Source organism: Pseudomonas sp. NPDC089401 (genome assembly GCF_044749485.1).
In the GTDB taxonomy this organism is placed as follows: Bacteria; Pseudomonadota; Gammaproteobacteria; order Pseudomonadales; family Pseudomonadaceae; genus Aquipseudomonas.
The window spans coordinates 174,081-229,117 of the sequence record NZ_JBIVIA010000008.1 but is presented as its reverse complement, the minus strand read 5'-3'; the positions used below and the strand labels follow the sequence as shown (position 1 = coordinate 229,117).

57 protein-coding genes and 1 riboswitch (1 of these 58 only partly in view) are annotated in these 55,037 nt (G+C 65.4%); of the genes, 24 read left to right on the top strand and 33 right to left on the bottom strand.

All coding sequences use genetic code 11. The annotated features are described in order from the left end of the window. Positions 1–1,107, bottom strand: partial view of an alanine/glycine:cation symporter family protein gene (locus ACIP21_RS19240; protein ID WP_400690740.1) — the 5' portion only. Its footprint begins 336 nt before the window's first position; 1,107 of the gene's 1,443 nt are visible here — the first part of the coding sequence; its start codon is at positions 1,105–1,107; its stop codon lies off the left edge, out of view. Positions 1,108–1,286: 179 nt separating this feature from the next. Here ACIP21_RS19240 and ACIP21_RS19235 point away from each other — a divergent pair, with 179 nt between their 5' ends. The 3 genes from ACIP21_RS19235 to ACIP21_RS19225 all read left to right on the top strand — a co-directional run bounded on the left by ACIP21_RS19235 (position 1,287) and on the right by ACIP21_RS19225 (position 4,097). Beyond that, the gene (locus tag ACIP21_RS19235; RefSeq protein ID WP_400690737.1) at positions 1,287–2,096 is read left to right on the top strand and encodes a helix-turn-helix domain-containing protein; all 810 of its coding nucleotides are present in this window, start codon (positions 1,287–1,289) and stop codon (positions 2,094–2,096) included. Positions 2,097–2,287: 191 nt separating this feature from the next. After that, a complete protein-coding gene (locus ACIP21_RS19230; RefSeq protein WP_400690734.1) occupies positions 2,288–3,172 on the top strand; it encodes a sugar nucleotide-binding protein in 885 nt (294 codons plus the stop codon). After that, the gene (locus ACIP21_RS19225) at positions 3,165–4,097 is read left to right on the top strand and encodes an NAD-dependent epimerase/dehydratase family protein (RefSeq protein ID WP_400690731.1); all 933 of its coding nucleotides are present in this window, start codon (positions 3,165–3,167) and stop codon (positions 4,095–4,097) included. Before ACIP21_RS19230 ends, ACIP21_RS19225 begins: the two co-directional genes overlap by 8 nt. Positions 4,098–4,222: 125 nt before the next feature. Here the strand turns inward: ACIP21_RS19225 and ACIP21_RS19220 are convergent, their stop codons facing one another. From ACIP21_RS19220 to ACIP21_RS19200, 5 genes are all read right to left on the bottom strand, one after another. After that, on the bottom strand, positions 4,223–4,906 hold the full coding sequence (locus ACIP21_RS19220) for an OmpW family protein (protein ID WP_400690728.1): 684 nt from the start codon (positions 4,904–4,906) through the stop codon (positions 4,223–4,225). Positions 4,907–5,015: 109 nt separating this feature from the next. After that, positions 5,016–5,498, bottom strand: coding sequence for a DUF3299 domain-containing protein (locus ACIP21_RS19215; RefSeq protein WP_400690725.1), 483 nt, complete (start codon positions 5,496–5,498; stop codon positions 5,016–5,018). A gap of 164 nt (positions 5,499–5,662) precedes the next feature. Further along, positions 5,663–6,928 carry an ABC transporter permease gene (locus tag ACIP21_RS19210; protein ID WP_400690723.1) on the bottom strand — a complete coding sequence of 422 codons (1,266 nt, stop codon included), beginning with the start codon at positions 6,926–6,928 and terminating at the stop codon, positions 5,663–5,665. Further along, positions 6,928–7,638, bottom strand: a complete 711-nt coding sequence (locus ACIP21_RS19205; protein WP_400690721.1) for an ABC transporter ATP-binding protein — start codon at positions 7,636–7,638, stop codon at positions 6,928–6,930. Before ACIP21_RS19205 ends, ACIP21_RS19210 begins: the two co-directional genes overlap by 1 nt. A 1-nt stretch (position 7,639) precedes the next feature. Then, positions 7,640–8,215, bottom strand: a complete 576-nt coding sequence (locus ACIP21_RS19200; RefSeq protein ID WP_400690718.1) for a DUF2796 domain-containing protein — start codon at positions 8,213–8,215, stop codon at positions 7,640–7,642. Positions 8,216–8,350: 135 nt separating this feature from the next. Here ACIP21_RS19200 and ACIP21_RS19195 point away from each other — a divergent pair, with 135 nt between their 5' ends. Beyond that, a complete protein-coding gene (locus ACIP21_RS19195; protein WP_400690715.1) occupies positions 8,351–8,695 on the top strand; it encodes a hypothetical protein in 345 nt (114 codons plus the stop codon). 137 nt (positions 8,696–8,832) lie between these two features. On the opposite strand, the gene trxA is transcribed toward ACIP21_RS19195, so the two are convergent. The 3 genes from trxA to ACIP21_RS19180 are packed head-to-tail and all read right to left on the bottom strand — an operon-like array spanning position 8,833 to position 10,849. Continuing rightward, positions 8,833–9,705 (bottom strand): thioredoxin, encoded by an 873-nt coding sequence (gene trxA / locus ACIP21_RS19190; protein ID WP_400690712.1) that lies wholly within the window; start codon positions 9,703–9,705, stop codon positions 8,833–8,835. Between the two features lie 31 nt (positions 9,706–9,736). Beyond that, entirely contained in the window at positions 9,737–10,396 is a 660-nt protein-coding gene (locus ACIP21_RS19185; protein WP_400690710.1) for a class I SAM-dependent methyltransferase, read from the bottom strand. Beyond that, the gene (locus tag ACIP21_RS19180) at positions 10,397–10,849 is read right to left on the bottom strand and encodes a YbaY family lipoprotein (RefSeq protein WP_400690707.1); all 453 of its coding nucleotides are present in this window, start codon (positions 10,847–10,849) and stop codon (positions 10,397–10,399) included. 106 nt (positions 10,850–10,955) lie between these two features. Here ACIP21_RS19180 and nrdR point away from each other — a divergent pair, with 106 nt between their 5' ends. The 12 genes from nrdR (at position 10,956) to ACIP21_RS19120 (ending at position 19,767) form a co-directional block, all read left to right on the top strand. Next, positions 10,956–11,420 (top strand): transcriptional regulator NrdR, encoded by a 465-nt coding sequence (gene nrdR, locus ACIP21_RS19175; protein WP_400690705.1) that lies wholly within the window; start codon positions 10,956–10,958, stop codon positions 11,418–11,420. 2 nt (positions 11,421–11,422) lie between these two features. Continuing rightward, a complete protein-coding gene (gene ribD, locus ACIP21_RS19170) occupies positions 11,423–12,553 on the top strand; it encodes a bifunctional diaminohydroxyphosphoribosylaminopyrimidine deaminase/5-amino-6-(5-phosphoribosylamino)uracil reductase RibD (protein ID WP_400690702.1) in 1,131 nt (376 codons plus the stop codon). Positions 12,554–12,595: 42 nt separating this feature from the next. Beyond that, the gene (locus tag ACIP21_RS19165) at positions 12,596–13,261 is read left to right on the top strand and encodes a riboflavin synthase (RefSeq protein ID WP_016484696.1); all 666 of its coding nucleotides are present in this window, start codon (positions 12,596–12,598) and stop codon (positions 13,259–13,261) included. An 18-nt stretch (positions 13,262–13,279) separates the two neighbouring features. Beyond that, the gene (gene ribBA, locus ACIP21_RS19160) at positions 13,280–14,371 is read left to right on the top strand and encodes a bifunctional 3,4-dihydroxy-2-butanone-4-phosphate synthase/GTP cyclohydrolase II (protein ID WP_012270288.1); all 1,092 of its coding nucleotides are present in this window, start codon (positions 13,280–13,282) and stop codon (positions 14,369–14,371) included. 92 nt (positions 14,372–14,463) lie between these two features. Beyond that, positions 14,464–14,940, top strand: coding sequence for a 6,7-dimethyl-8-ribityllumazine synthase (ribE, locus tag ACIP21_RS19155; RefSeq protein WP_391131027.1), 477 nt, complete (start codon positions 14,464–14,466; stop codon positions 14,938–14,940). Next, the gene (gene nusB, locus ACIP21_RS19150) at positions 14,937–15,437 is read left to right on the top strand and encodes a transcription antitermination factor NusB (protein ID WP_400690698.1); all 501 of its coding nucleotides are present in this window, start codon (positions 14,937–14,939) and stop codon (positions 15,435–15,437) included. The genes ribE and nusB overlap by 4 nt, the downstream gene beginning before the upstream one ends. An 18-nt stretch (positions 15,438–15,455) precedes the next feature. Beyond that, positions 15,456–16,415: a thiamine-phosphate kinase gene (thiL, locus tag ACIP21_RS19145; RefSeq protein WP_400690695.1), complete on the top strand. Its 960-nt coding sequence runs from the start codon at positions 15,456–15,458 to the stop codon at positions 16,413–16,415. Further along, positions 16,412–16,915 carry a phosphatidylglycerophosphatase A gene (locus ACIP21_RS19140; RefSeq protein WP_400690692.1) on the top strand — a complete coding sequence of 168 codons (504 nt, stop codon included), beginning with the start codon at positions 16,412–16,414 and terminating at the stop codon, positions 16,913–16,915. The genes thiL and ACIP21_RS19140 overlap by 4 nt, the downstream gene beginning before the upstream one ends. 16 nt (positions 16,916–16,931) lie before the next feature. After that, positions 16,932–17,675, top strand: a complete 744-nt coding sequence (locus tag ACIP21_RS19135; RefSeq protein WP_400690689.1) for a substrate-binding periplasmic protein — start codon at positions 16,932–16,934, stop codon at positions 17,673–17,675. Positions 17,676–17,915: 240 nt separating this feature from the next. Next, positions 17,916–18,533, top strand: coding sequence for a GTP cyclohydrolase II (gene ribA, locus ACIP21_RS19130; protein WP_400690687.1), 618 nt, complete (start codon positions 17,916–17,918; stop codon positions 18,531–18,533). Further along, entirely contained in the window at positions 18,530–18,949 is a 420-nt protein-coding gene (locus ACIP21_RS19125; RefSeq protein ID WP_400690684.1) for an MFS transporter, read from the top strand. Before ribA ends, ACIP21_RS19125 begins: the two co-directional genes overlap by 4 nt. Then, entirely contained in the window at positions 18,949–19,767 is an 819-nt protein-coding gene (locus ACIP21_RS19120) for a cobalamin-binding protein (protein ID WP_400690681.1), read from the top strand. The genes ACIP21_RS19125 and ACIP21_RS19120 overlap by 1 nt, the downstream gene beginning before the upstream one ends. On the opposite strand, the gene ACIP21_RS19115 is transcribed toward ACIP21_RS19120, so the two are convergent. The 8 genes from ACIP21_RS19115 to ACIP21_RS19080 form a co-directional block, all read right to left on the bottom strand. Beyond that, entirely contained in the window at positions 19,739–21,610 is a 1,872-nt protein-coding gene (locus ACIP21_RS19115) for a TonB-dependent receptor domain-containing protein (protein WP_400690678.1), read from the bottom strand. The two genes, ACIP21_RS19120 and ACIP21_RS19115, sit on opposite strands and share 29 nt — an antisense overlap. 125 nt (positions 21,611–21,735) lie before the next feature. Continuing rightward, a complete protein-coding gene (gene dxs / locus ACIP21_RS19110; protein ID WP_400690675.1) occupies positions 21,736–23,631 on the bottom strand; it encodes a 1-deoxy-D-xylulose-5-phosphate synthase in 1,896 nt (631 codons plus the stop codon). An 89-nt stretch (positions 23,632–23,720) separates the two neighbouring features. Continuing rightward, positions 23,721–24,608, bottom strand: coding sequence for a (2E,6E)-farnesyl diphosphate synthase (ispA, locus tag ACIP21_RS19105; protein ID WP_400690672.1), 888 nt, complete (start codon positions 24,606–24,608; stop codon positions 23,721–23,723). Further along, positions 24,605–24,847, bottom strand: coding sequence for an exodeoxyribonuclease VII small subunit (locus tag ACIP21_RS19100; RefSeq protein WP_166886938.1), 243 nt, complete (start codon positions 24,845–24,847; stop codon positions 24,605–24,607). The genes ispA and ACIP21_RS19100 overlap by 4 nt, the downstream gene beginning before the upstream one ends. Before the next feature lie 207 nt (positions 24,848–25,054). Next, positions 25,055–25,705, bottom strand: coding sequence for a 3,4-dihydroxy-2-butanone-4-phosphate synthase (gene ribB / locus ACIP21_RS19095; RefSeq protein WP_400690669.1), 651 nt, complete (start codon positions 25,703–25,705; stop codon positions 25,055–25,057). Between the two features lie 80 nt (positions 25,706–25,785). Further along, positions 25,786–25,927, bottom strand: a riboswitch (FMN riboswitch). Between the two features lie 166 nt (positions 25,928–26,093). Beyond that, a complete protein-coding gene (locus ACIP21_RS19090) occupies positions 26,094–26,984 on the bottom strand; it encodes an alpha/beta hydrolase (RefSeq protein ID WP_400690667.1) in 891 nt (296 codons plus the stop codon). 68 nt (positions 26,985–27,052) lie between these two features. Beyond that, positions 27,053–28,399 carry a histidine kinase sensor domain-containing protein gene (locus tag ACIP21_RS19085; RefSeq protein WP_400690665.1) on the bottom strand — a complete coding sequence of 449 codons (1,347 nt, stop codon included), beginning with the start codon at positions 28,397–28,399 and terminating at the stop codon, positions 27,053–27,055. Further along, positions 28,399–29,091, bottom strand: coding sequence for a response regulator transcription factor (locus ACIP21_RS19080; protein WP_400690662.1), 693 nt, complete (start codon positions 29,089–29,091; stop codon positions 28,399–28,401). Before ACIP21_RS19080 ends, ACIP21_RS19085 begins: the two co-directional genes overlap by 1 nt. Before the next feature lie 192 nt (positions 29,092–29,283). On the opposite strand from ACIP21_RS19080, the gene ACIP21_RS19075 reads away from it, so the two are divergent. Then, on the top strand, positions 29,284–31,458 hold the full coding sequence (locus ACIP21_RS19075; RefSeq protein ID WP_400690659.1) for a TonB-dependent siderophore receptor: 2,175 nt from the start codon (positions 29,284–29,286) through the stop codon (positions 31,456–31,458). A gap of 269 nt (positions 31,459–31,727) precedes the next feature. On the opposite strand, the gene ACIP21_RS19070 is transcribed toward ACIP21_RS19075, so the two are convergent. From ACIP21_RS19070 to ACIP21_RS19010, 13 genes are all read right to left on the bottom strand, one after another. Continuing rightward, complete coding sequence (locus tag ACIP21_RS19070; RefSeq protein WP_400690656.1) at positions 31,728–33,629, bottom strand: caspase family protein; 1,902 nt, start codon at positions 33,627–33,629, stop codon at positions 31,728–31,730. A 34-nt stretch (positions 33,630–33,663) separates the two neighbouring features. Then, on the bottom strand, positions 33,664–33,942 hold the full coding sequence (locus ACIP21_RS19065) for a hypothetical protein (protein ID WP_400690653.1): 279 nt from the start codon (positions 33,940–33,942) through the stop codon (positions 33,664–33,666). Continuing rightward, on the bottom strand, positions 33,939–34,811 hold the full coding sequence (locus tag ACIP21_RS19060) for a radical SAM protein (RefSeq protein ID WP_400690650.1): 873 nt from the start codon (positions 34,809–34,811) through the stop codon (positions 33,939–33,941). Before ACIP21_RS19060 ends, ACIP21_RS19065 begins: the two co-directional genes overlap by 4 nt. Then, positions 34,808–35,488, bottom strand: a complete 681-nt coding sequence (locus ACIP21_RS19055) for a hypothetical protein (RefSeq protein ID WP_400690647.1) — start codon at positions 35,486–35,488, stop codon at positions 34,808–34,810. Before ACIP21_RS19055 ends, ACIP21_RS19060 begins: the two co-directional genes overlap by 4 nt. Positions 35,489–35,842: 354 nt before the next feature. Next, entirely contained in the window at positions 35,843–36,544 is a 702-nt protein-coding gene (locus ACIP21_RS19050; protein ID WP_400690644.1) for a helix-turn-helix transcriptional regulator, read from the bottom strand. A 176-nt stretch (positions 36,545–36,720) separates the two neighbouring features. Next, positions 36,721–37,248, bottom strand: coding sequence for an inorganic diphosphatase (ppa, locus tag ACIP21_RS19045; RefSeq protein ID WP_003255365.1), 528 nt, complete (start codon positions 37,246–37,248; stop codon positions 36,721–36,723). Positions 37,249–37,352: 104 nt separating this feature from the next. Further along, entirely contained in the window at positions 37,353–38,168 is an 816-nt protein-coding gene (locus ACIP21_RS19040) for a zinc-dependent peptidase (RefSeq protein ID WP_400690641.1), read from the bottom strand. 6 nt (positions 38,169–38,174) lie between these two features. Then, entirely contained in the window at positions 38,175–38,819 is a 645-nt protein-coding gene (locus ACIP21_RS19035) for a DedA family protein (protein ID WP_400690638.1), read from the bottom strand. A gap of 284 nt (positions 38,820–39,103) precedes the next feature. Further along, entirely contained in the window at positions 39,104–39,562 is a 459-nt protein-coding gene (locus ACIP21_RS19030) for a GNAT family N-acetyltransferase (RefSeq protein WP_400690635.1), read from the bottom strand. A 111-nt stretch (positions 39,563–39,673) separates the two neighbouring features. Further along, complete coding sequence (eutC, locus tag ACIP21_RS19025) at positions 39,674–40,492, bottom strand: ethanolamine ammonia-lyase subunit EutC (protein ID WP_400690632.1); 819 nt, start codon at positions 40,490–40,492, stop codon at positions 39,674–39,676. A 9-nt stretch (positions 40,493–40,501) separates the two neighbouring features. Then, on the bottom strand, positions 40,502–41,896 hold the full coding sequence (locus tag ACIP21_RS19020; RefSeq protein WP_400690629.1) for an ethanolamine ammonia-lyase subunit EutB: 1,395 nt from the start codon (positions 41,894–41,896) through the stop codon (positions 40,502–40,504). A gap of 46 nt (positions 41,897–41,942) precedes the next feature. Next, positions 41,943–43,391 (bottom strand): ethanolamine permease, encoded by a 1,449-nt coding sequence (gene eat, locus ACIP21_RS19015; protein WP_400690626.1) that lies wholly within the window; start codon positions 43,389–43,391, stop codon positions 41,943–41,945. A 188-nt stretch (positions 43,392–43,579) separates the two neighbouring features. Further along, complete coding sequence (locus tag ACIP21_RS19010) at positions 43,580–45,100, bottom strand: aldehyde dehydrogenase family protein (RefSeq protein ID WP_400690623.1); 1,521 nt, start codon at positions 45,098–45,100, stop codon at positions 43,580–43,582. A gap of 255 nt (positions 45,101–45,355) precedes the next feature. Between ACIP21_RS19010 and ACIP21_RS19005 the strand changes: the two genes are divergently transcribed. The 4 genes from ACIP21_RS19005 (at position 45,356) to ACIP21_RS18990 (ending at position 49,658) form a co-directional block, all read left to right on the top strand. Then, positions 45,356–47,332, top strand: coding sequence for a sigma-54-dependent Fis family transcriptional regulator (locus tag ACIP21_RS19005; RefSeq protein ID WP_400690620.1), 1,977 nt, complete (start codon positions 45,356–45,358; stop codon positions 47,330–47,332). Between the two features lie 66 nt (positions 47,333–47,398). Beyond that, on the top strand, positions 47,399–48,748 hold the full coding sequence (gene mpl / locus ACIP21_RS19000) for a UDP-N-acetylmuramate:L-alanyl-gamma-D-glutamyl-meso-diaminopimelate ligase (RefSeq protein WP_400690617.1): 1,350 nt from the start codon (positions 47,399–47,401) through the stop codon (positions 48,746–48,748). After that, complete coding sequence (gene ubiX / locus ACIP21_RS18995; RefSeq protein ID WP_400690614.1) at positions 48,745–49,374, top strand: flavin prenyltransferase UbiX; 630 nt, start codon at positions 48,745–48,747, stop codon at positions 49,372–49,374. The genes mpl and ubiX overlap by 4 nt, the downstream gene beginning before the upstream one ends. Continuing rightward, the gene (locus tag ACIP21_RS18990) at positions 49,371–49,658 is read left to right on the top strand and encodes a YceK/YidQ family lipoprotein (RefSeq protein WP_400690611.1); all 288 of its coding nucleotides are present in this window, start codon (positions 49,371–49,373) and stop codon (positions 49,656–49,658) included. The genes ubiX and ACIP21_RS18990 overlap by 4 nt, the downstream gene beginning before the upstream one ends. A 431-nt stretch (positions 49,659–50,089) precedes the next feature. Here the strand turns inward: ACIP21_RS18990 and ACIP21_RS18985 are convergent, their stop codons facing one another. From ACIP21_RS18985 to ACIP21_RS18975, 3 genes are all read right to left on the bottom strand, one after another. Then, entirely contained in the window at positions 50,090–50,734 is a 645-nt protein-coding gene (locus ACIP21_RS18985; RefSeq protein ID WP_400690608.1) for an oxidoreductase, read from the bottom strand. A gap of 27 nt (positions 50,735–50,761) precedes the next feature. After that, positions 50,762–52,495, bottom strand: a complete 1,734-nt coding sequence (locus ACIP21_RS18980) for a C13 family peptidase (RefSeq protein WP_400690605.1) — start codon at positions 52,493–52,495, stop codon at positions 50,762–50,764. A 194-nt stretch (positions 52,496–52,689) separates the two neighbouring features. Beyond that, positions 52,690–53,145, bottom strand: coding sequence for a MaoC family dehydratase (locus tag ACIP21_RS18975; protein WP_400690602.1), 456 nt, complete (start codon positions 53,143–53,145; stop codon positions 52,690–52,692). A gap of 143 nt (positions 53,146–53,288) precedes the next feature. Here ACIP21_RS18975 and ACIP21_RS18970 point away from each other — a divergent pair, with 143 nt between their 5' ends. Genes ACIP21_RS18970 through ACIP21_RS18960 form a run of 3 tightly spaced genes read left to right on the top strand, consistent with a single transcriptional unit; the run spans position 53,289 to position 54,964 of the window. Then, complete coding sequence (locus tag ACIP21_RS18970) at positions 53,289–53,651, top strand: CidA/LrgA family protein (protein ID WP_400690599.1); 363 nt, start codon at positions 53,289–53,291, stop codon at positions 53,649–53,651. After that, positions 53,648–54,364 (top strand): LrgB family protein, encoded by a 717-nt coding sequence (locus ACIP21_RS18965; protein ID WP_400690596.1) that lies wholly within the window; start codon positions 53,648–53,650, stop codon positions 54,362–54,364. Before ACIP21_RS18970 ends, ACIP21_RS18965 begins: the two co-directional genes overlap by 4 nt. 9 nt (positions 54,365–54,373) lie before the next feature. Beyond that, positions 54,374–54,964, top strand: a complete 591-nt coding sequence (locus ACIP21_RS18960) for an LON peptidase substrate-binding domain-containing protein (protein ID WP_400690593.1) — start codon at positions 54,374–54,376, stop codon at positions 54,962–54,964. Positions 54,965–55,037 lie beyond the last annotated feature (73 nt).

The following is a 55,037-nucleotide window of genomic DNA, read 5'->3' as shown; positions in this document are numbered from 1 at the left end:
CAGGAACTGCAGGCTGTTCTCGCCCAGGTAGTAGTTGTAGAGGATGCAGGTGAAGACGAACAGCGACAGCGCGACGCTGACGAACAGGCGGCCCCAGTCACCGACCACGGCGGCCAGCGAGTTCTGGGTCAGGACGATGCCGTCACCTTCGAAGCCCGGGGTGTAGAAGCCCGACAGCAGGATCAGCAGCGCGGTGCAGGTGCAGATCACGAAGGTATCGAGGAACACGCTGAAGGCCTGGACCACGCCCTGGGCGCCCGGGTGTTTCACGGCGGCTACCGCTGCCACGTTCGGTGCACTGCCCAGGCCCGCTTCGTTGGCGAACACGCCACGCTTCACGCCCATCACGATGGCGCTGCCGAGCAGGCCGCCGAAGGCCGGGTCGAGGCCGAAGGCGCTCTTGAAGATGGTTTCCAGCATGGCCGGCACGTGGTCGATCTGGGTGCCGATCACGTACAGGGTGACGCCGATGTAGGCCAGGGTCTTGATCGGTACCAGCAGGTCCGACACCGCGGCGATGCGCTTGATGCCACCGAGGAAGGTGATGGCCAGCAGCACGGCCAGGACGATACCGGTGTGGCGCGGGTCGAAGTCGAAGGCGTTCTGCAGCGAGTGGGTCACGGTGTACGACTGCAGGCCGATGAAGGCGAAGCCGTAGGTGACCAGCAGCAGGATCGAGAACACGATGGCCATGTTCTTGCGCTTCAGGCCGTGCAGGATGTAGTACGCCGGGCCGCCGCGGTACAGGCCGTCGCCGTCGGCGCGCTTGTAGACCTGGGCCAGGGTGCATTCGAAGAAGCTGCTGGCCATGCCGACCAGGGCAGTGACCCACATCCAGAACACCGCGCCTGGGCCACCGAGGGTCACGGCGATGCCGACACCGGCGATGTTACCCGCGCCGACGCGGCCGGCGAGGCTCAGCATCAGGGCCTGGAAGGAGCTCAGCTGGCCTGCCTGGCCACGCAGCGATTCCTTGAACACGGCGAACATGTGGCCGAAGTGGCGGAACTGGACGAACCGCGAACGGATGGTGAAGTAACCGCCGAGACCGACGATCAGCACGATGAGCAGTTTCCCCGAAAGGAAATCGTTGAGTACTTCGAGCATTGGAAAATGACCTCGATTCTTATTCTTCGCGTGGAAAGACCAGCGGCCGGCAGGCGCACCGCTATTCGTTGGGGCGCATGGTTGGCCATGACAAGGGTGGTTACAATTTCGCGGGTTGCTCTGACTTGGTGCGACTTGATGCTACACTGGCATCATTCGCGTCACCTGAGTTCCCTGTCATGAGCGATCATTTCGCTACCAACCTGAAACTGGCCTGCAGCCATTACCGCTCTATCTCCGAGGTTTGCCGGCAGCTGTCGATCAACCGCGCGCAGTTCAACAAGTACCTGAGCGGGCAGAGCCGTCCGACGGCGTTCAACCTCAAGCGCATCGGTGATTTCTTCGGCGTCGAGGATTACGAGCTGAATTTGCCGGCCGAGCAGTTCGCCCGCCTGATCGGCGCGCGGGTCTCGGCGCTGGCCGACCAGCCGACCGACCCGATCAGCGAACTGTTCCGCCCGCTGCACGAGCATGCCGGCAACTTGTCGCGCTACTGCGGCTACTACTTCGAGTATTCCAACTGCATGTCGGTCCCCGGCACCATCCTGGTGTCGCTGGTGCACCTGTGGGAGGAGCGCGGGCGCTTCCTGTTCGAGCGCCAGGAACGCCAGGAGCGCTCCAGCGCCACCGACCAGCACGCCGAGGTACGCTGTCGCTACCTGGGCGCGGCGTTCCAGCTGCAGGACCGGGTGTTTCTCATCGACTACGAGTCGCTGACCTTCAACGAGATGAGCCAGACCATCCTCATCCCCAGCTTCAAGAGCCGCATCACCCGCCTGAACGGCCTGAAGGCCGGTGTCTCCAGCGGTGACCGGCGCAACCCGGCCTGCACCCGGGTGGTGTGGGAGTACCTGGGCGAGGAGATCAACCGCATCAATGCCTACCGGCAGGTGAAACTGTATCGGCCGGATGATCCGCGCATCGATGACGACGTGCGCGAGCGCTTGAGTGCAGGGCCGCTGCGCAACAGCCTGTTCGAGGTCGAATGAATGTGCAGCCTGTACCGGCCTCTTCGCGGGCAAGCCCGCTCCCACAGGAATTGCAGCAACCTTGTGGGAGCGGGCTTGCCCGCGAAGAGGCCGGTACAGGCTGCACAACAAAGCAGGTGGTTGGACTTCCCGCAGCGGAAACCGCAGAATGATCCTTTCCTTCAATCAACCTTTTCGGATCTGCTGACTCTATGCGTATGCGCCTGATGCTGTTGGGTGGTGGCAATGCCCTCGGGCAAGCGCTGATTCGTCTCGGGGCCGAGGAGGACATCGCATTCCTGGCGCCGCGTCCGCCCGAAGATGGCTGGGCACCGGCGAGCCTCACCCAACTGCTCGACGATCACCGCCCCGACGCCCTGGTCAACCTGGCCTACTACTTCGACTGGTTCCAGGCCGAGTCGGTCAGCGAGCCGCGCCTGGCGCAGCAGGAGCGCGCGGTGGAGCGCCTGGCGGAGTTGTGCCAGCATCACCAGATCACCCTGGTGCAGCCTTCGAGCTACCGGGTGTTCGATGGCTCGCGGGCAACGGCCTACAGCGAAAAGGACGAGCCAGTGCCGCTGGGCCAGCGTGGCCAGGCACTGTGGCGTATCGAGCAGAGCGTGCGCGCGGCCTGCCCGCAGCATGTGCTGCTGCGTTTCGGCTGGCTGCTGGACGAGAGCATCGACGGCGCCCTGGGCCGCTTCCTGACCCGCGCCGAGCAACCCCAGGAACTGCTGCTGGCCGACGACCGCCGGGGCAACCCGACGCCGGTCGACGACGCTGCGCGGGTGATCCTCTCGGTGCTCAAGCAGCTCGACTGCAGCGCGCCGCTGTGGGGCACCTATCACTACGCCGGCAACGAGGCCACCACGCCGCTGGCGCTCGGCCAGGCGATCCTCACCGAGGCCGGGCAGTACCGCCAGCTGGCGGTGCAGGCACCGACCGCGCAGGCCCACGCCGCGCGCCCGGATGCCAGCGAAGAGCCGCAGCACGCAGTGCTGGCCTGCAAGAAAATCCTTCACACCTTCGGCATCAAGCCGCGCGCCTGGCGCGCCGGCCTGCCACCTCTACTGGACCGTTTCTACCGCCATGGCTGACGCCCCCATCCTCATCACCGGCGGTGCCGGCTTCATCGGCTCGCACCTGTGTGATGCATTGCTGGCCAAAGGCTACGCGGTGCGCGTGCTCGACGACCTGTCCATGGGCAAGCGCGAGAACCTGCCGCTGGGCAATCCGCGCCTGGAACTGATCGAAGGCGACGTCGCCGATGCCGGCCTGGTACTGCGTGCCGCCGAGGGCTGCCGCGCCGTGGTGCACCTGGCTGCGGTGGCCTCGGTGCAGGCGTCGGTCGACGACCCGGTGAAGACCCACCAGAGCAACTTCATCGGCACCCTCAATGTCTGCGAAGCCATGCGCGTGCACGGCGTGCGCCGGGTGCTGTTCGCCTCCAGCGCGGCGGTGTACGGCAACAATGGCGAAGGCCAGGCGATCGGCGAAGACACGCCGAAGGCGCCGCTGACCCCCTATGCGGTGGACAAGCTGGCCAGCGAGCAGTACCTGGACTTCTACCGCCGCCAGCATGGCCTGGAGCCGGTGGTGTTCCGCTTCTTCAACATCTTCGGGCCGCGCCAGGACCCGTCCTCGCCGTATTCCGGGGTGATCAGCATCTTCTGCGAGCGTGCCACCCAGGGGCTGCCGATCACCGTGTTTGGCGACGGCGAGCAGACCCGCGACTTCCTCTATGTGGGCGACCTGGTGCGGGTGATGCTGCAGGCGCTGGAGCTGGAGCAGGTGGAAGAGGGCGCGGTCAACGTTGGCCTGAACCAGGCCACTTCGCTTAACCAGATGCTCAAGGCGCTGGAGCAGGTGCTGGGCCGCTTGCCGGCGGTCAGCCATGGCGAGGCGCGCTCGGGTGATATTCGCCATTCGCGGGCCGATAACCAGCGCTTGCTGGCGCGTTTCGAGCTGGCGGAGCCGACTTCGGTTGTCGAGGGGTTGGCTCGGCTGCTTGGTAAGGGTTGAGATAGCTGGGGCTGCTTTGCAGCCCTTTCGCGACACAAGGCCGCTCCTACAGGCGTTACGCGATCCCCTGTAGGAGCGGCCTTGTGTCGCGAAAGGGCCGCAAAGCGGCCCCCAGCATCATCAGCTCAAAACTTGTAGCCCAAGCCGACCATATACACCCATGGGTCAACCTCGACATTGACCTTGGTCTTGCTGTAGCCCAGCGCCGCCGGCCCGTCGACGCTGGCCTTGGTGTCGATGTCGACGTACCAGACCGAGGCGTTGACCAGCAGGTTGTCGGTAATCATGTAGTCCATGCCCAACTGCCCGGCGATGCCCACCGAGTCCTGCAGCTTGAGGTTGCTGAAGCCCTGCTGCTTGCGCTCGCTGCTGAGGTCTTCGTCGAAGAACAGCGTGTAGTTGATGCCGATGCCGGCATACGGCTGGAACCTGGAGGTCGGCTCCATCGGGTAGTACTGCAGCGACAGGGTCGGTGGCAGCTGCTTGATGTCGGCCAGCTTGCCGTCCAGGCCGCCGCCCAGGCCCTTGACGCCCACGGTGTGCTTGAACGGGGTGGCGGCCAGCAGCTCGAGGCCGACGTGGTCGGTGAGCATGTAGGCGAAGGTCAGGCCCAGCTGGGTATCGCTGTCCAGGGTCGCCTTGGTGCCCGAGACCTTGTTGCCGTCGAATTTCAGGTCGCTGCTGTTTTCGTTCGGTGCGGTGGTGATGGCACCGGCGCGCAGGATCATGTCACCGGCCTGGTAGGCATGTGCGGCAGGGGCGGCGAGCGCAAGGGCCACGAGTGAGGCACCGAGCAAGGACTTGTTCATGGAAGCTCCCAAAGGACGTTATTAATCAACTGTCCCAATGGTAAGGAGCTGCCCGAAGCGTTTATTTGACCCAGCTCAAAGAAGCGTCGTCACGAATTTGAAACCGTTCTCACTTCAGCTCATAAACGAATATTTTCTCGGCATCCATCTGGTAACCGGCGTCGGCCAGTTCGCTACTGGAGGCTCTAACCTGCATCTTTCCTTCGATCCAGTAGGGCTGGTAGAGGTCCTCCACGCGCACGCCCATTTCGCTGGTGACATGCACGATCTGGTTCGACGGTGGAGGTGGCACATGGATGCAGGCGCCGTAGTAGGGCACCAGCAGGAAGTCGGTGGTGCGGCCTTCCTCGTTCACGTCCAGCGGCACGATGTAGCCGGGGATCTTCACCTGCTGGCCGTCGAGGGTTTTCACCACCGGGGCGTCGGGCGCCTGCTGGCGTGCCGGCGGCGCGGACTCGGCGGACAGCGCATTGCTCAGCTGCGACATGTCGTGCAGCGGCGCCAGTTGCGGCGGGATGACCGGCGCGCCCTCGGGGATGAGGGCGGGCCAGTCCAGTTCGCGCGCCTCGTCCGCCCAGCAGGGGAGAGCCATCGACAGAAGTACTGCCAGCAAGAGTTGTGCTGCCTTTGCTGGCCTCTTCGCGGGTAAACCCGCTCCCACAGGGTTTTCCGCTGGCCTCAAGCTCTGCGCTGCATCTGTGGGAGCGGGTTTACCCGCGAAGAAGGCGGTGAGATTGCGGATCATTGCAAAGGCTCTCAAAGGTGGATCGACAGGCCATCGGCCAACGACTGCCGATAGGCACGCCAGGCCGGTACGCTGCCCATCAGCAGGGCTGCGCCGAGGATGATGGCCAGCAAGGCCCACTCATGGCCACTGGGCCAGGCCAGCGGCAGGTACAAGCCATAGTTGGCCTGCACATACCCCTGGGCCACGGCGATCCCCGCATACAGCAAGCCAAGCCCGGCGGCGATCCCGGCCACGGCCAGCGCCAGCGCTTCGAGCACCAGCAGCCCGGCGATGTGCCAGGGCCGCGCACCCACCGAGCGCAGGATCGCCATCTCCCGGCGGCGTTCGTTGAGGCTGGTGAGGATCGCCGTGAGCATGCCGATCAAGCCGGTCAGTACCACGAACAACGACACCACGAACAGCGCCTGCTCGGCCGTGCCCATCAGGCTCCACAGCTCTTGCAAGGCCACCCCGGGCAGGATCGCCAGCAAAGGCTCGCTGCGGTATTCGTTGATCTCGCGTTGCAGGCTGAAGGTGGCGATCTTGCTGTTCAGGCCGAGCATGAAGGCGGTGATGGCGGTGGGTTGCAGGTCCATGCCGCGCGCCTGGTCGGCGCTGATGCGCCCGGCGCCGCGGGCCGGCACGCCGTTGTGCCAGTCGATGTGGATGGCCTCCATGCCGCCGAGGCTGATGTGCAGGGTACGGTCCACCGGGGTGCCGGTGCGCTCGAGCACGCCGACGACGGTGAACGGCTTGTCGTCGTGCTTGACCAGGCTGATCGCCGCTACACCGTGCGCCAGCACCAGCTTGTCGCCGAGCTTGTAGTGCAGGGTGTCGGCCACTTCGGCACCGAGCACCACCTCGAACGGGTCGCTGGCGAAGGCGCGGCCCTGGCTCAGTTGCAGGTGTTGCTTGCGGCCGTACTGGTAGTGGTCGAAGTACTCGGTGGTGGTGCCCATCACCCGGTAGCCGCGGTGCGAGTCGCCCAGCGAGATCGGGATCGCCCACTTCACCCGTGGGTCCTGGGTGTAGTGCTGGAAGCTGTCCCAACGGATGTTGTTGGTGGCGTTGCCGATGCGGAACACCGAATACAGCAGCAGGTTCACCGAACCCGAACGGGCGCCGACGATCAGGTCGGTGCCGCTGATGGTGCTGGCGAAACTGGCGCGGGCTTCGGTGCGCACGCGCTCGACGGCCAGTAGCAGGCACACCGACAGGGCGATGGCGAAGGCGGTGAGAAACGCGGTGAAACGGCGGTTGGCCAGGCTGGCCAGGGCAAGGCGGAGCAGGTACATCAGGCCTCCCGGGGCGTGGCGGCGCGGTTGAGTTCGGCCAGGGACAGGTGACGGTCGAACAGTGGCGCCAGGCTCTGGTCGTGGCTGACGAACAGCAGGCTGGAGCCCGCGGCACGGCATTCGTCGAACAGCAGGCGGATGAAGGCTTCGCGGGTGTCGGCGTCGAGCGCCGAGGTCGGCTCGTCGGCGATCACCAGCTCCGGCTGGCCGATCAGCGCGCGGGCAGCGGCCACGCGCTGCTGCTGGCCGATGGACAGGCTGTCGGCGCGCCGGGCGAGCAGTGCCGGGTCACCCAGGCCCAGGTGCGCCAGCAGTTCGCGGGCGGCCTGGTCGACACTGCCATGGCGCTGCACGGCGCGCGCGGCGCGGCTGCGCGAGAAGCGGCAGGGCAACTCGACGTTCTCGCGCACCGACAGGAACGGCAGCAGGTTGAACTGCTGGAAGATGTAGCCGGTGTGGTCCACGCGGAAGCGGTCGCGGGCGCCCTGGCCCAGAGTGCCTAGGTCCTGGCCGAGCAACTGGATGCGCCCCTGGCCGGGCCGGTTGACCCCGCCCAGCAGGCCCAGCAGGGTAGTCTTGCCACTGCCGCTGGGGCCCTTGAGGAACAGCGCTTCGCCGGCATCCAGGCGGAACGCCGGGATATCCAGCAGCGGCGCCTGGCCGGGCCAGGCGAATAGCAGGTCGTGCAGTTCAATCAACGCCTGGCTCATTTCAGAATGCGACCACGGCCTTGGCCGGCGACGTCTCGATGCCTTTCTGGCCGTTCGGGCCGATCAGCTGCACGTTGATCTTCTGGGTGGACGGGAAGGCCTTGTAGAACGGGGCCAGGTCGACCTGGGCGAGTTTTTCCGGGTTGGCGCAGGTCAGCTGGTAGTGGGCGTTGATGTCGCTGTGCACATGGCCCTTCTCGTGTTCGTCAGCGTCGTCGTCAGCCTTGGCTGCATCACCGAACAGCGGGCTTTCCAGTTCCTGCTGGTCTTCCTTGCAGCCGGCGGCGGCAGCCAGGCCGAACAGCTTCAGCGGTTGTTCGAGCTGCTGGCGCACGGCGGCCACCTTGGCCTTGTCGGCATCGCTGCTGGCCATGTGCTCGAAGCCCACCAGGTTCATGGCCGGGCTGTCCAGCTCCAGTTCCAGGGTGTTGCCGTCGAGCACCGCGTTGAGCTTGGCCACGCCGTGCTCGTGGGCGCCGAGGGTGCCGTGGGCATGCTCGTGGTCATGTTCGTCGTGGGCATGGGCCACGGCCAGGGGCAGCAGGGCGAAGGGCAGGGCGAGCAGCAAACGACGCATGGACGACTCCAGTAAGAGGCTGGGAAAATATTAGGTTATGTTATAACAACTTTTCTCCGGCCCGCCAGCCTGGGTGGCGCAGGTTTCATGTTGCGGTAGCATGGCCTGTATCGACCTGCGTGCAAGGAAATCATCGTGAGAATTCGTGGACAGATTGGTGACTGGCCGGTGGACCTGACGGTCGAACTGGAGCCCCACGAGTGGGCGCAACTGGGGCGTCAGGTGGATGTGCCGGCGGTGGTTCAGGCGGCCGTGGGGGCCGTGGCGGCTGTGCCACGCCAGGATGACGGGCAGTGGGCGGCGGCACGTGATGTGCTGCGCCAGGCGGGGCAGATGAGCGGGCCGGAGTTGCTGGACCGGCTGGAAGGGCTGGCCGGCAGTACGGCGGCGGGCAAGCGGCTGCTGGTGCGGTTGCGCCACAGCAGTGAGGTGAAGGTGGAAAGTGGCGTGGATGCGCCGGTGTATCACTGGGTGGGATGACAGTGCTTTGCCTGTTTGGGCCTCTTCGCGGGTAAACCCGCTCCCACAGGGGACTCACTGGTTGTGAAGGAGGCGCCGTACCTGTGGGAGCGGGTTTACCCGCGAACGAGGGCGAAGCCCTCGCAAGGGGCTTGTGGTCAGAACATGGCCGAAGACAAGCGGCGGCGGTACACACCCACCAGCGGGTGATCACTGCCCAGCAGCTCGAACACCTGCAGCATCGCCTTCTGCGGCAGCCCGTTCTCATACCCGCGGTTACGCTGGAACAGCTTCAGCAACCCATCCAATGCCGCCTCGTACTGCTGGCGCGCCAGCTGCTGGATGCTCAGTTGGTAAGCCGCTTCGTCATCCTGCGGGTTCTGCGCCAGGCGGCTCTTCAGGTCGGCAACCTCCGGCAGGCTGGCGGCCTGGCGCAGGAAGGTCAGCTGGGCCTTGGCGCCGGCCAGCGCGGCCTTGTGCTCGTCGGTCTTGACCGCGTCCAGCACCATCTGGGCTTCACCCAGCTCACCCCGTTCGGCCAGGCAGCGGGCATAGTAGATCAGCGCTTCGGCATTGCTGTTGTCTTCACCCAGCAACGCCTGCAGCAGGGCTTCGGCCTCGGCGAAACGGCTTTCGGCGAACAGCGCCTTGGCCTGCTCCAGCGGCGAGGCGGCAGGCGCGGCAGGCATCTGCACATGTGGTTCGAGCATGGCGCGGATCGCCGACTCAGGCTGCGCACCGGCAAAACCATCGACCGGCTGGCCATCCTTGAACAGCACCACGGTCGGCAGGCTGCGGATGCCGAACTGGGCCACCACCTGCTGCTCGACATCGCAGTTGATCTTGGCCAGCAGCAGCTCGCCCTGGTAACCCTCGGCGATCTTCGCCAGCAGCGGCATCAGCGCCTTGCACGGCGCGCACCACTCGGCCCAGAAGTCGACCAGTACCGGTTTGTGGAAGGAGTTCTCGATCACCAGTTGCTGGAAGTTGGCATCGGTGGCATCGAAGATATAAGGGGTGTCCTGGCTCATCGCGACTCTCGCAAATCCGTGAATGACACCACTATAAAGGCTCGCGACTGGCGTGGTACAGGCTGACCCGGCGGAATTCGTGCGGCTCGGCCAGGTCCGGCAAGGTCAGGGCTTGCAGCACGCCCAGCTGACGGTACAGCGGGTGATCGAAATCACGCACCCGCGAGTCGGCCACCAGGGCCTGGCGGCCGCGGCCGAGGAAGGCGTCGAGCAAGGGCAGGTTGGCCCGGTCGTAGAGCACGTCGGCCACCAGGATCAGGTCGAAGCGGTCGGCCTCGGCGAAGAAGTCGCTGCTGTAGCCCAGTTCCACACCGTTGAGCGCGGCGTTGGCGCGGCAGGCGTCGAGGGCCAGCGGGTCGAGGTCGCAGGCCACCACTTCCAGCGCGCCGGCACGGGCGGCGGCGATGCCGGCAATGCCGGAGCCGGCGCCGAAATCCAGCACGCGCTTGCCGGCCACCCACTCGGGGTGCGCCGCCAGGTAGCGGGCCATGGCCAGGCCGCTGGCCCAGCAGAAGCTCCAGTACGGGGGTTCTTCGAGGATGCGCCGGGTTTCTTCGCTGCTGAAGGCGCGGTCCATGTTCTGGTCGTCGATGAGCCACAGCTTCAGCGCGCACTCGGGCAGGTCGCTGACCACCAGGCGCGCTTCGCCGATCAGGCCGCTCAGGGCCTGTTGCAGGGCAAGCGGCGCCACTTACGGCACCGCTTCGAAGCGCAGCGGGCCGGTGGCCTGGGTCTGGGCCTGGAGGATGCGCACCGGCGGCAGGTGCATGATCAGCTGGCCGGAACGGCTGGCGCGGCCGCGCAGCTCGACCCGCGCACCGGCCGGGAAGGCCTCGGGGTTGAAGCGCAGCTGGTAGGGCAGGGCCTGGCCGGTGCCGGTCAGGGTGCTGCTGGCCAGCAACTGTTGCGGGCGGTCGCGCTCGTCGATCACCAGCAGCGCCAGCTCCACGTCGGCGCCGGCCGGGATTTCCGTCAGGGTGCCGCTCAGCTCGCGCTGGTAGGCCGGCAACGGGCCCAGCGGCTGGGCCTTTCTGACGGTGGCGGCCGGCGCGGTGGCAGGGGCGGCTTCGGTCTTGGGCCGGTCACTGCCGCAGGCGGCGAGCAGGGTGGCGCAGCACAGCACGAGGAGCGCACGAACAGGCATGGGTGGGTCCTTCACGGGGCATAATTCTATGGATGTTAACCCCTTTGGCTTGTCTTGCCAGTGCAATGCGCTACCATGGCCCTCCCTTTTTTTGTTGCCTGCCACCATGCACTGTCCCTTTTGCGGTGCCAACGACACCAAGGTCATCGACTCGCGTCTGGTCGCCGAGGGCGAACAGGTGCGCCGCCGCCGTGAATGCGTCGCCTGCGGCGAGCGCTTCACCACCTTCGAAACCGCCGAGCTGGTGCTGCCGCGGCTGATCAAGCAGGACGGCACCCGCCAGCCCTTCGACGAAGAGAAGCTGCGCGCCGGCATGCAGCGTGCGCTGGAAAAGCGCCCGGTCGGCATCGAGCGCCTGGAAGCGGCGCTGGCGCACATCAAGAGCCGCCTGCGCGCCACCGGCGAGCGCGAGGTCAAGTCGCTGGTGGTGGGTGAAATGGTCATGGCCGAGCTGCGCAAGCTCGACGAAGTCGCCTACATCCGCTTCGCCTCGGTGTACCGGCGCTTCCAGGACCTCGACGAATTCCGCGAAGAAATCGACCGCCTGGCCCGCGAGCCGGCCAAAGAGTGAGCATGCCCAGCCAGACCGCGATCCTCGACGCCCATTACATGGCCCGCGCGCTGGAGCTGGCGCGCAAGGGTGTGTACAGCACCCACCCCAACCCCCGCGTGGGCTGCGTGATCGTTCGCGATGGCCAGGTGGTCGGCGAAGGCTGGCACGTGCGCGCCGGCGAGCCGCATGCCGAGGTGCATGCCCTGCGCCAGGCCGGTGAGCTGGCCCGCGGCGCCTGCGCCTACGTGACCCTGGAACCGTGCAGCCACCACGGCCGCACGCCACCGTGCGCCGAAGCGCTGGTCAAGGCCGGTGTGGCGCGGGTGGTGGCGGCCATGCAGGACCCTAACCCGCAAGTCGCAGGCCAAGGCCTGCGACGCCTGGCCGAGGCCGGCATCGAGGTCGCCAGTGGCGTGCTCGAAGGCGAGGCCCGTGCCCTCAACCCAGGCTTCCTCAAGCGCATGGAGCACGGCCTGCCGTTCGTTCGTGCCAAGCTGGCGATGAGCCTGGACGGGCGCACCGCCATGGCCAGTGGCGAGAGCCAGTGGATCACCGGCCCTGCTGCCCGCAGCGCCGTGCAGCGCCTGCGCGCCCGTTCCAGCGTGGTACTGACCAGCGCCGCCAGTGTGCTGGCCGACAACGCGCGGATGACCGTGCGCGGCGCCGAGCTGGGCCTGGACGCCGAAACCACCGTCCTGGCCATGAGCCGCACGCCGCTGCGCGTGCTGGTCGACGGCCGCCTGCGCCTGCCGCTGGACGCGCCGTTCTTCCAGGCCGGGCCGGCGCTGGTGGTGACCGCTGTCGCGGACGACCCGCGCTATGCCGCTGCCGGCCATGAATTGCTCAGCCTGCCGGGCGACAATGGCCAGGTCGAGCTGCCTGCGCTGCTGCAGGCGCTGGCCGCCCGTGGCGTCAACGAAATCCTGCTGGAAGCCGGTGCCGGCCTGGTCGGCGCCTTTGCCCAGCTGGGCCTGGTCGACGAATTCCAGCTGTTCGTCGCCGGCACCTTCCTCGGCTCCCAGGCCAGGCCGTTGCTGGACTGGCCGCTGGACAAGATGAGCCAGGCGCCACGGCTGAAAATCACCGACATGCGCGCAGTGGGCGATGACTGGCGGGTCACGGCCATCCCTCTGCCGGCGCCCGGCGTATAATGCCCGGCTTGCCCCGCGCAACCCGTTTCTGAGGAAGTCCCCATGTTCACCGGCATCATCGAATCCATCGGCACCATCCGCAGCCTGACCCCCAAGGGCGGTGACGTGCGCGTCCACGTCGACACCGGCAAGCTCGACCTGGGTGACGTCAAGCTCGGCGACAGCATCGCCGTCAACGGCGTGTGCCTGACCGCCGTCGAGCTGCCGGGCAACGGGTTCTGGGCCGACGTCAGCGTCGAGACCCTCAAGCGCACCGCGTTCATCGACCTCAAGAGCGGCAGCAAGGTCAACCTGGAAAAGGCCCTGACCCCGACCACCCGCCTCGGCGGCCACCTGGTCAGCGGCCATGTCGACGGTGTCGGCGAAATCATCTCGCGCAGCGATAACGCCCGCGCCATCCAGTTCCGCGTGCGTGCGCCCAAGGAGCTGGCCAAGTACATCGCCCACAAGGGCTCGATCACCGTCGACGGCACCAGCCTGACGGTCAACGAGGTCAATGGCGCCGAATTCGAGCTGACCATTGTCCCGCACACCCTGTCCGAAACCATCATGGCCGACTACCGCGCAGGGCGTCGGGTGAACCTTGAGGTCGACCTGCTGGCCCGTTACCTGGAGCGCTTGCTGCTGGGTGACAAGGCGGCCGAACCGAGCAAGGGCAGTGGCATCACCGAAAGCTTCCTGGCCGCCAACGGCTTCTTGAAATCCTGATTGAGAAGGGGGTGCCGAGTGGCGCTCAACAGCATCGAAGAACTGGTCGAAGACATCCGCCAGGGCAAAATGGTCATCCTCATGGATGACGAAGACCGCGAGAACGAAGGCGACATCATCATGGCGGCCGAGTGCTGCCTGCCCGAGCACATCAACTTCATGGCCAAGCACGCCCGTGGCCTGATCTGCATGCCGATGACCCGCGAGCGCTGCGAGACCCTGAAGCTGCCGCTGATGGCGCCGCGCAACGGCTCGGGCTTCGGTACCAAGTTCACCGTGTCGATCGAGGCCGCCGAAGGCGTCACCACCGGCATCTCCGCCGCCGACCGCGCCCGCACCGTGCAGGCTGCAGCGGCCAAGGACGCCAAGGCCGAAGACATCGTCAGCCCTGGCCACATCTTCCCACTGATGGCCCAGCCCGGCGGCACCCTGGCCCGCGCCGGCCACACCGAAGCGGCCTGCGACCTGGCGCGCATGGCCGGCTTCGAGCCGAGCGGCGTGATCTGCGAAGTGATGAACGACGACGGCACCATGTCGCGCCGCGCCGAGCTGGAAGTGTTCGCCGCCGAGCACGGCCTGAAGATCGGCACCATCGCCGACCTGATCCACTACCGCATGATCCACGAGCGCACCGTGCAGCGCGTCTCCGAGCAGCCGGTGGAGAGCGAGCTGGGCGAATTCAACCTGGTCACCTACCGCGACGCGGTGGAAGGCGACGTGCACATGGCCCTGACCCTGGGCAAGATCTGCGCCGAAGAGCCGACCCTGGTGCGCGTGCACAACATGGACCCGCTGCGTGACCTGCTGCTGGTCAAGCAGCCGGGCCGCTGGAGCCTGCGCGCGGCGATGGCCGCCGTGGCCGAGGCCGGCAGCGGCGTGGTGCTGCTGCTGGGCCACCCGCTGGACGGCGACGTGCTGCTGGCGCACATCCGCGAAAGCGCGGGCGATGCGCCGACCAAGGCGCCGACCACCTACAGCACCGTCGGTGCCGGTTCGCAGATCCTGCGCGACCTCGGTGTGCGCAAGATGCGCCTGATGAGTTCGCCGATGAAGTTCAATGCGATATCCGGATTCGATCTGGAAGTTGTAGAATACGTGCCCTCCGAGTGACTTGAGGCGGCATTGACGCCCTCCAGCTCGAGTCCAGACCCCTGTCGAGGCCGCTTGCATGCGGCCTCGCTCTTGAAGATGAGAATATCGGAATGACCCTGAAGACCATCGAAGGTACCTTCATCGCCCCCAAAGGTCGCTATGCTTTGGTGGTTGGCCGCTTCAACAGCTTCGTCGTCGAAAGCCTGGTAAGCGGCGCCGTTGATACCCTGGTTCGCCACGGTGTCAGCGAAAGCGACATCACCATCATCCGTGCCCCGGGCGCGTTCGAAATCCCGCTGGTGGCACAGAAAGTCGCCCAGCAAGGCGCTTACGACGCGATCATCGCCCTGGGCGCAGTGATCCGTGGCGGTACCCCGCACTTCGAATACGTGGCGGGCGAATGCACCAAGGGCCTGGCCCAGGTGTCCATGGAGTTCGGCGTACCGGTGGCCTTCGGCGTTCTGACCGTCGACTCCATCGAGCAGGCCATCGAGCGCTCCGGCACCAAGGCTGGCAACAAAGGCGGTGAAGCTGCCCTGTCCGCTCTGGAAATGGTCAGCCTGCTGGCGCAGTTGGAGGCCAAGTGATTAGCGACGAAAGCGATCGTTTCAACCCGCGCGATCCAAAACCTGCGGATGCCGGCAAGCCCTCGAAGAGCGCCAAGCGCCGCGAAGCCCGCAAGCTCGCGACCCAGGCCCTCTACCAGTGGCACATGGCCCAGCATTCGCTGAACGAGATCGAAGCGCAGTTCCGGGTCGATAACGATTTCACCGATGTCGACGGCGCCTATTTCCGCGAGATCCTGCATGGGGTCCCGGCAATCAAGGTCGAGATCGACAAGGCGCTGGTGCCGTGCATGACCATCGCCCTGGAAGAGCTCGACCCGGTCGAGCTGGCTGTGCTGCGTCTGTCCACCTGGGAGCTGATCAAGCGCGTCGACGTACCGTACCGCGTGGTGATCAACGAAGGCGTGGAGCTGGCCAAGGTCTTCGGTGCCACCGACGGCCACAAGTTCGTCAACGGTGTGCTGGACAAGCTCGCCCCGGCCCTGCGTGAAGCAGAGGTCAAGGCGAACAAGCGCTGATCCTGGCGCTGCCGAGCCATGGGTGAGTTCGAGCTGATCAACCATTACTTCGCCGCCGCGCCCTGTGCGCAGGGCGGCGAGGGCGTGGCCCTTGGCATCGGCGACGACTGCGCCCTGCTGGACCTTCCACCTGGCGAGCAACTGGCGGTGTCGACCGACACCCTGGTCGCCGGCGTGCATTTCCCCACCGTGTGCGAGCCACTGCTGCTGGGCCAACGTGCCTTGGCCGTGGCGGCCAGCGACCTGGCGGCCATGGGCGCGACCGCCATCGGTTTCACCCTCGCCCTGACCCTGCCCGACGTCGGCCCCGACTGGCTCGGCGCGTTTGCCGACGGCCTGAGCCGCATGGCCCAGCGCTGCCGCATGAGCCTGATCGGCGGCGACACCACCCGTGGCCCCTTGAGCATCACCGTCACCGTGTTCGGCCGCGTGCCGGCCGGCCAGGCCCTGCGCCGCAGCGGCGCGCGGCCGGGCGATTTGCTGTGCGTGGGCGGTACGCTGGGCAAGGCGGCGGGAGCGTTGCCGCTGGTGCTGGGCGAGCGCGAGGCGCCGGCCGAGCAGGCCGAGCCGCTGCTGGCCCATTACTGGTCGCCGCTGCCACAGCTGGAGCTGGGCCAGCGCCTGCGCGGCCATGCCACGGCGGCGCTGGACATCTCCGATGGCCTGCTCGCCGACTGCGGGCATATCGCCAAGGCGTCCGGCGTGGCGCTCGAGGTGAACCTGGCGCAGGTGCCAGTGTCTCCTGCTCTGCAGGCCTTCCTCGGGCCTGACGGGGCCCGGCTGGCAGCGCTCACCGGCGGTGACGACTACGTGCTGGCCTTCACCCTGCCAGCGGCGGCGCTGGCCGAACTCGAAGGCGTCGAGCTGCACGTGATCGGTCGCGTGCTCGATGGCCAGGGCGTGACCTTGCGCGATGCGCAGGGCCAGGACATCACCCCCGCGCAGCGGGGCTATCAACATTTTAGGGAGACACCGTGACCGACCACCCCAACCAGGTGCCTGCGGAGTTCGTTCCGCCATCGGTCTGGCGCAATCCGTGGCACTTCATCGCCTTCGGCTTCGGCTCCGGCACCTTGCCCAAGGCCCCCGGGACCTGGGGCTCGCTGGTGGCGATCCCGTTCATCCCGCTGTGGCAGATGCTGCCCGACTGGGGCTACTGGCTGTTGCTGGGCGTGATGATGCTGTTCGGCTTCTGGCTGTGCGGCAAGGTCGCCAACGACTTGCGCGTGCACGACCATGAAGGCATTGTCTGGGACGAGATGGTCGGCATGTGGATCACCCTCTGGCTGGTGCCGGAAGGGTGGCAGTGGATCCTCGCCGGGTTCCTGATGTTCCGCTTCTTCGACATCCTCAAGCCGTGGCCGATCCGCTGGATCGACCGCCATGTGCATGGCGGGGTCGGGATCATGCTCGACGATATCCTGGCCGGCGTGTTCGCCTGGCTGGGCATGCAAGTGCTGGTGTGGGCGATAGGCTGAGACAGGAGTGCGTTGGATGGCCATAAGGATTGTGCTGCTGGCAATGTTGCTGAGCGTCGCCCCCTGGGTGACGGCGGCGCAAGGGCTCCCCAAGCAGGTGCGCCTGGTCAGCGAGGAATGGATCGACTACACCGATGCCAAGGGCAACGGCCTGGCCTGGGACGTGCTGCGCAAGGTGTTCGAGCCGGCCGGGGTCAAGGTGTTGACCAAGAGCGCGCCGTACAGCCGTGCGGTGGGCCTGGTCAAGCGCGGCGAGGCCGATGCCTGGGTGGGCTCGTACAAGGAAGAGAACGAGGACAACCTGTACCCGCGCTGGCACTTCGACATGGACCACATCTATGCCCTGGGCCTGGCCGACCGGCCGGTGCCGACCCTCGATACCCTCGGTCAGTTCCGCCTGGCCTGGGTGCGCGGCTACGACTACGACAGCTACCTGCCCAACGTGCGTGACTTCCGCGAAATCCAGCGCCGCGAGGGCATCCTGCCGATGCTCGAGCATGACCGGGTGGACTTCTACATCGATGCCCTGACCGAAGTCGACTACGTGCAAGGCCAGAGCTCGCAGCCGGATAAATTCCGTCGCACCCATGTGGCCGAACTGCCGCTGTACCTGGCGTTCTCGCGCACCGACGAGGCCCGCGCGCTGCGTGACCTGTTCGACCGGCGCATGGCCGAGCTGGTGCGCAGCGGCGAGCTGAAGCCGATCTTCGAGCACTGGAAGCAGCCGTATCCGTTCACCCAGGACAGCAAGCCGCAGTAACCTGTGCAAAGTTAGTGCGATCCCTGTGGGAGCGGGTTCACCCGCGAACACCGGCAAAGCCGGTGCCATCCACCGCGTCGCCTTCTTCGCGGGTAAACCCGCTCCCACAGGGGGCCTGTAGGGTCAGCTAAGCATCGAACTTTTCGATCTTAACCCTCGGTATTCAACGGGGGCACACTGGCCAACCTGCTGATACAATCGGCTCACGAGAAATTTCCTACTTAACACCAGGAGCACAACGTGCCCGTCGTCTTTGTCGCCGCCTCGAAACTCCCGACTCCCTTTGCGATCTTCACCATGCATGGCTTCCTCGACGAAGCCACTGGCCGCGAGCACGTGGTGCTCAGCCTGGGTGACATCGCCGATGGCGAGCCGGTGCTGGGGCGCCTGCACTCCGAGTGCCTGACCGGCGATGCCCTGTTCAGCCAGCGTTGCGACTGTGGTTCGCAACTGGAAGCCGCCCTGCAGGCCATCGCCCGTGAAGGCCGTGGCGTGCTGCTGTACCTGCGCCAGGAAGGCCGTGGCATTGGCCTGTTGAACAAGATTCGCGCCTACGAACTGCAAGACGGTGGCGCCGACACCGTCGAGGCCAACGAGCGCCTGGGCTTCGCCGCCGACCAGCGCGACTACGCCATGTGCCTGCCAATGCTGGAGCACCTGGGGGTGAAGTCGCTGCGCCTGATGACCAACAACCCGCGCAAGGTCAAGGCACTGACCGACATGAACATCAAGGTCGCCGAGCGGGTGCCGCTGCACACCGGCCACAACCCGCACAACCGTTACTACCTGGCGACCAAGGCCGGCAAGCTGGGCCACATGCTGGGCAACGAACACCAGGGCGAGGCGCCCCAGGCGTGACCCGCGCCGAGGTGAAGCGGCGCCTGGCGCTGGCCTGGTGGCAGTACCTGGCGGTCGGCCTGGTGCCGCTGCCGGTGATGGCCTGGGCCTTTGGCGGTGGCGATGCGCTGATCCCGGTCCTGGCCATGCCGCTGTTCATCGGCGGCGCGGCCACCATGTTCCTCAGCTTGCCGCGCTTCGGTGCCTACAAGCGGACGTTGATCGCCACCTCCAAGGTGCTCGGCAGCGCCGAAGAGCCGGCTGCGTGGATCCTGCTGGCGCGGGTACGGCGCATGGCCATGCTGTTCGCCTGCTTCCCGGCCTGGGTCGCTGCGCTGTCGGTGCTGGTGGGGCTCGAGGCGGTGCCGCAGATTCTCCTGGCGCTGTCCACCGTGGTGCTGCTCTACCTCTATCGCATTCCGCGTCAGCTCGGCTGATGCGCCTCCTGCTCTGCCTGCTGGCACTGCTGGCCTGCACTGCGCAGGCCGGCGAGCCGCTGCGGGTGGTCAGCCTGGCGCCGTCGATGAGCGAAATCATGCTCGAACTGCACGCCGACGACCTGCTGGTGGGCGTGCTCGACGGCGGCGAACGGCCCGCCGCCCTGCGCACCTTGCCTTCGGTGGGGCGCCAGGGCCAGCTCGACATGGAACGCCTGCTCAGCCTGCGCCCGGACCTGTTGCTGCTGTGGCCCGGCAGCGTGGCGCCGGCCCAGCGCGACCAGCTCAAGCGCCTGGGCATCGCCACCTACAGTGCCGAACCCCACGACCTGAACCAGCTGCTCGAACAGATCGAGGCGATTGCCGTGCAGGTCGGCCGGGCCGAGCAGGGGCGCGAGTACGTAGAGGGGCTGCGTGGGCGTTTGCAGCAGCTGCGCCAGCTGTACCGGCGCGAAAAACCGCTGCGGGTGTTCTATCAGGTCTGGGACCGCCCGCTGTATACCCTCGGCGGGCAGCAGGTGGTCAGCGATGCACTGACCGTCTGTGGCGCGCGCAATGTCTTCGCCGACCAGCACCTGCCGGCGCCGCAGGTGAACGTGGAGTCGGTGCTGCTGCGCGATCCGCAGGTGATCCTGGCCGGCGACCCGGCGCAGTTGGCCAGCTGGAAGGCCTGGCCACGGCTCACGGCCGTGGCCCAGGGCGGCTTGTTGGTGGTGCCGGACAAGGGCCTGGAGCGGCCCAGCGGGCAGATGATCGAGGCGACCGCGCGCCTGTGTGCGCTGCTGGCGGCTAGAGCGCCGGCGTCCAGGTCACGCTGAACAGCACGGTGCGGCCTTCCTCGCGGTAGCCATGGCTGGCCCCGTCGTAGCTGTACAGCGCCCGGCTGTAGTCCTTGTCCAGCAGGTTATCCAGCTTCACGTCGAGCTTCACTTCGTCGGTTGCCTTCCAGCCAGCGCGCAGGCCCAGCAGGCCGTAGCCGCCGAGGCGGTTGCGGTTGGCCTCGTCATCGTAGCTGGCGCTCACGGCCTGCCAGCTGGCGCCCACATCGAAACGCTCGAACTGGCGATCCAGGTCCAGGCTCAGGGTGCGCCTTGCACGGCGAGCCAGGGTGTGGCCGCTGTCGCGGTCGCGCGGGTCGGTCAGCGCCAGGCCGAGCTGGCTGCGCCATGCGCCCCATTGCTGGGCCAGCGCCAGCTCGAAGCCGTTGATGCGGGCCGAGGCGACGTTACGCGGGATCGAATCCTGGCCGAAGATGATCGCGTCGCGCAGGTCGGTGCGGTACAGCGAGGCTTCCAGGCGGCTGTCGCGGGTCAGTTGGCTGCGCCACTGCACTTCATAGCTCTTCGAGCGCTCGGGCTTGAGGTCCGGGTTGCTGAACAGCGGGTAGTACAGGTCGTTGAAGGTCGGGGCGCGGAAGCCTTCGCTGTAGGACAGCAGCACGTCGTTGTGCGGGTTCAGCGGCACGGTCAGGCTACCGCTCCAGGTCGTCTGGCCACCGAACTGCTGGTTCTGGTCATGTCGCACGCCCAGCTCGGTGGAGAACGCTTCGCCGCTGTAGCGGTGCTGGATGAATGCGGCGCGGTTCCAGCGGCTGTCTTCGCTGAAGTCGGTGCTGGCGTGCACGCGGTCTTCGTACCAATCGCCGCCGACCAGCAGGTTGTGCCGCTCGGCCAGCGCCAGGTCGTTCTGCCAGGTGACCTGGTCGCGGTAGGTGTTGAACACGGAGCGCTCGTCGCTGAGCTTGTCACGCTTGTCGTCGCGGTTTTCGCTGTGGGCCAGTTCCAGGCGCGAATGCCAGATGTCGGTGAGCTGGGCGTCGAAGTAGCTGCCCAGGCTGCTGACGTTGAAGTCGGTGTAGGGCTTTTGCCCGAAACTCTCGAAGGTCACCGGGTCGAAGCGGCCGAACGGGTTGTCGTATTCGCTGCGGCCGTGGCTGTCGAGCAGGTTCAGGCCGGCCTCGAAGCGCTCGCCGAAGGTGTGGCTCAGGCTGAGGTTGAGCGAGCGGTTACGGTAGGCGTCGTGGTCGCCGTCGCTGGCCAGCGACGGGCCGGTCGAGTCGATGCCGGCGGTTTCGTCGAGGCTGGCGCCGAGGTTGAAACGGGTGGTGTCATCGCCGCCGGACAGCCCCAGGCTGCGCTGCAACGTCTGCTGGCTGCCGGCGGCCAGGCGCAGGCGCGGTTGCAGGCCGGGGCCGCTGCTGCGGCGGGTGAAGATCTGGATCACGCCGCCGATGGCATCGCTGCCGTACACCGCCGAGCGCGAGCCGCGCAGCACCTCGACGCGCTCGATCTGGTCGACGTCGAGAAACTGCAGGCCGCTGTCGCCGGAAGTGGCATTGGCGATGCGCACGCCGTCGACCAGCACCAGGGTCTGGGCGGCCTTGGTGCCGCGGATGAAGATCCCGGGCAGGCTGCCACGGCCGCCGGTGGGCGCGACCTGCACGCCGGGCACGCGGGTCAGCAGGTCGGTGACGCTGGAGGGTTGCAGGCGGTCGATGTCGGTGCGGGTGAAGACGGTGTTGGCGGCGCTGGTGGCCGTGCGCGATTCGACCTGGCGGTTGGCGCTGATCAGCACGTCGGGGAGCTTGAGGGCGTTGTCGCGTTCGGCGGCCAGCAGGAGTGTAGGGGCGCACAGTAGTGCGGCACAGGCGGATTTTTTCATTGGCTGTTCCATTTTGCGAGGGCTGCGCCCTCGATCGCGACACAAGGCCGCTCCTACACAGGATTGCGCGATCCTCTGTAGGAGCGGCCTTGTGTCGCGAAAGGGCCGCAAAGCGGCCCCAAAATCTACAGGCCGAGCTTAGCCATCCGGGCTTTGACGGCCGCTTCGATGCCAGCCGCATCCAGCCCGCACTCGGCAAGCATCTGCGCAGGCTTGGCATGCTCGACATAGATATCCGGCAGCCCCAGGTGCAGCAGCGGCTTGACCACCGCCTGCTGGGCCAGGAATTCGCCAACGGCGGCGCCGGCACCCCCCATGATGGCGTTTTCCTCGACGGTCACCAGCAGCTCATGGCTGGCGGCCAGTTCCAGCACCAGGGCCTCGTCCAGCGGCTTGACGAAGCGCATGTCGACCACAGTGGCGTTGATCTGCTCGGCCACCTGCAGGGCCTCGGCCAGCTGCACGCCGAACACCAGCAGGGCGACTTTCTCTCCCTGGCGGCGGACCACGCCCTTGCCGATTTCCAGCGGTTCGAGGTCGTTGTCGATCACCGCATTCGGGCCGGTGCCGCGCGGGTAGCGCACGGCTGCCGGGCCGTTGTACAGGTGGCCGGTGCTGAGCATCTTGCGCAGCTCGTTCTCGTCGCTCGGAGTCATCACCAGCATGCCGGGGATGCAGCGCAGGTACGACAGGTCATAGGCGCCGGCGTGGGTCGGGCCGTCCTCGCCGACCAGGCCGGCGCGGTCGATGGCGAACAGCACGTCGAGGTTCTGCACCGCCACGTCGTGGATCAGCTGGTCGTAGCCGCGCTGCAGGAAGGTGGAGTAGATCGCCACCACCGGCTTGCTGCCTTCGCAGGCCATGCCCGCGGCGAGGGTGACCGCGTGCTGCTCGGCGATCGCCACGTCGAAGTAGCGCTCTGGGTAGCGTTCGCTGAAGTCGACCAGGTCGGAGCCTTCCTTCATTGCCGGGGTGATGCCCACCAGGCGTTTGTCGGCGGCAGCCATGTCGCACAGCCACTGGCCGAACACCGCGGAGTACTTCGGCCCGCTAGCCTTCTTCGGCGCGGCCGGCTTGTCGGCGGGTTCGAGCTTGGTGATGGCGTGGTAGCCGATCGGGTCGACCTCGGCCGGGGCGAAGCCCTTGCCCTTCTTGGTCACCACGTGCAGGAACTGCGGGCCCTTGAGGTCACGCATGTTGCGCAGGGTGGCGATCATGGTCGGCAGGTCGTGGCCGTCGATCGGGCCGATGTAGTTCCAGCCCAGTTCTTCGAACAGGGTGCCGGGCACCAGCATGCCCTTGGCGTATTCCTCGGTGCGGCGGGCGATTTCCCAGGCGCCGGGCAGGCGCGACAGGACCTTCTTGCTGCCCTCGCGCATGCTTGCGTAGGTGCGGCTGGAAAGGATCTTGGCCAGGTAGTTGGACAGGCCGCCGACGTTGCGCGAAATCGACATGTCGTTGTCGTTGAGGATCACCAGCATGTCGGCGTTGACTTCCTGGGCGTGGTTCAACGCTTCGAAGGCCATGCCGGCGGTCAGGGCGCCGTCGCCGATCACCGCGATCGACTTGCGCGCGCTGTTCTGCAGGCGGGCGGCGATGGCCATCCCCAAGGCGGCGCTGATCGAGGTGCTGGAGTGGCCGACGCCGAAGGTGTCGTACTCGCTTTCGCTGCGGCGCGGGAAGGCGGCGATGCCGTCCTTCTGGCGCAGGCTGAGCATGCGCTTGCGGCGCCCGGTGAGGATCTTGTGCGGGTAGGCCTGGTGGCCGACGTCCCACACCAGCCGGTCGTCCGGGGTGTCGAAGACGTAGTGCAGGGCGATCGTCAGCTCGATGACACCCAGGCCGGCGCCGAAATGCCCACCGGTCTGACCAACGGTGTAGAGCAACTCCTGGCGCAACTCGTCGGCCAGGGTCTCCAGGTCGGCTTCGGCCAGCCGGCGCAGGCCGGCAGGCGTGTCAGCGCGGTCGAGCAACGGCGTGACCGGGCGTTCGCGGGGGATCTCTTGAAACGTCGTGGGCATCAGGCGAGTCGTTATAGGTGTGAAGACGCGGCAGTTTACCCCATTGTGGGAAAAGTGCCCATTGGACCACTGGGGCTTGGCGTCGGGGCTTAATGGCGGCGTTCGACGATGTAGCGCGCCAGCGCCCGCAGCGGCTCGGCGTTGTCACCGAAGCCTTGCAGTGCGAACAGCGCCTGGTCGCGCAGTTCGATCGCATAGGCCTTGGCCGCCTCCAGCCCCAGCAGTGCCGGGTAGGTTGGTTTGTCACGAGCTATGTCAGCGCCCTGGCGCTTGCCCAGGGTGGCGGTGTCGCTTTCCACGTCAAGGATGTCGTCTTGTACCTGGAACGCCAGGCCGATGGCCTGTGCATAAGTCTGCAATGCGTCCAGTTGTGCCTGCTCGGCGCGGGCACTGGCCAGGGCGCCGAGGCGCACGCTGGCTTCGATCAGCGCACCGGTCTTGTGCCGGTGCATGTACTCCAGGGCCTTCTGGTCGAGCTTCAGGCCCACCGAGCCGAGGTCGATGGCCTGCCCGCCAACCATGCCGGCCGGGCCGGCGGCCTTGGCCAGGGCCTGGACCATGGCCAGGCGAATGCTGTCGGACTGCGGGCTCAGGCCCGGGTCGAGCAGGGCGCTGAAGGCCAGGCTCTGCAAGCCGTCACCGGCAAGGATCGCGCAGGCTTCGTCGAAGGCCTTGTGGGTGGTCGGCTGGCCACGGCGCAGGTCGTCGTCGTCCATGGCCGGCAAGTCATCGTGCACCAGCGAGTAGGCGTGGATCAGCTCCACCGCGCAGGCGGCACCGTTGGCCTGTTCGGCCGGCGCGCCGAGGGCTTCGCAGGCGGCGTAGGCGAGCAGCGGGCGCACCCGCTTGCCGCCGTTCATCACGCTGTAGCGCATGGCGGCATACAGTCGCTCGAGTTCCTTGGAGGGTGCGACGAACAGTGGTTCGAGGGCGGCGTCGACGCGGGCCTGGCTGCTGGCCTGGTACGCGCTGATCATGCTTGCGGCTCCGCGTCGAATGGCTGCGCGGCCAGTTCGCCGTCGCGCTCCAGCAGGATCTGCACCTTCTGCTCGGCCTGGGCCAGGGCGCCCTGGCAGTCGCGGGTCAGGGCGATGCCTTGCTCGAAGGCGGCCAGCGAGTCTTCCAGCGACAATTCGCCGTTCTCCAGGCGCTCGACCAAAGCTTGCAGGTCGGCGAGGGATTGTTCGAAATCGATGGAGGCTTTTTTGCGGGCCATGGCGACAGTCTCGGTGGCGGGTTCAGAACGGCGCGACGTTAGCAGAGCGGGGCGGGGGGAGCAAACTTAAGGCGCTGGCTGGGAGGTGCAGGCCCATTCGCGGGCATGCCCGCTCCCACAAGTCAAGCGCAGCTCTTGAGGCCTGCGATAACCTTGTGGGAGCGGGCTTGCCCGCGAATGGGCCGCAAAGCGGCCCCGTACGGTCGATCAGGCAGGTTCGGCTTCCAGCTCAACCATGGCCTCACGGCACCGCGCCAGCTCTTCGATGGTCAGCACCGGCAGATTGTACTGCCGCGCATACACCGCCACCTGCTCACCCCGGGCCATGCTGCCATCGGGGTTCATCAGTTCGCACAGCACCGCCGCCGGGCGCAGGCCGGCCAGGCGCGCGAGGTCAACCGAGCCTTCGGTGTGGCCACGGCGAGCCAGCACGCCGCCATCGCGCGCGCGCAGCGGGAACACATGGCCCGGGCTGACGATATGGCGCTGCTCGGCGGTCGAGCGCAGCGCCGCCTCGATGGTGGTGATGCGGTCCTGGGCGGAAACACCCGTGCTCACGCCTTCGGCCGCCTCGATGGTGACGGTGAAACCGGTGCCGTGGCGGGCCTGGTTGTTCTGCACCATCGGTGCCAGCTGCAAGGCGTCGACGGTGGCTTCGTCCAGGCACAGGCAGACGATGCCGCTGCAGTCGCGGATCATCATGGCCATGGTCTGCAGCGACAGGTTTTCGGCGGCGGCGACGATGTCGGCTTCGTCCTCGCGGTCGTCATCGTCGAGCAGCAGCACAGGGCGGCCGGCCTGGAAGGCAGCGATGGCGGCGGATACGTTGGGGAATTGCTTATGCAGCAAAGGGGACATGAAACGCTCCTCGTGATTGATCGATGAACGTCTCGGGGCGAACAAAACGCGCGCGCAGGGGCGCCCGGATGGCCCCTGCCTGACGCCTTCTTTCATCCGGACTATGACCGTCGGCTCTGGAGTCGCACCAGATCTGCTGACCCCCGACATGGCCGGGGCGCTCGCGGGCTCATCTTTCGATTTACCGCCGGTGGGGACTTGCACCCCGCCCTGAAGACCGGCCAAGCATACAGCACTGGGCCACCGTGCTGGCAAGCCGATGTTCTACGACCTTTGGCGGTAGGTTGGCAGGTCCGGCCTCTTCGCGGGTAAACCCGCTCCCACAGAGATCATCACAGCCTGGCAGGCCTGTGGGAGCGGGTTTACCCGCGAAGAGGCCAGAACCGGCCTACCGAGACATCTCCTCGATCACTTTACCCAGCGACGCCGGCAGCATCGGCCCATGCCCCAGCCCCTCGAACCGTTCGAAGCGCACCTGCACGCCAGGCACTTTTGACAGGTCTTTCGCGAGTTCAAGCGCTGGCCATTGCGCATCCTTCTGCACCGGCCCACGCGGGCTCGCCGGCTCTGCGCTCCCACGCATCAACAGCAACCGCGGGCGGCTATCGCCCAATCGTTGCTGCAACCCCTGCGCCTCTCGCACGATCGCCCCGTCATGCCACCAGAGCGAAGGGCTGGCCGCCGCATAGTCGCCGAATGCCTCAGGACGGGTGAACAGCGCATGCAGCACCGCCAGACCTCCATAAGAATGGCCCCACAACGTCTGCCGCTGCGGATCGATTGGCGCCACGCTCGCCAGCAGCGGCCGCATCTTCTGTATCAACAGGTCCAGAAACGCATCCACCCCACCGCTGGGCTCACCCGTCAGCGGGTCGCGCTGCTCGGCCTGCCCGGGCACTGCTGGGGTGTAGTCGAAGGTCCGTCCGGTGCGCTCGATGCGCTGTTCGGTCTGGTACCCCACGGCCACCAGCAATGGCGCCTGGCCGGCGGCGAGGTTGTCCAGTTGCTGGCGATCCAGCGCCCCCAGCGCGGCATTGCCGTCGAGCATCCACAGCACCGGGTAACCGGCGGCCGGCGCCGGGCGGTTCGGCCGGCCGAGCCACAAGCGGTAATGGCGCCGGCCGTCGGCAGAATCCAGGTCGAGCTGGCTGAAGCGGTAGGCCAGGTCCTGGCGTTGCAGCAGCGAGCTGTCCATCTTCTGCGCATGCTCCGGTTGCGCCAGGGCGACAGGGGCCGCGAGGGCCAGCGCCAAGGCCAGGGGCAGGGTCATCTTGCTCATCGGGAGTCTCGTCGGGGCGTTGCCGGGAGCGCCCGATGATAATCAGTCCCGATTGAGCGTAAAGCGCATTAACTTTCTAAACATTCCTCGCCAACGGGCAGCAGCACATGCAGGCACAGGCCCGGGTGGCCGTTGCTGGCCCACAGCTTGCCGCCTTGCAGTTCGACGGCGCGGCGGGCGATGGCCAGGCCCAGGCCGAAGCCGGCGCCGCTGTCGGGCAGGCGCTGGTAGGGCTTGAAGATGCGTTCGAGGTCGGCCTGGGGCACGCCGGGGCCCTGGTCGCTGACCCGCAGGTGCCAGTAGCCGTCCTCGCGCCAGCCGTCGAGGCTGACCCGGCCGTCTTCCGGCGAATGGCGGATGGCATTGCGCATCAGGTTTTCCAGGGCCTGGGCCAGGCTGTCGAGGTGCACCTGCACCCGGCAGTCGGTGCCGAGCGAGCAGGGCAGGCGCGCCCGGTCCCAGCCACTTTCGAAGCAGATGTCCTGGCACAGGGCCTCCCACACCGACAGCATCAGCACGGGTTCCGTGGCCAGTTGCGGTTGTTCGGTGTCCATCCAGGCCAGGTCCAGGGTGTCTTCGAGCAGCTTCTGCATGTCGTTGACCTCACGCTCCAGGCGCTCGCGCAACTGGGCCGGCGGCAGCTCGCTGTCGTGGGCGATGCGCAGCCGCGCCAGGGGCGTGCGCAGTTCGTGGGACAGGGTGCGCAGCAGCAGGCGCTGCTGCTCCAGGCTCTGGCGCAGGCGCCCGGCCATGTGCTCGAAGGCCTGGGCCAGTTCGCCCAGTTCGTCGCGGCGGTCCTGCAGGGGCAGGGCGGGGCTGTCCAGGTCGTCGGCGCGCAGGGCGTCGGCGCGGTCGCGCAGGCGGTTGAGCGGCACCACCAGGTGGCGATAGAGGGCCAGCCCCAGCAGCAGGGCCAGTAACGTGGGGGCGACGCCGTGGGTGATGACGTGGGTCCAGGGCGTCAGGCCGGTCGGCAGCAGGCGCTCGGGCAGTTGCAGGACCAGGCGGCCGGCTTCGGGATGCTGCGGGAATTCGATGCTGACGTAGGGCAGCTCATCCTGCAGGCGGCGGCTCATCGGCCAGTCGAGCTTGCGCATGAAGGTCAGGTGGTTGGCCTCCTCGGCGTTCAGCGGCGTGGTGCCGAGGCTTTGCAGGTGCGGCCCGAGCAGCACCACCCAGGTGTCCTCGGCCCGCTCCAGCTGGCGGCGGAAGGCTTCGGCGCCGCTTGCGCCGCCCTGTTGCCAGGCGTCCTCGGCCTGCTGCGCGTAGCGCGCCAGGTAGTCCTGGTCGGCCTGGGAGAGGAAGTAGGTGCTGCGCTCCACCGACAGGCCCCAGGTCCAGATCAGCCAGGTCAGCAGCAGGCAGAAGCTGACCTGCAGGACGGCGAGTTTCCACAGCAAGGGATGGCGGCGCATCAGGGCTGTTCCGCGTCGACCAGCAGGTAGCCCTGGCCGCGCACCGCCTGGATCTGCACGTGCTGGGCGGCGATGTCGGCCAGCTTGCGGCGCAGGTTGCACACGTGCACGTCGAGGCCGCGGTCCAGGCGGGTGTAGGCCCTGTGCAGCACGGTCTGGTAGAGGAAGGGCTTGCTCAGGGCTTCACCGGGGTGGGCGCTCAGGGTGGCCAGCAAGCGGAACTCGGAGGCGGTCAGGCCGGCGGCCTTGCCGTGGTGCAGCACGTCCTGCAGGTCCTGGTCGAACACCAGTGGCCCGGCGTCGTGCTGCGGCACCGCAGCGCGCCCGAAGGCCACGCGCCGCAGCAGGGCATCGACCCGGGCGTCCAGCTCGGCCAGGCTGAAGGGCTTGGGCAGGTAGTCGTCGGCGCCGCGGGTAAAGCCGCTGATGCGGTCCTGCTCGGCGCCCAGCGCCGACATCAGCATCACCGGCACGGCCTGCTGGCGGCGCAGTTCGTCGAGCAGGCTGAGGCCGTCGATGCCCGGCAGCATGATGTCCAGCAGCACCAGGTCGAAGCGGCTCTGCTGCACTGCGCTCAGGGCCTGGGTGCCGCTGGCGCAGTCATGCACCTGGAAACCGCGGTTGAGGAAGTGGCGCTGCAGGTCCTGGCGCAGGCGGGGGTCATCTTCGACGAGCAGGAGTGAGGTGGGCATCGTGGGTCTTGAATGAGAATTCGTATCAGTTGGCGATCATCCCATTGTGCGCCGGGCAGGGCAATCGTCCCGTGTCGGGAGCATGTGTTAAGAAGGTTAATCCTGCTGCACCCCCGGTTTTGCTCCGGTATGGTTCGCAAAAAGCAACGTATTGCGTTTGCGACTAAATATCATTTGGGCTAGGGGTGTGTGATGGGTGGTTTGAACGCTGTGGGGAGCTCGCGCCGGGTTCGGGGCTGGCTGGTGGTGGGCCTGCTGGCGCCATTTTCGTTGTCGGCGCTGGCCGAAACGGTCGCGACGCAGGCGGCCGGCGATGGCGCGATGGACCTGCCGGCACTGACCATCGAAGGCAACCGCCTGTACGACATGCTGCCCTCGGAGGCCACCGGCGGCTACAGCGTCGACGCTGCCACCGTGGGTACCAAGACTCCGGCCGCGCTCAAGGACATCCCGCAGTCGATCACCGTCTACACCCAGGACTACGTCAAGGACCGCCAGTTCGTGCACCTGGACGACCTGGCCAAGTACACCGCCGGCCTGCGCACCCTGACCAACGACAGCGGCCGCTCGTCGATCTATGCCCGTGGCTACGAGTACAGCGAGTTCAACATCGACGGGCTGCCGGCACCGATGGCCAGCATCTTCGGCACGGTACCGGCGCTGGCGGCCTTCGACCGCGTCGAGATCATGCGTGGCCCGGCCGGCCTGTTCAGCAGCACCAGCGAGCTGGGTGGCATCGTCAACATGGTGCGCAAGCGCCCGACCGCCGAATTCCAGGGCCACATCGAAGGCAGCTACGGCACCTGGGACACCAACCATGAAGAAATCGACCTGAGCGGCCCGCTGGATGACGCCGGCCGCGTGCGCGGGCGCTTCATCGCCTCGCGCGACGACAGCAATGGCGAAGTCGACTACAACGCCAACACCAGCAACAGCTATTACGGCGCGCTGGACATCGACCTGGACGACGACACCCAGCTGTCGTTCGGGCTGATCCACGAGGTGAAGAACATCACCCCGCACAACGGCTACCCGGCCACGCTGAACGGCGAAGTGCCCGACTTCAGCCACTCCAGGTTCCTCGGCGCCGACTGGAACTACTTCGACGGCAAGACCACCGACCTGGTCGCCGAGCTGACCCACCGCTTCGACAATGGCGGCTATGGCCGCATCGCCGCCCGTGGTTCGCACCGCGACACCAACTACCTGTATGCCTTCACCGCGACCAACGCCAGCACCGGCGCCAACTCCGAGCGCGCCACCGCCCGCGACTTCACCCAGGACACCTACTCGCTGGACGCCAGCTACAGCCAGCCGTTCGCAACCTTCGGCCAGGTCAGCGAGTTCGTGGTCGGCACCGACTACAAGAACTACGACACCGAGTACCTGAACGGCACCACCAACCTGGGCAGCATCAACGTCAACAGCTACACGCCGACGCGCTTTGCCAAGCCGTCGCCGAACTACAGCACCGAAACCGGCATGCAAGAGGAAGAATACGGCCTGTACTCCAAGGTCACCTTCCGCCCGGTCGAGCGCCTGGCGCTGATCGCCGGTGGCCGTTTCAGCTGGTACCGCGGTGATTTCTACACCACCACCCTGAGCAGTGGCGCGACGGTGGATGACAGCAAGCAGGTCAATGGCCGCTTCACGCCCTATGGCGGCGTGGTCTACGACCTGACCGACAACCATGCGCTGTACGCCAGCTATTCCCAGGTGTTCAAGCCGCAATCGGACACCGACAGCAACGGTCGCGTGCTCAAGCCGCGCCAGGGCGAACAGTACGAGTTCGGTCTCAAGAGCAGCTACTTTGGCGGTGATCTGAACACCCGCTTCTCGGTGTTCCGCCTGACCGACAAGAACCGCGCCACCACCTTGTACGATGCTGACGGCGTGGCGACCACCGACTCGGTGGCCGCCGGCAAGACCCGGGTCAAGGGCGCGGAAGTGGAAGTCAGCGGCAAGCTGACGCCGAACTGGGAAGTGCTGGCGGGTTACACCTGGATGGAAACCGAGACGGTCAAGGGCGACGCCGAGACCACCTTCTTCATCATGCCGCGCAACCAGGCCTCGCTGTGGAGCAAGTACACCATCAGCCAGGGGCCGCTGAACGGGCTGGCCATTGGCGGCGGGGTATCGGCGATGAGCAACTTCTATTCCGAGAATGGCGGCGTGCGCATCGATGCGCCGGGGTACGCGACCGTGGATGCGATGCTGTCGTACCCGGTGACCTCGAAGCTGACGGCGACCTTGAATGTGAACAACCTGTTCGACCGGGATTACCTGTCGCGGGTGGGGTCGACCTCGACGTTCAACTTCTATGGGCCTTCGCGGAGCATGATGGTCGGGGCGCGGTATGACTTCTGACGTTCAGAAGCGGACTTTGATTGCGGTGCAGATGTCCCGTTGAGCTGTGGATATTGCAGTGAGGCGTGGCTGATGTGCTGCCTGAACTGGCCTCTTCGCGGGTAAACCCGCTCCCACAGGTACTGTGCAGGCTACAGGCCTGTGGTGATCCCTGTGGGAGCGGGTTTACCCGCGAAGAGGCCAGCACAGGTAGCCAATAAGTTTCAGGGCGATTGAGCAGTGCTATGCAGTCGAGTGCAAACTGGAGAAAGGCGCTATGCAAGAGATGATTATTTACCTAAGAACGAGCCTTCATTGAAAAGTACCCGCCTTAGATCTTTCTCTTCAAAATCCTTCAATCCCTGAATGGAGCTGTCCAGCGTGCTAATGACTGTATCGCTGGGAGGGACGTGACGTAATGCGATGGCGGCTTGTATGATAAGGTCTATTTGTCCAGGGTGGCAACATTGGTCAACGTTGAGAAAGTCAGGCCAGTCTAGAGTTTGTATAGTGTCTTGCCATGTATTGAAGTTGTGATGGCTCAATTGCTCCAAATACACTCGGCGAACCCAGGGGTGTGGATCGGTTTTTGCCCATGAAAGGAGCTTCAGGTCGTCGAGGGACTTCGTTGAACCTTCAAAGATCGCCATTCTGTGATAAACGCTTGGAATGATTCTAGGTATTGAAGTCAAAAACTCCTTTCTCTCGTCTTTGTTTAAGCCGAGGCTGGAGTTTATGTCGAAATCAATGGCGTGTCGCCACGACCCGTATAGCTTTGAACGCAGCCATTTTTTGGAGCCGTTCGAGCTTGTAGTGCCGCGTGGAGAGCTAAGTAAAAGTTTGCAGGCTGCTTTTAGGACGGCCGGTCTCAGCGCACTGTCGCGGTCTTTCAATATGGCATATTTCGAGTCTTTGCAGGTGGCTTCGCTTAATGCCAGGGCGTAGGGTAGATGGTCGGGCTCGTATAACTTGTCGTCAATGACTTCATCAGTTGAAGTTGGGATTTTTAGTAATTTGGATAGCTCATGCCGTCCCCAGTTTGAACGCGTGAAGCCCCAGGATGCACGGGGCGTGTTCAAGAGACAATGATTTGGGTTTATATCGTGTAAGTATAGTGCTGCGAGCCATCTTGCATCCATTGGAATGTCGGAGGCGAGGACCGCAGTGTAATGTCGGGTGGCCAATGCAGGATCCAGGATTTTTTTGGACGCATTTAGCCCTACGACCTTATGCATCCATATTTCCGACTCAAGCATTCGCTCGACCAGACTCTCGGCATCCTTCCTCAGGTATTTGATGCTGGAGAGGGCACTCCCCATGGCGCGTCGTACTGACCAGCTCGGTTCGACATCACCCTCATCCAGCATTCGTTCGAGCAACGACAGTGTCAGCGTTTCCGCTTCATCGCTCAATGCAAACCAAAGCGATTCGCGCTCGGCTTGACGCCCCGTCAGGATACGTTGATAGGTAGTCTTGGCGAATTTTTTAAACTCATTGGTTTTAACCTGAGGGTGTGCGATGGTCCAGTCGATTTGCTCATCTGAGTTTATGTGCTGAATTGTAGTCTTGCCTTGGTAGATGTCAGCGACTTCTCTGATGAGTAGGCTTACTGTTACGGGGCTGTTTTCATTGACCAGAGTGCCCAATGCTTGACTCAAAGCGTGGGCGAAGGGGCTGCCCTCTGAGTGGTCTTCAGCAAGTTCGTAAGAGGTGGTCGGAGTTAATATCTGGATGTTGCTTGGTACGGTTGGGGAATGGTTTGTGAACACTGTTGCAGCTGCCATTCCGGAGTGGCAACAGTCCAGCAGAAGCAAGGTTCTAGGACGCTTTGCCAGTCGATGGATATCGAGAAGCTTGTTTATCGAGCACTTCCCTTGAAATGCGGGCTCGTCAACCAGAAGGAGATCCAGTTGATTCAGGTCTGCTTCAGCATGGCCGCTGTAATACAGTACCAGCATGTCAGATTTCCGGCATGCTGCTGCCATCGCAGACTCGATGGCGGAAAGAAACTGCATACCGGTGGGGTTGAGGCAAACAACACTGCGAGCTTCAGAAAAGCTCTGGCCTGCAGCAAGGCGCACGGCCTCGTAGACGAGGAATGGATCTTTGCTGGGGCCAGCCAGTTTTTTCTCTGGGGAGCGGTAGTCTGAAACCCCAAATCCAATGAATATAATATGTTTTGGGGGGTTCACAAATGCTCCTTGCTAAGCAGTGTTTTGCCTTGACTTATTCGTCGTTTTTCTCTTCGATCGTAATGTCGGGGGCCTGGTTACGTGCTTTTGCATTTTCCAGCGTTGCTTTGATGATGGCTTTAATACCATCGTAGACGGCGTTGGTAATGACACCAATTATGATCCCAGTGACCAACTCACCTTTTGTATTGTCGGCATATTTCTTTTCTTCTTCAACATCGGCCAAGCCGCGTTGGCTGATGCCCTGTGCTATTTCTTTTAGCAGCGCGCTATTTTGAGGGGATAGCGATTCGGATCGCACAACAATCTTCATTTCTTCTCCAAAGGCGCACTCGCGCCAGACGTCAAGATCACGTTCTTGATGTTTTCCATGTCATGAGTCGCCAGATCGACCCCAACCCCGTCAACGGCGGTATGGGAGTGTTTCTGCAGCAACCCGGAGGGGTGAAGCACCCAGTAATCGGCATAAAGGCTAGGCCGTCGTACTGTCACTTCAATATCAGAATCTACCATCCCTCTGGCCTGCTCGACCACCTCCTCGAACCGCTCATCGCTCAGTTCGTAGTTTCCATAGGTGTCTTTCTGGTTGGCCGGATGGGGCTGGATCAAGCACCATTCGCGCACGCCGGAATGCGCCACCCAGTTGCCCAGTTGACGGAAGCTTGCCTCGAACTCCAGTGAGCCGGTCGCGACCGTATTGATGCGCAGTTTCTTCCGGCGAGTAGCGGGGTCCAGCCTGCGCACGATGTCGTTGACGCTGTTCCAGGCATTACAGTTGCCCCTGAGCCGGTCGTGAGCATCCGCATAGGCGTCCAGGCTGACGATCAGCCGGGTGAGGTGCTTGGCCAACGAGGGCAGGGCGTCGAAGTTTTCCTTGCGGCCGACGCCGCTGGTGGTCAGGGTGCAGTAGATGCCGTGCGCACGGATCTTCTTCAGTAACGCGCGCAGGTGGGGGTAGATCAGTGGCTCGCCGCCGCCAACATCGATCTTCTGTACGCCCAGTTTCTGCAAGACGGCCAGGGCGCCGTCGATGGCTTGTGGCTGCATGGTCTGCTCGGTTTTTGGCGCGAAGCAGTAGGGGCAGCGCAGCGGGCACACATCCGTGATGTGCCACATGACATGGGGCAGAACGCAAGGCGGGCCATCGGCCCGAAATGCGTTGCGATCCGGGTCGTAGATCAAAGCATGGATCGCTTGGCCAGCAACTGGCACACGGTGTCGAGGATCACGGCTTTTTCCTTCAGCTGCCCCGGTTCGATTTCGCACGGCACCAGCGCCACGTCATCGCGGCTTTCGCACAGCGAACGGTAAAGTTTCCACGAGCGCACCTGCAGGTCCTGGTCGCCCTCGTACACATCCAGCTCGCTGTCGGTATAGGCGCGGGTGCCTTTCTTCTGCATGTTGGCCGCGGTGGACTTGGGCGATACGTCGAAGACGAAGAACAAATCTGGCTTGGGTACGCGCAGTTCCTCGAACTCCAGGCGAGCGACCCAGTCCAGCATCACCTGTGGCTCGGTAGCACGCAGCGACTGGTAGACCATGCTCGACAGGGTCGAGCGGTTGAGCAGCACGTAGTCGCTGGCATCCCAGTTTGCGCTGTTGCGGTCGTAATCGCTGCGGCGGTCGAGTGCGTACCAGAGCGCCATGGACTTCGGGTCCAGGGTGCTGGCCGAGCGCTGCTTGTCCTGGCCGGACAGCAGTTGGCCGATCTCCTTGCCGAAGAATTCCTCGTAACGCGGGTAGTCGGCGATCCAGACGGTTTTGCCCAGCCCGCGCAAATGCTCGGCGAGGAGTTTGCACTGGGTTTCCTTGCCACTGCCGTCGATGCCTTCGAAGGCGATGATGATGGGTTTGCTCATTTTTTCAGCCCTGCTGCGTAGCCGCACAGTTTAAAGCGCCGGGCAGGGGGCAGCCACCGCTTTGTCTTCGAGGCGGTTGCAAGGGAGGTGCGGAACGGCTGCAAGGCAGGCATTAAAAAGCCGGCTTGTGGCCGGCTTCTCGGGGACGCTTCCGGCTAATTTATGGTAAGCCGCAACCGCCTTAACTGTGTGGCCAGCAAGGGCCTGAAAGAGATGGCAGACGGTCGTGTGGAGCGTCGCCGAGCCCTCTGCAACGCGGCTTGCGCCGGTAGGGGCTGAATGTGCCGCGTAGCATACAAGGGCTGGCCCCGGATGCCCAGCAAAAATTGGCACACTTTGTGTCGGAAGCCTGTATCAACTGGGGCGGCGCTGGCGGAAATGCGACCAGTGGAATACCCAGCCGAGGATTTCCAGCCCCTGTGTCAGGCATTGGGCGGGGGTGTAGCGCTCCACTGCGTAGTTGCCGTTGTTGTGGCTGTGCAGGCACAAGGTGCGGTTGTGGCCATGGCTCAGGCTGTGTACCCGCAGGTGCCCGTTGTGGCGCAGGGCGTAGGTTTCGCCATCGAACACCTCGGTCTGGCTCAGGTCTACGGCCAGGGCGGCGTCGCGGGGAATCCATGGGGCCATGTTGCTGTGGGGCATGACCACGCAGATGGCGCTTTCTTCGGGCACGCTGAGCGTGCGCAGCGCTTCGGCCGGCAACGTCAGGTGGTGATTGTCGACCGTCACCAACTCGCCCTCGTGCAGCACCTGGTAAGGCAGTTGCAGCATCGAGCCCTGGGGGGGCGACAGCGAGGTCGGTGAAAGCTCCGGCAGCGGTTGCGGCGGCGCCATGCGCAGGATCGGGTGGGTGTACTTGGGGCCTTCGCCACTGCGCAACCAGCGTCGATGAACGCAGAACAGGTCGGCCAGCGCGTCGAGGCGGGCGAGCGGAACGCCGCGCTTGAACCAGTTGTTGACGTGTTGCGACGAAACGCGGCGCTGGGCGGCGAAATCGGCAGGGGTCAGGCCACATTCATCGAGCAGAGCCTTGAGGCGGTCACCGGATGTCTTCATGGCGCCGAGTGTAGCGGCCGGGTGCCGGCTGGGGTATGAACCGGATGTTGATGCGGGCTGTGGGAAAGTGGGTTGGTTGTAGGATTGCGGAGTAGGGGGTTGTAGGATTTTTTACCACTTTCAGGCCGACGCCCATAAAAAAGCCCCGCCGAAGCGGGGCTTTGTGCAAAGCGGTATCAGCCCTTGTAGGCAGCGACCGATTTGGTGATCGCGGCGCGGGCGGCGTCGGCGCCTTCCCAGCCTTCGATCTTGACCCACTTGCCCTTCTCGAGATCCTTGTAGTTCGCGAAGAAGTGCTCGATCTGCTGGATCAGCAGGGCTGGCAGGTCGGTGTATTCCTTCACGTCGACGTACAACTGGCTCAGCTTGTCGTGAGGAACGGCGATGACCTTGGCGTCGCCGCCGCCGTCGTCGGTCATGTTCAGCACGCCGACCGGACGGGCGCGAATCACCGAACCTGGGGCGACCGGGTAAGGGGTCACGACCAGCACGTCCAGCGGATCACCGTCGTCGGCCAGGGTGTTCGGGATGAAGCCGTAGTTGGCCGGGTAGAACATCGGGGTGGCCATGAAACGGTCGACGAACAGGGTGTCGCTGTCCTTGTCGATTTCGTACTTGATCGGCGCGTGGTTGGCCGGGATCTCGATGGCGACGTAGATGTCGTTCGGCAGGTCTTTGCCAGCCGGAATCTTGCTGTAGCTCATTGGGCAGTGCCCCCGTGTCTGTTCAAAAAGTGGCGGCGATTATAGGCATATTCCGCCTGGCCATGCCACGCCTGGCCTGATGTGCGGGCATAGGTGGGCCCGCATCAGGCATGGCTTTCGCGGTAGTCGGGGTGTTCGGCCTGCAGGTGCGCGAGGCGTGCCAGCGGGTCCTGGCGGTAGAACAGCGACAGCTGCCGGTAGACCTGTGGATAGGCCTGCTGCAGCAGGTCGGGGGCGCTGAAGAAATATTCGCTGGTGACGGCGAAGAACTCCGCCGGGTTTTCCGCGGCGTAAGGGTCGATGGCGGTTTCGGCGTCGGGGTCGGCGTCGAGCTGGCGGTTGAGGTCGTCATAGGCCTGCTGCATGGCCGTGGCCCACTCTTCCACGCGCATGCCCGGGTGCAGGGGCGGCAGGCCGTTGGCGTCGCCGTTGAGCATGTCGAGCTTGTGCGCCAGTTCGTGGATCACCAGGTTGTAGGCTTCCCAGCCACCGCTGGCCAGCACTCCGGCCCAGGCCAGGATCACCGGCCCCTGCTGCCAGGCCTCGCCGCTGTGCTCGGCGTCCCACACGTGCTCCACGCCGCTGGCGTCGCGGTGGCGCTGCGGGCTCTTGAAGTCGTCGGGGTAGAGGATGATCTCGTGGAAACCCTGGTACCAGTTGAGCTCGCCCAGATGCAGCAAGGGCAGCTGGGCCTGGGCGGCGAGGAACAGGCGCTGCTCGTCGTCCAGTTCGACCCCGGGCAGGGTGGTCAGGTGCTTGCCGAGCAGGAACAGGATGCTGGCTTCACGCAGCCAGCGGTCTTCCTCGGCGCTGATGCCGTCGAGCATCGGCAGGCGCTCGCGCACCGCCTGCCACTGTTGCGGGTCGACCGGGTAACGCGCCAGGGTGCGCTTGCGCCGCCAGGCGCTGAACGACCACATGTGCTGTCAGTGGGCGGTGCTGCGGCTGAAGCGGGTGCGCAGCAAGCCAAGGATCATCGGCACCAGCGACAGCACGATGATCGCCACCACCATCAGCGACAGGTGCTGCTTGATGAACGGCACGTTGCCGAAGAAGTAGCCCAGCGTCACCAGGCCGCCGACCCAGAGCAACGTGCCTGCCACGCTGAAGCCCAGGAAACGCGGGTAGTGCATGCGCGCGATGCCGGCGACGAACGGCGCGAAGGTGCGCAGGATCGGCAGGAAGCGCGCCATGGTCACGGTCTTGCCGCCATGGCGTTCGTAGAAGTCGTGGGTGCGCTGCAGGTAGTCGCGGCGGAAGATCTTCGAATTCGGGTTGCTGAACAGCTTTTCGCCCGTCGTGCGGCCGATGATGTAGTTGGTGCTGTCGCCGAGGATGGCGGCGACCATCAGCAGGCCGGCCAGCAGGACCGGGTCCATGCCGCCACCGGCCGCCACGGCGCCGGCGATGAACAGCAGCGAGTCACCCGGCAGGAACGGCATCACCACCAGGCCGGTTTCGCAGAAAATCACCGCAAACAGGATGGCGTAGATCCAGGGGCCGTAATTGGTGACCAGCAGGTCGAGGTAGGCATCGAGATGCAGAATGAGGTCCAGCGGGTTGAATTCCATGTACAGCACCTGTGTTCTTGACCCGCGACTACGGGCACGCGATGACGGGCTATGCCCTGTGGATCGGCATCATTTCCTGACGGGTGGGTAAATTTTCACACGCGACAAGTGGGCATTATACGGCGAAGTGGAAAAGCTGCCCGGGGAGTTTGTAGCGGGGGGTTACTGCGTCGGCCTGCCCTGGCCTCTTCGCGGGTAAACCCGCTCCCACAGGTACTGCGCAAGGCTCGAAGGCTGCGCAGTCCCTGTGGGAGCGGGTTTACCCGCGAAGAGGCCGGTGCAGGTCAATCCTGGCTGATCGGCAGGATGTAGTTCTCGAACTCGGTGTCCTTGCGAAACCCGATCGACTCGTAGGTCTTGCGCGCCACCTCGTTGTTGGCGCTGGTGGATACCCGCATGCGTACCGCGTTGGTTTCCTTGGCCATCTTCTTGGCCTCGCGCATCAGGTGGTCGGCCACCAGCATGCGCCGTGAGTCTTCGGCGACGAAGATGTCGTTGAGGATCCACACCCGCTTGAGCGACAGCGACGAATAGCTCGGGTAGAGCTGGCAGAAGCCGAGCAACTTGCTGTCATCGTCGACCGGCAGAGCCAGGTAGATGACCGATTCACTGCGCATGAGGCGCTTCTGCAGGAATTTGCGCGAGCTGTCCGGATAGGGAAGCTCACCATAGAACTCGCGATAGCGGACGAACAGCGGGGTGAGCAGGTCGAGGTGTTCCAGGGTTGCCTTGATGATGCGCATGTGCGGCCCTCAGAGTCCATTTGGGGAAACAGCGGATTGCCAGCAGTCGTACAGTGGGAATGCTGCCCCAATGCTGGCCTTCTGCGCAATCCGCCTTCCGTGACAGGTTGTTTACCCTTCGCCGAGCAGGAAGTTGCCGCGCGGGGAGACAGATTGGTCGCTGTCGATACTGTGGACCTCGGCTTCGTCCTTCAGATTCACCCCCGACAACTGCCGACGGCAGGCTTCGCGCATCAGGTATAGCAGGCGATGGGCGGCCATGCCGTAACTCAGGCCTTCCAGGCGGATGTTGGAGATGCAGTTGCGGTAGGCGTCGGTCAGGCCGACCTTGGGCGCGTAGGTGAAGTACAGGCCCAGGCTGTCGGGCGAGCTCAGGCCTGGGCGCTCGCCGATCAGCATCACGGTCATCCGCGCGCCGAGCAGTTCGCCCACTTCATCGGCCACTGCCACCCGGCCTTGCTCCACCAGCACCACCGGGGCGCTGCGCCAGCCGTCGGCACTGGCCTGCTCGTCGAAGCGCGCCAGGAACGGCAGGGTATGCCGGTGCACGGCCAGCGCCGACAGGCCGTCGGCGACCACGATGGCCAGGTCGACGCCGCCAGGGTTGGCCAGGGCGTGCTGGCGCAGGGCCTCGGCCGAGTCGTCGGCCAGGCGCCGGCCGAGGTCTGGGCGTTGCAGGTACTGATGGCGGTCGCTGGCGGCGCTGTGCAGCACCAGGCTGTCGCGGCCGCGTGCCTTGAGCTGCTCGCCCAGCGCGGCGTGGTCGAAGGCCAGGTGCACGGCGTCGCGGGCCTGGGCATGGGCGAACTGGAAGTCCAGCTGCGCGGTGGTGGGCAGGCTGGTGCCGCAGCGGCCCAGGGCGATGCGCGCCGGGGTCAGGCCGCGCAGGGCCTGCCAGGGGCTTTGCGGGGTCGGGGTAGGGTCTGCCATGGTCACCTCCTATGCCAGTTGCGCCAGGGCCTGGCGGAATGCCGGCGGCAGGTTGTCGCCGAAGCGCACGCGGCCATCGGCCTGGGTGAAGATGCCGGTGCGCTGCAGCCAGGCCTCGAATTCCGGCCCCGGCTTGAGGCCCAGGGTCTGGCGCGCGTAGAGCGCGTCGTGGAACGAAGTGGTCTGGTAGTTGAGCATGATGTCGTCGGAACCGGGGATACCCATGATGAAGTTGATCCCGGCCACGCCGAGCAGGGTCAGCAGGGTGTCCATGTCGTCCTGGTCGGCTTCGGCGTGGTTGGTGTAGCAGATGTCGCAGCCCATCGGCACGCCGAGCAGCTTGCCGCAGAAGTGGTCCTCGAGGCCGGCGCGGATGATCTGCTTGCCGTTGTACAGGTATTCCGGGCCGATGAAGCCGACCACGGTGTTGACCAGAAACGGCTTGAAGTGGCGGGCCACGGCGTAGGCGCGGGTTTCGCAGGTCTGCTGGTCGACGCCGTGGTGGGCGTTGGCCGACAGGGCGCTGCCCTGGCCGGTCTCGAAGTACATCAGGTTCTGCCCGAGGCTGCCGCGCCGGAGCGACAGGCCGGCGTCATAGCCTTCCTGCAGGACGTTGAGGTTGATGCCGAAGCCGGCGTTGGCCGCCTCGGTGCCGGCGATCGACTGGAACACCAGGTCCAGCGGCACGCCGCGGTTGATGGCTTCGATCGAGGTGGTGACGTGGGTCAGCACGCAGGCCTGGGTGGGGATCTCGTAGCGCTGGATGATGGCATCCAGCATCTCCAGCAAAGCACAGATCGAGGCGATGCTGTCGGTGGCCGGGTTGATGCCGATCATGGCGTCGCCGTTGCCGTACAGCAGGCCGTCGAGGATGCTCGCGGCGATGCCGGCCGGTTCATCCGTCGGGTGGTTGGGCTGCAGCCGGGTCGACAGGCGCCCGCGCAGGCCCATGGTGCCGCGGAACTGGGTGACCACACGGATCTTCTGCGCCACCAGCACCAAGTCCTGCACGCGCATGATCTTCGACACGGCGGCGGCCATTTCCGGGGTCAGGCCGGGGGCCAGGGCGCGCAGGCTGGCTTCGTTGGCCTCGTCGCCGAGCAGCCAGTCGCGCAGGCCGCCGACGGTCAGGTGGCTGACCGGGGCGAAGGCCTGGGCGTCGTGGCTGTCGACGATCAGCCGGGTGATCTCGTCCTGTTCGTAGGGGATCAGCGCTTCATTGAGAAAATGCGTCAGCGGGATATTGGCCAGGGCCATCTGCGCGGCCACCCGTTCGCCGTCGTTGCTGGCGGCCACGCCGGCCAGGAAGTCGCCGGAGCGCGCCGGGCTGGCCTTGGCCATCACGTCCTTGAGGCTGTCGAAGCGGTAGACCAATTGGCCGACCGTGTGTACGAAACTTGCCATACAGAATCTCCAGAGCCGCGGGCTGGCCCGCGGCGGGTGGCTTTGATCAGTGCAGGGCCTCTTCGGCCTTCTGGATCGCGGCGAATTCCTCTTCCGGTGTGCCTGCCACCAGGTGGTGACGGCTGTAGAACGCAAAGTAGGCGATCAGCACGGCATAGATCACCGCTGCGCCGATCACCACCCGTGGGTCGACCAGGAAGCCCGCGACCACGGCAATGCAGGCCAGCACCAGGGCCAGGCCGGAAGTGAAGATGCCGCCCGGGGTGCGGTAGGGGCGTTCCATCTTCGGCCGGCGGATGCGCAGGGTGATATGTGCGGCCATCATCAGCACATAGGATAGTGTGGCACCGAATACCGCCACCAGGATCAGCAGGTCGCCCTGGCCGGTCAGCGACAGGGCGAAGCCGATGATCCCGGGAATCACCAGGGCCAGCACCGGGGCCTTGCTCTTGTTGGTTTCAGACAGTTTGCGCGGCAGGTAGCCGGCGCGGGAAAGGGCGAAGATCTGCCGCGAATAGGCGTAGATGATCGAGAAAAAGCTGGCGATCAGCCCGGCCAGGCCGACCAGGTTGACGAAGCTGCCCATCCAGGTGGAGCCGCCGTAGGCCTTGGCCAGCGCCTCGACCAACGGGTTGCCGGAAGCCTTCAGCGCTTCGGAACCGGCACCGCCGGGGCCGACCACCAGGATCAGCAGGGCGAACGCCACCAGCACCAGCATCGCGCCGATCAGGCCACGTGGCAGGTCGCGCTTGGGGTTCTTGGTTTCCTCGGCGGCCAGGGGCACGCCTTCGACCGCAAGGAAGAACCAGATCGCGTAGGGGATCGCCGCCCACACGCCGACGTAGCCGAACGGCAGGAAGCTGCTGGCGCCGGCGGCGTCGGTCTGGGCGATGTCGAACAGGTTGGCTGCATCAAAATGGGGCACCATGGCCACCAGGAACACCGCCAGGGCGATGGCGGCGATGGCGGTGATGATGAACATCAGCTTCAGCGCTTCACCGACGCCGAAGATGTGGATGCCGATGAACACCACGTAGAAGGCCAGGTAGATCATCCAGCCGCCGATGCCGAACAGCGACTGGCAGTAGGCGCCGATGAAGGTGGCGATGGCGGCCGGGGCGATGGCGTATTCGATGAGGATCGCGGTGCCGGTGAGAAAGCCGCCCCACGGGCCGAAGGCGCTGCGGGCAAAGCCATAGCCGCCGCCGGCGGTGGGGATCATCGACGAAAGTTCGGCCAGCGAGAAGCACATGCACAGGTACATGGTGGCCATCAGCAGGGTGGCGAGGAACATGCCGCCCCAGCCGCCCTGGGCCAGGCCGAAGTTCCAGCCGGCGTAGTCGCCGGAGATCACGTAGGCCACGCCCAGGCCCACCAGCAGCACCCAGCCGGCGGCGCCCTTTTTCAGTTCACGTTGCTGGAAATAGTCCGAACCGACCTTTTCGAAGTCGACGGAAGACCCTGCCGGCGTGCCGGAGGAATGATCGCTTGGCATGGTTTCACCTGTTCTTTTTCTGGGTGGCCGGAGGGGTTCCGGGCCGCTGGTGATGGGTACTGCAGGAAGCGAGCCAGAGCGGTTGGGGCTCTGGGTTTTGTGGAAGCAGGTCCGGCCTCTTCGCGGGTAAACCCGCTCCTACAGGGTCCCTGTGGGAGCGGGCTTGCCCGCGAAGCAGGCGACGCGGTTTAGAAGAAGCCCAGCGGATTGATGTCGTAGCTCACCAGCAGGTTCTTGGTCTGCTGGTAATGGTCGAGCATCATCTTGTGGGTCTCACGGCCAACCCCGGACTTCTTGTAGCCGCCGAACGCGGCATGCGCCGGGTACAGGTGGTAGCAGTTGGTCCACACGCGGCCGGCCTTGATGCCGCGGCCCATGCGGTAGGCGCGGTTGATGTCGCGGGTCCACACCCCGGCGCCGAGGCCGAACTCGGTGTCGTTGGCGATGGCCAGGGCTTCGGCTTCGTCCTTGAAGGTGGTGACGCTGACCACCGGGCCGAAGATTTCTTCCTGGAACACGCGCATGCGGTTGTTGCCCTTGAGCAGGGTCGGCTGGATGTAGTACCCGGTGGCCAGCGAGCCCTCGAGTTTTTCCACCTTGCCGCCGGTCAGCAGTTCGGCGCCTTCCTTCTGGGCGATGTCGAGGTAGGAGAGGATCTTCTCGAACTGCTGCTGCGAGGCCTGGGCGCCGACCATGGTGTCGGTGTCCAGCGGGTCGCCGCGCTTGATCTGCAGCACCTTCTTCAACACCACCTGCATGAACTGCTCGTAGATCGACTCCTGCACCAGGGCGCGCGACGGGCAGGTGCACACCTCGCCCTGGTTGAAGAAGGCCAGCACCATGCCCTCGGCGGCCTTGTCGATGAAGCTCGGCTCGGCCTGCATGATGTCTTCGAAGTACACGTTCGGCGACTTGCCGCCCAGTTCGACGGTGGACGGGATGATGTTCTCGGCGGCGCATTTCATGATGTGCGAACCGACCGGGGTGGAGCCGGTGAAGGCGATCTTGGCGATGCGCTTGCTGGTGGCCAGCGCTTCACCGGCTTCGCGGCCATAGCCCTGGACCACGTTGAGCACGCCTTTGGGCAGCAGGTCGCCGATCAGTTCGACCAGCACGCTGATGCCCAGCGGGGTCTGCTCGGCCGGTTTGAGCACCACGCAGTTGCCGGCGGCCAGGGCCGGGGCGAGTTTCCACGCGGCCATCAGGATCGGGAAGTTCCACGGGATGATCTGCCCGACCACGCCCAGCGGTTCGTGAATGTGGTAGGCCACGGTGTTTTCGTTGATTTCGGCGGCGCCGCCTTCCTGGGCGCGGATGCAGCCGGCGAAGTAGCGGAAGTGGTCGACCGCCAGCGGGATGTCGGCGTTGAGGGTTTCGCGGATCGGCTTGCCGTTGTCCCAGGTTTCGGTGATCGCCAGGATTTCCAGGTTCTGTTCGATGCGGTCGGCGATCTTCAGCAGGACGTTGGAGCGGTCCTGCACGCTGGTGCGGCCCCAGGCATCGGCTGCGGCGTGGGCGGCATCCAGGGCCTTGTCGATGTCTTCGGCCGTGGAGCGGGGGAATTCGGCGATGGGCTGGCCATTCACCGGAGACGTGTTGGTGAAGTATTCACCCTTTACCGGAGGAACGAACTCACCACCGATGAAGTTGCCGTAGCGGCTCTTGAAGGAAACCTTCGCGCCCTCGGTACCGGGATGTGCGTAACGCATGGTGTGTCTCCTGGCTGTTATGTTTGTTGAGGAGTTGGAAAGCGTAGAGCAAAGGTTGGGCCAGCGTGGTGCATGCCAATGGAATCAATGACTTGGATCAGTGCGGGGTGGTGATCGAGCGCGCCCTGTGCCACGCCTGGCACGGCCTGGGTGACACTTTGTACCGTTTGCGAGACGGTGCGGGCAGGCACATTGCAAAGCCTGTGCGGGTGGAGGATGCTGGCGGGACGCTCTATCTGCGGAGAACAACAACAAATGCAGAGCAATCCCTTCAGCCGCCATGCCCAGCAGGTGCACACCGTTGCCCGGGGGCAGGCCGACAGCGACCCGTCCATCGCCCGTTCCTGGCTGCGTTGCCTGGACGACTACCACCTCGACCCGGCGCTGAGCGAAGCGCCCGTGGTGCTCGAACATGGCCGCCTGCTGGAAAGCCGCGAGCGCCTGCGCCAGGTGCTGAAGATCGCCGACCACGAGATGAACAGCCTGCACCAGCAACTGTCCGGCGCCGGCCATGCGGTGCTGCTCACCGACGCCCGTGGGGTGATCCTCAACTGTGTCACCGCGGCCAGCGAGCGGCGCAGCTTCGAGCGCGCCGGGCTGTGGCTGGGCGCGGACTGGAGCGAGGCCCGCGAGGGCACCAACGGCATCGGCACCTGCCTGGTCGAGCGCCAGGCCCTGACCATTCATCAGGACGAACACTTTCGTGGCCGCCACACCGGGCTGACCTGTTCGGCGAGCCCGGTGTTCGACCCCCACGGCGAGCTGCTGGCGGTGCTCGACGTGTCCTCGGCGCGGCCTGACGTATCGCGGCAGAGCCAGTTTCACACCATGGCCCTGGTCAACCTCTCGGCGAAGATGATCGAGAGCTGTTATTTCCTGCGCCACTTCGAGCAGCAATGGTTGCTGCGCTTCCACCTGCAGGCCGAGTCGGTCGGCCTGTTCAGCGAAGGTTTGCTGGCATTCGACGGCGATGGCCGGATCTGCGCCGCCAACCAGAGCGCGTTGAACCTGCTGGGCAGCATCCGTGGCGGCGTGTTGGGCAAGCCGCTGGAGATGTTCTTCGCCTGCAGCCATGACCAACTGTTCAGCCGCGCCACGCCTGGCGGCAGCACCGCCTGGCCGCTGCATACCCGCGATGGCCGCCAGGTGTTCGCCAGCCTGCGCGGGCAGGCCAGGGCACCCGCATGGTCGGTGCCGGCCAGCCTGCCCGAGGCCCGGCCGGCGGCGCAGCCGGGCATCTGCCTGCTGGACCCGGCGTTGCAGCAGGATTTCCACCGGGCCGTGCGGGTGTTCGAGCGCGATGTGCCGCTGTTGCTGCGCGGCGAGACCGGCTGTGGCAAGGAGGCCTTCGCCCAGGCCGTGCACCAGGCCAGCCGGCGCGGCGGCAAACCCTTCGTGGCGGTAAACTGCGCGTCGATCCCCGAAAGCCTGATCGAGAGCGAACTGTTCGGCTATCGCGGCGGCAGTTTCACCGGTGCGCGCAAGGAGGGCATGCGCGGCAAGCTGGTGCAGGCCGATGGTGGCACCTTGCTGCTGGATGAGATCGGCGACATGCCGCTGGCCTTGCAGACCCGCCTGCTGCGGGTGCTGGAAGAGCGCCAGGTGGTGCCGATCGGCGGCGAGCCGCAGGCGGTGGACGTGCGTATCGTCAGCGCCACCCACCGGGATTTGCTGGAGCGGGTGGAGCAGGGGAGTTTCCGCGAAGACCTCTATTACCGGCTCAACGGGCTTGAGGTGGCGCTGCCGGCGGTGCGTGAGCGCAGTGACAAGGAACAGCTGCTGGACTTTCTGCTACGACAGGAGGCGCAGGGCCAACTCATTCGCTTGGCCGCCGAGGCGCGCCAGGCGCTGCTGGCGTTTGCCTGGCCGGGCAACGTGCGGCAGATGCGCAATGTGCTGCGGACCTTGGTGGCGCTGTGCGAAGGTTCGCAAATCGAGCTTTCGGATCTCCCCACCATTGTCCGCAGTGGCGCGCGCTCTGTAGGAGCGGCCTTGTGTCGCGAAAGGGGCGCGCAGCGGCCCCAGGATCTTCGCGTTGACGTCGATATTGCCGGGGCTGCTGCGCAGCCCTTTCGCGACACAAGGCCGCTCCTGCAAGCCGAGGGGCTGGCATTACGGGAAATCCTGGAGGCAAAACACTGGCACCTTACCCGGGTCGCCGAGCACCTGGGCATCAGCCGCAATACCTTGTATCGAAAACTGCGCAAACACGGCATCGCCAGGGGCGCCTGAGCAAAACACCGGGTGCGATTTCCCGCGCCCTGGGCTACCCTGCCTCGACGTTTTGCGAGGTCGACCATGCACATTCATATTCTCGGTATTTGCGGCACTTTCATGGGGTCGCTGGCGGTGCTGGCCAAAGAGCTCGGCCACCGCGTCACGGGCTCGGACGCCAATGTCTATCCGCCCATGAGCACCCAGCTCGAAGCCCAGGGCATCGAGCTGACCCAGGGCTACGACCCGGCCCAACTGGACCCGGCACCCGACCTGGTGGTGATCGGCAACGCCATGTCGCGGGGCAACCCGGCGGTGGAATACGTGCTGAACCAGGGCATGCCCTACGTGTCCGGCCCACAGTGGCTGGCGGACCACGTGCTGCAGGGCCGCTGGGTACTGGCCGTGGCCGGGACCCACGGCAAGACCACCACCAGCAGCATGCTGGCCTGGGTGCTGGAGCATGCCGGCATGAGCCCGGGCTTCCTGATCGGCGGCGTGCCGCAGAACTTCTCGGTGTCGGCGCGCCTGGGCGGCACGCCGTTCTTCGTGGTCGAGGCGGACGAGTACGACAGCGCCTTCTTCGACAAGCGTTCGAAGTTCGTGCACTACCACCCGCGCACCGCGATCCTCAACAACCTCGAGTTCGATCACGCGGACATCTTCCCTGATCTGGCGTCCATCGAGCGGCAGTTCCACCACCTGGTGCGGACCATTCCCAGCGAAGGCCTGGTCATTCACCCAACCGCCGAGCAGGCGCTGGCGCGGGTGATCGGCATGGGCTGCTGGACCCCGGTGCAGACCACCGGTGACGGTGGCCAGTGGCAGGCGCGCCTGCTCAGCGCCGACGGCTCGCGCTTCGAAGTGCTGTTCGAGGGAGAGGTGCAGGGCGTGGTGGACTGGGCGCTGACCGGTCAGCACAACGTCGCCAACGCCTTGGCCACCCTGGCCGCTGCCCGCCATGTGGGCGTGGTGCCGGCCATGGGTATCGAAGGCCTGAGCGCGTTCAAGAGCGTCAAGCGCCGCATGGAAAAGGTCGCCGAGGTACAGGGCGTGACCATCTATGACGATTTCGCCCACCACCCGACCGCCATCGCCACCACCCTCGATGGCCTGCGCAAGCGCGTCGGCGAGGCCCCGGTGATCGCCATCATCGAGCCGCGTTCCAATTCCATGAAGCTCGGCGCCCACCGTGACGGGCTGCCAGAAAGCGTCAACGATGCCGACCAGGTGATCTGGTACGCCCCGGCCAACCTCGGCTGGGACCTGGCTGCCACGGCGGCCCAGTGCAAGGTGCCGAGCGTGGTCGCCGACAGCCTCGAAGCGATCATCGAGCGGGTCAAGGGCCAGGCGCGCGAGGGCACCCATGTGGTGATCATGAGCAACGGCGGCTTTGGCGGCCTGCATGGCAAGCTGGCCGAGGCGCTGAAGTGAGCGGCCCGGAACGTATCACCCTGGCCATGACCGGCGCCTCGGGGGCACAGTACGGCCTGCGCCTGCTCGACTGCCTGGTGCGCGAGGACCGCGAGGTGCACTTCCTCATCTCCAAGGCCGCGCAACTGGTGATGAGCACCGAAACCGACGTGATGCTGCCGGCCAAGCCCCAGGCGATGCAGGCGTTCCTGACCGAATACACCGGGGCCGCCGATGGGCAGATCCGTGTGTACGGCAAGGAAGACTGGATGTCGCCGGTAGCCTCCGGCTCCGGCGCGCCGGCGGCGATGGTGGTGGTGCCGTGCTCCACCGGGACGCTGTCGGCGATCGCCACGGGCGCCTGCAACAACCTGATCGAGCGTGCCGCAGACGTCACCCTGAAGGAGCGCCGCCAGTTGATCCTGGTGCCGCGCGAGGCGCCGTTCTCGACCATCCACCTGGAGAACATGCTCAAGCTGTCGCAGATGGGCGCGGTGATCCTGCCGGCGGCGCCGGGGTTCTACCACCAGCCGCAGACCATCGACGACCTGGTCGATTTCGTCGTGGCGCGGGTGTTGAACCTGCTGAACATCCCGCAGGACATGTTGCCGCGCTGGGGTGAGCATCATTACGGGGCGGATGATTGAAGCGTGTGCTGGCTGGTGTGCTGGCCGCCAGCGTGCTGTGTGGTTGTGCCACGGTGCGCACGCTGGATGCTGGCAAACCAGGGGCGCCGCTGGTATACGCCGGGACTCGGCTGGACATGTACGTGATCAATGGTGGGTGTTGCCCCAAGGATCGCTTCGGGGCCGAGGCGCCGGCGTATCCGGGGCTGGACCTGCCGGGCAGCATGTTGCTGGATACCTTGCTGTTGCCGCTGTCATTGCTGACGGCGGCCGGGGTAGGGTTCAACGCCCGCGGCGGCCTGTGAGGGCCCTTTCGCGGGTAAACCCGCTCCCACAGGAATGCCACTGGGCTCAAGGGCTGTGACACCCCTGTGGGAGCACAGGAATGCCACTGGGCTCAAGGGCTGTGACACCCCTGTGGGAGCATAGGAATGCCACTGGGCTCAAGGGCTGTGACACCCCTGTGGGAGCACAGGAATGCCACTGGGCTCAAGGGCTGTGACACCCTTGTGGGAGCACAGGAATGCCACTGGGCTCAAGGGCTGTGACACCCCTGTGGGAGCACAGGAATGCCACTGGGTTCAAGGGCTGTGACACCCCTGTGGGAGCACAGGAATGCCACTGGGCTCAAGGGCTGTGACACCCCTGTGGGAGCACAGGAATGCCACTGGGCTCAAGGGCTGTGATACCCCTGTGGGAGCGGGTTCACCCGCGAAAGGGCCCTTGCAGGTGAAAGCTATTTCTTGCCCAGCTTGCGCAACTCATCGGACTCGATCACCCGAACCCCATCCTCTTCCTCCAGCGCCAGCCGCCACAGGGCCCGCGCCAGGGTGCACACCTCGATCCCGCGATACTTGCCTGGCAGCAACTTCGAAAACGGCGCAGCCACTGTCTCGCCCAGCCGTGGCTCGATCCGCTCACCCAGCAGCAGCGACGGCCGCACGATGGTCAGTTGCGGCCAGTCCTGGGCCTTGAGCGCCTCTTCCATCTCGCCCTTGACCCGGTTGTAGAAGACCGACGACTTGGGGTCGGCGCCGATCGCACTGACCACCAACAGGTGCCGCGCGCCCATTTCCCGCGCGCGCTTGCTGAAGGCGACCACCATGTCCAGGTCGACAGCGCGGAAGGCCTGTTCAGAGCCGGCCTGCTTGAGCGTGGTGCCCAGGCAGCAATAGGCGATATCCACCCGCCCGGCCAGTTGCGGCAGAAACACCGCAGGGTCGCCCACCGGGTTTTCCAGATGCGGGTGCTCGGCCAGCGGCCGCCGGGTCGGTGCCAGCACCCGGCTGATGGTCGGTTCGCTGAGCAGGCGGTCGAGCAGATGCTCGCCGGTCAGGCCGGTGGCTCCGGCAAGCAGGACATGCTGAGGCGTCAAGTACATGATGTCTCTCCCTTGTTACACACAAGCTTAGTGGGTGGCAGGGGTTTTTTCCTGCTCTGCCGCCTGGGCTTGTGCTGCATTGCGCAAGGCTTCTTCGGCTTGTTGCCGGCGCAGGCGCTGCCAATGTGCCAGTACCGTGGGCGGTGCCCAGATCTGCGGCTCGGAGGCCTCGAAACCTTCCCGTCGTTCTCGTTCGGCAACGCTGGCGCGTGCCAGTTCAAACGCCTGTTTCAGGTCGTCGGTCTGGTTCAGCGCCTCGGCGAACAGGGCATCGCCGAAGTAGGTGAAATCGGCTTCTTCCGAACACCCGAACGACACCCGATCGGCGCGTGCGGCAGTCATGACCACGGTCCGCTCATCCTTGAGCAGCGGTATGTAGCCCCCTGAATAGCAGGCGGAGATGACAATGATCTTGTCACGCTCCTTGAGCGGGGCAAGGGCGCTGGCCAGTTCGTCGGCGGACAGGTCGGTCAGTTGCAGGCGCGGCTGGTCGAGCACCAGTTGGTGATCTTCGCTGCCGTGGCTGGTCAGGTAGATGAACACCAGGTCTTCCGGGCCGCTGCGTTCGGCCAGGGTGCGGGCGGCGCGGGCCAGGTTCTCGCGGGTGGCCATGGGGCGGCTGGACATCTGGTCGCGGTGGTTGACCAGGGTCACCTGGCCGCGGGCACCGAAGCGTACCTTGAGCATGTTGCTGACATAGTCGGCTTCGCGCAGGAACACGCTCTGCTGGCCATCACCGCCCAGCACCAGGCTGTACAGCTGGATAGGCGCGGCCGAGCGCGGTACCCGGGCCAGGGCTTCGTCGAGCAGGCGGCCCTGGTTGAGCAGGGCCAGGTCCAGCGGGTCGGGCAGCAGGGTGCCCTTCTGGTCGCGCACGCGCACGCCGTTGACCCAGAACCCGCTTTCCGTCTTGCCGCTGGCCAGGGTCAGCTTGCCGTGGCCCTGGTAGGCGTCGTTGGCGAAACCGCCGCTGTACTTGCTGCCATCGGGCAGTTGCAGGTTGCCCTGGCCGGACAGGCGCCAGTCGACGAAGCTGCCCTTGTAGTGGCTGCCGTCGCTGCCGAGCAATTCGCCTTCGCCGACCAGCGAGCCGTCCTTGAAGTCGCCGATCCACACGTCGCCATCGGCGTTTTCGTAGCGGCCGCGGCCTTCCAGGCGGTTGTCCTTGAATTCACCGATGTACTGCTCGCCGTCGACGCTGTCGTAGGTGCCGCTGCCTTGCAGCTGGCCGTCGACGAAGCGGCCACTGAACTGGTTGCCGCTGGCATCGCTGCGCACCCCGGCGCCGTTGGGCTTGCCCTTGGCGAACAAGCCCTGGTAGCGGCTGCCATCGGCCATTTCCAGCTCTCCGGCGCCGTCGTACTGGTCGTCCTTGAACTGGCCGCGGTAGGTCTGGTCGGCCTGCTTGAGGGTGCCTTCGCCGTCGCGGCGGCCATGGCTGAAGGTGCCGGCGTAGTGGCTGCCCGGCGTGGTCAGGTCGCCCAGGCCGTGGAACAGGCCCTTGTCGAACTGGCCGCGATAGACCTCGCCGTTGCTGCCGTGCCACTCGCCCTGGCCGTGCCACTGGCCGTCCTTGAAGGCACCGGCGTACCAGCTGCCATTGGGGTAGTCGATGCGTCCTTCGCCCTGCAGCAGGCCATCGACCACCTGGCCTCGGTAGCGGCCACCGTCGGGCAGGCGCGCATCCGGCGGCGACAGCGACTCGCCGTCGCCACAGGCAGCGAGCAGCAGGGACAGGGCGAGGGGGAGCAGTGGACGCATGGCGGAATCCGGGCACAAAGGTCTGCCGAGTATGCCGCAGAATACGGGGCGCAGGTATCTGTGGCCCGACGGAAATCGGTGTTGGATCCTTCGCGGCGGTTCGATGCCTCGACAAGCCCGCTCCACAGGTACAGCGCTGCCTTCGAAGGCGGTGAGACTCCTGTGGGAGCGGGTTTACCCGCGAACAGGCCCGGTCAGACGAAGCAGAGCGAGAGCGGTTCGGCGATGTAGGCCGGCTTCTCTTCGCCTTCGATCTCCAGGGTCACGGTGGCCTTTAGCAACCACTGCCCAGGCTTCTTCTCGGTCACCTCACCCAGGTCCACCTTCAGCCGCACCTTGCTGTCGACCTTGACCGGCTGGATGAAGCGCACACTGTCCAGCCCGTAGTTCACCACCATCTTCAGCCCCTCGGGCAGCACCAGGATGTCCTCCATCAGCTTGGGGATCAGCGACAGGGTCAGAAACCCATGGGCAATGGTGGAGCCGAAAGGGGTCTTTGCCGCTTTGACCGGGTCCACATGGATGAACTGGAAATCACCGGTGGCTTCGGCGAACAGGTTGATGCGCTGCTGGTCGATCTTCAGCCAGTCGGACCGTCCCAGTTCCTTTCCAACGTACTGCGCTAGTTCGTTTACCGGTACATAGGGCATGGCGACTCTCCAGGTTGTCATTTGGTACGAAGGTGCAAGATCACCACGGCTAACCGTTTCAGTCAAGTTGCCCGCCATTCGGCGAATATCGGCTGATAGGCCGCGCGTGCTTATAATGGCCGGCATGCCCGAAGGAGATCCTTATGCTGTTGCGTGGTTTGACCTGGCTGGTCTTGTTCCAGCTGCTGGGGACGGCGATCAATCACCTGTGCGTGCCGATACTGCCGGGGCCGATCATCGGCCTGTTGCTGCTGCTGTGCTTTCTCATGGCCCGGGGTGAAGTCGGCAAGCCGCTGAACGAGGCCGCCGGCAGCCTGTTGCGCTACCTGCCGCTGCTGCTGGTGCCGCCGGCGGTGGGGGTGATGGTCTATGCCAAGGACATCGCTGCGGACTTCTGGGCCATCGCCGGGGCCTTGCTGATCTCCTGCCTGCTGACCCTGGTGTTCGTCGGTGTGCTGATGCAGAAGCTCATGCAGCGCCAGGGCAAGCGCGAGGAGCAGCCATGACCCTCGACTGGCAAGGCGCGCTCGACGCGGTCATCCACCACCCGCTGTTCGGTATCGGCATCACCCTGGCGGCCTACCAGATCGTGCTGGCGGCCTACGAGAAAACCCGCTGGATCTTCCTCCAGCCGGTGTTGGTGTCGATGCTGCTGGTGATTGGCGTGCTGCTCATCTGTGGCATCGATTACGCCGAGTACCGCAAGAGCACCGAGATCATGAACATTCTCCTCGGTCCGGCCACGGTGGCCTTGGCCGTGCCGCTCTACCTCAACCTGCGGCGCATTCGCCAGCTGTTCTGGCCGACCTTTACTACGCTGGTAATCGGAGGCCTGTTCGCCACTATCTGCTGCCTGCTGCTGGGCGCGTGGTTCGGTGCCGAGCACATGATCCTGATGACCATGGCGCCGAAGTCGGTGACCTCGCCGATCGCCATGCTGGTGGCCGAGCAGATTGGCGGCGTGGCAGCCCTGGCTGCGGTGTTCGTGCTGATCACCGGGGTGATCGGGGCGATCTTCGGCCCGGCCTTGCTGACGTGGCTGGGGGTGCACAGCCCGGAGGCCCGGGGCATGTCGCTGGGCGTGACCGCGCATGCCGTGGGCACCTCGGTGGCTTTGCAGGAAGGTGACGAGTGCGGCGCGTTCGCCGCGTTGGCGATGAGCCTGATGGGGGTGGCCACGGCGGTGTTCCTGCCGTTGGCGGTCAGCCTGGTGGCTTGAGGAATTGTGATGACGCTACCGCTGTTTCCCCTCAATACCGTGTTGTTTCCCGGCTGCCTGCTGGATCTGCAGATCTTCGAGGCGCGCTACCTGGACATGATCGGCCGCTGCATGAAGCAAGGCAGCGGCTTCGGCGTGGTGTGCATCGTCGAAGGCGAGCAGGTCGGCAAGGCGCCACCGGTGGTGGCGTCGATCGGCTGCGAGGCGTTGATCCGCGATTTCGTGCAGCAGGACAACGGCCTGCTGGGCATCCGCGTGGAAGGCGTGCGGCGTTTCGAATTGAGCCAGACCGAGGTGCAGAAGGACCAGTTGCTGCTGGGTGAGGTGCAGTGGCTGGCGGAGCAGGCTGACAGCCCGCTGACCGAACACGACGATGACCTGCTGGCGCTGCTGGTGGCGCTGGGCGAGCACCCGATGGTCGAGGCGCTGGACATGCCTCGGGATGTCAATGGCCGCCAGGCCCTGGCCAACCAGCTGGCGTACCTGTTGCCGTTCATGGAAGAGGACAAGCTCGACTTGCTGGCGATCGACTCGCCGGCCCAGCGGCTGGCGGAGATCCAGAAGCTGCTGGAGCGGATTCAGGGTGAGCTGTTTGCCTGATTGATCCCGGTTGTCGGTGCCGGCCTCTTCGCGGGTAAACCCGCTCCCACAGGGGGAGCACAGGCCTGGAAAG

Excerpts from the sequence above, each read along its gene's own strand:
- ACIP21_RS19215 (WP_400690725.1), bottom strand. The coding sequence starts at position 5,498 with ATGGCTCTCCCCTGCTGGGCGGACGAGGCGCGCGAACTGGACTGGCCC.
- ACIP21_RS19210 (WP_400690723.1), bottom strand. The coding sequence starts at position 6,928 with ATGTACCTGCTCCGCCTTGCCCTGGCCAGCCTGGCCAACCGCCGTTTC.
- ACIP21_RS18970 (WP_400690599.1), top strand. The coding sequence starts at position 53,289 with ATGCTGTTGCGTGGTTTGACCTGGCTGGTCTTGTTCCAGCTGCTGGGG.
- ACIP21_RS19005 (WP_400690620.1), top strand. The coding sequence starts at position 45,356 with ATGCAGAGCAATCCCTTCAGCCGCCATGCCCAGCAGGTGCACACCGTT.
- eutC (WP_400690632.1), bottom strand. The coding sequence starts at position 40,492 with ATGGCAGACCCTACCCCGACCCCGCAAAGCCCCTGGCAGGCCCTGCGC.
- ACIP21_RS19085 (WP_400690665.1), bottom strand. The coding sequence starts at position 28,399 with ATGCGCCGCCATCCCTTGCTGTGGAAACTCGCCGTCCTGCAGGTCAGC.
- ACIP21_RS19080 (WP_400690662.1), bottom strand. The coding sequence starts at position 29,091 with ATGCCCACCTCACTCCTGCTCGTCGAAGATGACCCCCGCCTGCGCCAG.
- mpl (WP_400690617.1), top strand. The coding sequence starts at position 47,399 with ATGCACATTCATATTCTCGGTATTTGCGGCACTTTCATGGGGTCGCTG.
- ACIP21_RS19165 (WP_016484696.1), top strand. The coding sequence starts at position 12,596 with ATGTTCACCGGCATCATCGAATCCATCGGCACCATCCGCAGCCTGACC.
- ACIP21_RS19030 (WP_400690635.1), bottom strand. The coding sequence starts at position 39,562 with ATGCGCATCATCAAGGCAACCCTGGAACACCTCGACCTGCTCACCCCG.
- ACIP21_RS19065 (WP_400690653.1), bottom strand. The coding sequence starts at position 33,942 with ATGAAGATTGTTGTGCGATCCGAATCGCTATCCCCTCAAAATAGCGCG.
- nrdR (WP_400690705.1), top strand. The coding sequence starts at position 10,956 with ATGCACTGTCCCTTTTGCGGTGCCAACGACACCAAGGTCATCGACTCG.
- dxs (WP_400690675.1), bottom strand. The coding sequence starts at position 23,631 with ATGCCCACGACGTTTCAAGAGATCCCCCGCGAACGCCCGGTCACGCCG.
- ACIP21_RS18965 (WP_400690596.1), top strand. The coding sequence starts at position 53,648 with ATGACCCTCGACTGGCAAGGCGCGCTCGACGCGGTCATCCACCACCCG.
- ppa (WP_003255365.1), bottom strand. The coding sequence starts at position 37,248 with ATGAGCTACAGCAAGATTCCGGCTGGCAAAGACCTGCCGAACGACATC.
- eat (WP_400690626.1), bottom strand. The coding sequence starts at position 43,391 with ATGCCAAGCGATCATTCCTCCGGCACGCCGGCAGGGTCTTCCGTCGAC.
- ispA (WP_400690672.1), bottom strand. The coding sequence starts at position 24,608 with ATGATCAGCGCGTACCAGGCCAGCAGCCAGGCCCGCGTCGACGCCGCC.
- ACIP21_RS19220 (WP_400690728.1), bottom strand. The coding sequence starts at position 4,906 with ATGAACAAGTCCTTGCTCGGTGCCTCACTCGTGGCCCTTGCGCTCGCC.
- ribE (WP_391131027.1), top strand. The coding sequence starts at position 14,464 with ATGACCCTGAAGACCATCGAAGGTACCTTCATCGCCCCCAAAGGTCGC.
- ACIP21_RS19200 (WP_400690718.1), bottom strand. The coding sequence starts at position 8,215 with ATGCGTCGTTTGCTGCTCGCCCTGCCCTTCGCCCTGCTGCCCCTGGCC.
- ACIP21_RS19055 (WP_400690647.1), bottom strand. The coding sequence starts at position 35,488 with ATGAGCAAACCCATCATCATCGCCTTCGAAGGCATCGACGGCAGTGGC.
- ACIP21_RS19225 (WP_400690731.1), top strand. The coding sequence starts at position 3,165 with ATGGCTGACGCCCCCATCCTCATCACCGGCGGTGCCGGCTTCATCGGC.
- ACIP21_RS19180 (WP_400690707.1), bottom strand. The coding sequence starts at position 10,849 with ATGCCTGTTCGTGCGCTCCTCGTGCTGTGCTGCGCCACCCTGCTCGCC.
- ACIP21_RS19040 (WP_400690641.1), bottom strand. The coding sequence starts at position 38,168 with ATGTGGTCGTTCAGCGCCTGGCGGCGCAAGCGCACCCTGGCGCGTTAC.
- ACIP21_RS19135 (WP_400690689.1), top strand. The coding sequence starts at position 16,932 with ATGGCCATAAGGATTGTGCTGCTGGCAATGTTGCTGAGCGTCGCCCCC.
- thiL (WP_400690695.1), top strand. The coding sequence starts at position 15,456 with ATGGGTGAGTTCGAGCTGATCAACCATTACTTCGCCGCCGCGCCCTGT.
- ACIP21_RS19100 (WP_166886938.1), bottom strand. The coding sequence starts at position 24,847 with ATGGCCCGCAAAAAAGCCTCCATCGATTTCGAACAATCCCTCGCCGAC.
- ACIP21_RS18980 (WP_400690605.1), bottom strand. The coding sequence starts at position 52,495 with ATGCGTCCACTGCTCCCCCTCGCCCTGTCCCTGCTGCTCGCTGCCTGT.
- ribD (WP_400690702.1), top strand. The coding sequence starts at position 11,423 with ATGCCCAGCCAGACCGCGATCCTCGACGCCCATTACATGGCCCGCGCG.
- ACIP21_RS18960 (WP_400690593.1), top strand. The coding sequence starts at position 54,374 with ATGACGCTACCGCTGTTTCCCCTCAATACCGTGTTGTTTCCCGGCTGC.
- ACIP21_RS18985 (WP_400690608.1), bottom strand. The coding sequence starts at position 50,734 with ATGTACTTGACGCCTCAGCATGTCCTGCTTGCCGGAGCCACCGGCCTG.
- ACIP21_RS19050 (WP_400690644.1), bottom strand. The coding sequence starts at position 36,544 with ATGAAGACATCCGGTGACCGCCTCAAGGCTCTGCTCGATGAATGTGGC.
- ACIP21_RS19020 (WP_400690629.1), bottom strand. The coding sequence starts at position 41,896 with ATGGCAAGTTTCGTACACACGGTCGGCCAATTGGTCTACCGCTTCGAC.
- ACIP21_RS19120 (WP_400690681.1), top strand. The coding sequence starts at position 18,949 with ATGCGCCTCCTGCTCTGCCTGCTGGCACTGCTGGCCTGCACTGCGCAG.
- ACIP21_RS19230 (WP_400690734.1), top strand. The coding sequence starts at position 2,288 with ATGCGTATGCGCCTGATGCTGTTGGGTGGTGGCAATGCCCTCGGGCAA.
- ACIP21_RS19205 (WP_400690721.1), bottom strand. The coding sequence starts at position 7,638 with ATGAGCCAGGCGTTGATTGAACTGCACGACCTGCTATTCGCCTGGCCC.
- ACIP21_RS19090 (WP_400690667.1), bottom strand. The coding sequence starts at position 26,984 with ATGAGCAAGATGACCCTGCCCCTGGCCTTGGCGCTGGCCCTCGCGGCC.
- ACIP21_RS19235 (WP_400690737.1), top strand. The coding sequence starts at position 1,287 with ATGAGCGATCATTTCGCTACCAACCTGAAACTGGCCTGCAGCCATTAC.
- ACIP21_RS19035 (WP_400690638.1), bottom strand. The coding sequence starts at position 38,819 with ATGGAATTCAACCCGCTGGACCTCATTCTGCATCTCGATGCCTACCTC.
- ACIP21_RS19075 (WP_400690659.1), top strand. The coding sequence starts at position 29,284 with ATGGGTGGTTTGAACGCTGTGGGGAGCTCGCGCCGGGTTCGGGGCTGG.
- trxA (WP_400690712.1), bottom strand. The coding sequence starts at position 9,705 with ATGAGCCAGGACACCCCTTATATCTTCGATGCCACCGATGCCAACTTC.
- ribB (WP_400690669.1), bottom strand. The coding sequence starts at position 25,705 with ATGTCCCCTTTGCTGCATAAGCAATTCCCCAACGTATCCGCCGCCATC.
- ACIP21_RS18975 (WP_400690602.1), bottom strand. The coding sequence starts at position 53,145 with ATGCCCTATGTACCGGTAAACGAACTAGCGCAGTACGTTGGAAAGGAA.
- ACIP21_RS19010 (WP_400690623.1), bottom strand. The coding sequence starts at position 45,100 with ATGCGTTACGCACATCCCGGTACCGAGGGCGCGAAGGTTTCCTTCAAG.
- ACIP21_RS19115 (WP_400690678.1), bottom strand. The coding sequence starts at position 21,610 with ATGAAAAAATCCGCCTGTGCCGCACTACTGTGCGCCCCTACACTCCTG.